This window comes from Marinomonas profundi (assembly GCF_020694005.1).
In the GTDB taxonomy this organism is placed as follows: domain Bacteria; phylum Pseudomonadota; class Gammaproteobacteria; order Pseudomonadales; family Marinomonadaceae; genus Marinomonas; species Marinomonas profundi.
Window position 1 is genome coordinate 1,614,801 of sequence record NZ_CP073013.1, and the last position, 57,671, is coordinate 1,672,471.

The 57,671-nt window shown below is 47.5% G+C and carries 55 protein-coding genes (2 of these 55 cut by a window edge); 32 read left to right on the forward strand and 23 right to left on the reverse strand.

Annotated elements, in window-relative coordinates:
- Positions 1 to 789 carry the final stretch of an ATP-dependent DNA helicase RecG gene (gene recG / locus J8N69_RS07580; RefSeq protein WP_168823853.1) on the forward strand. It extends 1,293 nt beyond the left edge of the window, so the window shows 789 of its 2,082 coding nt (coding positions 1,294-2,082); the start codon falls outside the window, past its left edge; the stop codon is at positions 787 to 789.
- A gap of 7 nt (positions 790 to 796) precedes the next feature.
- Here recG and lrp read toward each other — a convergent pair whose 3' ends face one another.
- Entirely contained in the window at positions 797 to 1,273 is a 477-nt protein-coding gene (gene lrp / locus J8N69_RS07585) for a leucine-responsive transcriptional regulator Lrp (RefSeq protein ID WP_111637955.1), read from the reverse strand.
- A 187-nt stretch (positions 1,274 to 1,460) separates the two neighbouring features.
- Here lrp and J8N69_RS07590 point away from each other — a divergent pair, with 187 nt between their 5' ends.
- The 10 genes from J8N69_RS07590 (at position 1,461) to phoR (ending at position 10,963) form a co-directional block, all read left to right on the forward strand.
- Entirely contained in the window at positions 1,461 to 1,736 is a 276-nt protein-coding gene (locus tag J8N69_RS07590) for a hypothetical protein (protein ID WP_168823851.1), read from the forward strand.
- Between the two features lie 119 nt (positions 1,737 to 1,855).
- A complete protein-coding gene (locus J8N69_RS07595) occupies positions 1,856 to 2,878 on the forward strand; it encodes an amino acid ABC transporter substrate-binding protein (protein ID WP_168823849.1) in 1,023 nt (340 codons plus the stop codon).
- A gap of 108 nt (positions 2,879 to 2,986) precedes the next feature.
- Positions 2,987 to 4,162 carry an amino acid ABC transporter permease gene (locus J8N69_RS07600; RefSeq protein ID WP_168823847.1) on the forward strand — a complete coding sequence of 392 codons (1,176 nt, stop codon included), beginning with the start codon at positions 2,987 to 2,989 and terminating at the stop codon, positions 4,160 to 4,162.
- 10 nt (positions 4,163 to 4,172) lie between these two features.
- Positions 4,173 to 5,273 (forward strand): amino acid ABC transporter permease, encoded by a 1,101-nt coding sequence (locus J8N69_RS07605; protein WP_168823845.1) that lies wholly within the window; start codon positions 4,173 to 4,175, stop codon positions 5,271 to 5,273.
- 22 nt (positions 5,274 to 5,295) lie between these two features.
- The gene (locus tag J8N69_RS07610; protein ID WP_168823843.1) at positions 5,296 to 6,075 is read left to right on the forward strand and encodes an amino acid ABC transporter ATP-binding protein; all 780 of its coding nucleotides are present in this window, start codon (positions 5,296 to 5,298) and stop codon (positions 6,073 to 6,075) included.
- 96 nt (positions 6,076 to 6,171) lie between these two features.
- Complete coding sequence (locus tag J8N69_RS07615) at positions 6,172 to 7,440, forward strand: HDOD domain-containing protein (protein WP_168823841.1); 1,269 nt, start codon at positions 6,172 to 6,174, stop codon at positions 7,438 to 7,440.
- 6 nt (positions 7,441 to 7,446) lie between these two features.
- On the forward strand, positions 7,447 to 8,007 hold the full coding sequence (locus J8N69_RS07620; protein WP_168823839.1) for a chorismate--pyruvate lyase family protein: 561 nt from the start codon (positions 7,447 to 7,449) through the stop codon (positions 8,005 to 8,007).
- Positions 8,004 to 8,858, forward strand: a complete 855-nt coding sequence (ubiA, locus tag J8N69_RS07625; protein WP_168823837.1) for a 4-hydroxybenzoate octaprenyltransferase — start codon at positions 8,004 to 8,006, stop codon at positions 8,856 to 8,858. The genes J8N69_RS07620 and ubiA overlap by 4 nt, the downstream gene beginning before the upstream one ends.
- 84 nt (positions 8,859 to 8,942) lie before the next feature.
- Entirely contained in the window at positions 8,943 to 9,638 is a 696-nt protein-coding gene (gene phoB / locus J8N69_RS07630; RefSeq protein WP_168823835.1) for a phosphate regulon transcriptional regulator PhoB, read from the forward strand.
- A complete protein-coding gene (gene phoR, locus J8N69_RS07635; protein ID WP_168823833.1) occupies positions 9,635 to 10,963 on the forward strand; it encodes a phosphate regulon sensor histidine kinase PhoR in 1,329 nt (442 codons plus the stop codon). Before phoB ends, phoR begins: the two co-directional genes overlap by 4 nt.
- A gap of 161 nt (positions 10,964 to 11,124) precedes the next feature.
- Here the strand turns inward: phoR and J8N69_RS07640 are convergent, their stop codons facing one another.
- Together J8N69_RS07640 and cysZ are read right to left on the reverse strand one after the other, a co-directional pair.
- On the reverse strand, positions 11,125 to 11,970 hold the full coding sequence (locus tag J8N69_RS07640) for a response regulator (RefSeq protein ID WP_168823832.1): 846 nt from the start codon (positions 11,968 to 11,970) through the stop codon (positions 11,125 to 11,127).
- Entirely contained in the window at positions 11,970 to 12,749 is a 780-nt protein-coding gene (gene cysZ, locus J8N69_RS07645; protein WP_168823830.1) for a sulfate transporter CysZ, read from the reverse strand. Before cysZ ends, J8N69_RS07640 begins: the two co-directional genes overlap by 1 nt.
- 368 nt (positions 12,750 to 13,117) lie before the next feature.
- Here cysZ and J8N69_RS07650 point away from each other — a divergent pair, with 368 nt between their 5' ends.
- The 7 genes from J8N69_RS07650 to J8N69_RS07680 all read left to right on the forward strand — a co-directional run bounded on the left by J8N69_RS07650 (position 13,118) and on the right by J8N69_RS07680 (position 21,178).
- Positions 13,118 to 14,728 (forward strand): peptide ABC transporter substrate-binding protein, encoded by a 1,611-nt coding sequence (locus J8N69_RS07650; protein WP_168823828.1) that lies wholly within the window; start codon positions 13,118 to 13,120, stop codon positions 14,726 to 14,728.
- 119 nt (positions 14,729 to 14,847) lie between these two features.
- Entirely contained in the window at positions 14,848 to 15,768 is a 921-nt protein-coding gene (gene oppB, locus J8N69_RS07655; protein WP_168823826.1) for an oligopeptide ABC transporter permease OppB, read from the forward strand.
- A gap of 12 nt (positions 15,769 to 15,780) precedes the next feature.
- Complete coding sequence (oppC, locus tag J8N69_RS07660; protein ID WP_168823824.1) at positions 15,781 to 16,707, forward strand: oligopeptide ABC transporter permease OppC; 927 nt, start codon at positions 15,781 to 15,783, stop codon at positions 16,705 to 16,707.
- A gap of 9 nt (positions 16,708 to 16,716) precedes the next feature.
- On the forward strand, positions 16,717 to 17,706 hold the full coding sequence (gene oppD / locus J8N69_RS07665; RefSeq protein ID WP_168823822.1) for an ABC transporter ATP-binding protein: 990 nt from the start codon (positions 16,717 to 16,719) through the stop codon (positions 17,704 to 17,706).
- Positions 17,706 to 18,707, forward strand: a complete 1,002-nt coding sequence (oppF, locus tag J8N69_RS07670; RefSeq protein ID WP_168823820.1) for a murein tripeptide/oligopeptide ABC transporter ATP binding protein OppF — start codon at positions 17,706 to 17,708, stop codon at positions 18,705 to 18,707. Before oppD ends, oppF begins: the two co-directional genes overlap by 1 nt.
- 134 nt (positions 18,708 to 18,841) lie before the next feature.
- Complete coding sequence (locus tag J8N69_RS07675; RefSeq protein WP_168823818.1) at positions 18,842 to 19,372, forward strand: molybdopterin-dependent oxidoreductase; 531 nt, start codon at positions 18,842 to 18,844, stop codon at positions 19,370 to 19,372.
- A 3-nt stretch (positions 19,373 to 19,375) separates the two neighbouring features.
- Positions 19,376 to 21,178: a sensor histidine kinase gene (locus J8N69_RS07680; RefSeq protein WP_227804009.1), complete on the forward strand. Its 1,803-nt coding sequence runs from the start codon at positions 19,376 to 19,378 to the stop codon at positions 21,176 to 21,178.
- Positions 21,179 to 21,189: 11 nt separating this feature from the next.
- Here J8N69_RS07680 and J8N69_RS07685 read toward each other — a convergent pair whose 3' ends face one another.
- From J8N69_RS07685 to J8N69_RS07710, 6 genes are all read right to left on the reverse strand, one after another.
- Positions 21,190 to 21,690, reverse strand: a complete 501-nt coding sequence (locus tag J8N69_RS07685) for a GAF domain-containing protein (protein WP_168823817.1) — start codon at positions 21,688 to 21,690, stop codon at positions 21,190 to 21,192.
- A 177-nt stretch (positions 21,691 to 21,867) separates the two neighbouring features.
- Complete coding sequence (phoU, locus tag J8N69_RS07690; protein WP_168823815.1) at positions 21,868 to 22,581, reverse strand: phosphate signaling complex protein PhoU; 714 nt, start codon at positions 22,579 to 22,581, stop codon at positions 21,868 to 21,870.
- Between the two features lie 14 nt (positions 22,582 to 22,595).
- Positions 22,596 to 23,426, reverse strand: coding sequence for a phosphate ABC transporter ATP-binding protein PstB (pstB, locus tag J8N69_RS07695; protein ID WP_168823813.1), 831 nt, complete (start codon positions 23,424 to 23,426; stop codon positions 22,596 to 22,598).
- Positions 23,427 to 23,462: 36 nt separating this feature from the next.
- Entirely contained in the window at positions 23,463 to 25,175 is a 1,713-nt protein-coding gene (gene pstA, locus J8N69_RS07700) for a phosphate ABC transporter permease PstA (RefSeq protein ID WP_211084923.1), read from the reverse strand.
- Positions 25,175 to 27,436, reverse strand: coding sequence for an ABC transporter permease subunit (locus tag J8N69_RS07705; protein WP_168823811.1), 2,262 nt, complete (start codon positions 27,434 to 27,436; stop codon positions 25,175 to 25,177). The genes pstA and J8N69_RS07705 overlap by 1 nt, the downstream gene beginning before the upstream one ends.
- Before the next feature lie 132 nt (positions 27,437 to 27,568).
- Complete coding sequence (locus J8N69_RS07710) at positions 27,569 to 28,537, reverse strand: PstS family phosphate ABC transporter substrate-binding protein (protein ID WP_168823809.1); 969 nt, start codon at positions 28,535 to 28,537, stop codon at positions 27,569 to 27,571.
- A gap of 367 nt (positions 28,538 to 28,904) precedes the next feature.
- Between J8N69_RS07710 and J8N69_RS07715 the strand changes: the two genes are divergently transcribed.
- From J8N69_RS07715 to J8N69_RS07740, 6 genes are all read left to right on the forward strand, one after another.
- The gene (locus tag J8N69_RS07715; RefSeq protein WP_168823807.1) at positions 28,905 to 29,426 is read left to right on the forward strand and encodes a TRAP transporter small permease subunit; all 522 of its coding nucleotides are present in this window, start codon (positions 28,905 to 28,907) and stop codon (positions 29,424 to 29,426) included.
- Positions 29,419 to 30,807: a TRAP transporter large permease gene (locus J8N69_RS07720; protein WP_168823805.1), complete on the forward strand. Its 1,389-nt coding sequence runs from the start codon at positions 29,419 to 29,421 to the stop codon at positions 30,805 to 30,807. Before J8N69_RS07715 ends, J8N69_RS07720 begins: the two co-directional genes overlap by 8 nt.
- Positions 30,808 to 30,825: 18 nt before the next feature.
- Entirely contained in the window at positions 30,826 to 31,806 is a 981-nt protein-coding gene (locus J8N69_RS07725; RefSeq protein ID WP_168823803.1) for an NADPH:quinone reductase, read from the forward strand.
- A gap of 85 nt (positions 31,807 to 31,891) precedes the next feature.
- Positions 31,892 to 32,668 carry a helix-turn-helix domain-containing protein gene (locus J8N69_RS07730; protein ID WP_168823801.1) on the forward strand — a complete coding sequence of 259 codons (777 nt, stop codon included), beginning with the start codon at positions 31,892 to 31,894 and terminating at the stop codon, positions 32,666 to 32,668.
- Between the two features lie 408 nt (positions 32,669 to 33,076).
- The gene (gene putA, locus J8N69_RS07735; RefSeq protein ID WP_168823799.1) at positions 33,077 to 36,214 is read left to right on the forward strand and encodes a bifunctional proline dehydrogenase/L-glutamate gamma-semialdehyde dehydrogenase PutA; all 3,138 of its coding nucleotides are present in this window, start codon (positions 33,077 to 33,079) and stop codon (positions 36,212 to 36,214) included.
- A 14-nt stretch (positions 36,215 to 36,228) separates the two neighbouring features.
- Positions 36,229 to 36,912, forward strand: coding sequence for a 1-pyrroline-5-carboxylate dehydrogenase (locus J8N69_RS07740; protein WP_168823797.1), 684 nt, complete (start codon positions 36,229 to 36,231; stop codon positions 36,910 to 36,912).
- Positions 36,913 to 37,007: 95 nt separating this feature from the next.
- Here J8N69_RS07740 and J8N69_RS07745 read toward each other — a convergent pair whose 3' ends face one another.
- The 3 genes from J8N69_RS07745 to J8N69_RS07755 form a co-directional block, all read right to left on the reverse strand.
- Positions 37,008 to 38,120: a TRAP transporter substrate-binding protein gene (locus J8N69_RS07745; protein WP_168823795.1), complete on the reverse strand. Its 1,113-nt coding sequence runs from the start codon at positions 38,118 to 38,120 to the stop codon at positions 37,008 to 37,010.
- 119 nt (positions 38,121 to 38,239) lie between these two features.
- Positions 38,240 to 39,352 (reverse strand): TRAP transporter substrate-binding protein, encoded by a 1,113-nt coding sequence (locus J8N69_RS07750; RefSeq protein ID WP_168823793.1) that lies wholly within the window; start codon positions 39,350 to 39,352, stop codon positions 38,240 to 38,242.
- A gap of 198 nt (positions 39,353 to 39,550) precedes the next feature.
- Positions 39,551 to 40,621, reverse strand: a complete 1,071-nt coding sequence (locus J8N69_RS07755; protein WP_168823791.1) for a Gfo/Idh/MocA family oxidoreductase — start codon at positions 40,619 to 40,621, stop codon at positions 39,551 to 39,553.
- A gap of 151 nt (positions 40,622 to 40,772) precedes the next feature.
- On the opposite strand from J8N69_RS07755, the gene J8N69_RS07760 reads away from it, so the two are divergent.
- Both J8N69_RS07760 and J8N69_RS07765 read left to right on the forward strand, forming a co-directional pair.
- Complete coding sequence (locus tag J8N69_RS07760; protein ID WP_168823789.1) at positions 40,773 to 41,042, forward strand: CopG family ribbon-helix-helix protein; 270 nt, start codon at positions 40,773 to 40,775, stop codon at positions 41,040 to 41,042.
- Complete coding sequence (locus J8N69_RS07765) at positions 41,042 to 41,323, forward strand: type II toxin-antitoxin system RelE/ParE family toxin (protein WP_168823787.1); 282 nt, start codon at positions 41,042 to 41,044, stop codon at positions 41,321 to 41,323. The genes J8N69_RS07760 and J8N69_RS07765 overlap by 1 nt, the downstream gene beginning before the upstream one ends.
- Before the next feature lie 189 nt (positions 41,324 to 41,512).
- Here the strand turns inward: J8N69_RS07765 and uvrD are convergent, their stop codons facing one another.
- Positions 41,513 to 43,726, reverse strand: a complete 2,214-nt coding sequence (gene uvrD, locus J8N69_RS07770; protein WP_168823785.1) for a DNA helicase II — start codon at positions 43,724 to 43,726, stop codon at positions 41,513 to 41,515.
- A 186-nt stretch (positions 43,727 to 43,912) separates the two neighbouring features.
- On the opposite strand from uvrD, the gene J8N69_RS07775 reads away from it, so the two are divergent.
- On the forward strand, positions 43,913 to 44,107 hold the full coding sequence (locus J8N69_RS07775; protein WP_168823783.1) for a PA3496 family putative envelope integrity protein: 195 nt from the start codon (positions 43,913 to 43,915) through the stop codon (positions 44,105 to 44,107).
- A gap of 49 nt (positions 44,108 to 44,156) precedes the next feature.
- Here J8N69_RS07775 and J8N69_RS07780 read toward each other — a convergent pair whose 3' ends face one another.
- The gene (locus tag J8N69_RS07780) at positions 44,157 to 44,306 is read right to left on the reverse strand and encodes a hypothetical protein (protein WP_168823781.1); all 150 of its coding nucleotides are present in this window, start codon (positions 44,304 to 44,306) and stop codon (positions 44,157 to 44,159) included.
- A 131-nt stretch (positions 44,307 to 44,437) separates the two neighbouring features.
- On the opposite strand from J8N69_RS07780, the gene J8N69_RS07785 reads away from it, so the two are divergent.
- Complete coding sequence (locus J8N69_RS07785; protein ID WP_168823779.1) at positions 44,438 to 45,634, forward strand: amino acid aminotransferase; 1,197 nt, start codon at positions 44,438 to 44,440, stop codon at positions 45,632 to 45,634.
- A 175-nt stretch (positions 45,635 to 45,809) separates the two neighbouring features.
- Positions 45,810 to 46,436, forward strand: a complete 627-nt coding sequence (locus J8N69_RS07790; protein WP_168823777.1) for a DsbA family protein — start codon at positions 45,810 to 45,812, stop codon at positions 46,434 to 46,436.
- 62 nt (positions 46,437 to 46,498) lie between these two features.
- Here the strand turns inward: J8N69_RS07790 and J8N69_RS07795 are convergent, their stop codons facing one another.
- A complete protein-coding gene (locus tag J8N69_RS07795; protein WP_168823775.1) occupies positions 46,499 to 48,085 on the reverse strand; it encodes an aminotransferase class I/II-fold pyridoxal phosphate-dependent enzyme in 1,587 nt (528 codons plus the stop codon).
- Positions 48,086 to 48,241: 156 nt separating this feature from the next.
- Between J8N69_RS07795 and J8N69_RS07800 the strand changes: the two genes are divergently transcribed.
- Positions 48,242 to 49,459, forward strand: a complete 1,218-nt coding sequence (locus J8N69_RS07800) for an aminotransferase class V-fold PLP-dependent enzyme (RefSeq protein WP_168823773.1) — start codon at positions 48,242 to 48,244, stop codon at positions 49,457 to 49,459.
- A gap of 6 nt (positions 49,460 to 49,465) precedes the next feature.
- Positions 49,466 to 49,879 (forward strand): SufE family protein, encoded by a 414-nt coding sequence (locus J8N69_RS07805; protein WP_168823772.1) that lies wholly within the window; start codon positions 49,466 to 49,468, stop codon positions 49,877 to 49,879.
- Here J8N69_RS07805 and J8N69_RS07810 read toward each other — a convergent pair.
- From J8N69_RS07810 to tcdA, 4 genes are read right to left on the reverse strand one after another with little or no spacing between them, the layout of a single operon-like run.
- The gene (locus J8N69_RS07810) at positions 49,869 to 50,453 is read right to left on the reverse strand and encodes a LysE family translocator (protein WP_168823770.1); all 585 of its coding nucleotides are present in this window, start codon (positions 50,451 to 50,453) and stop codon (positions 49,869 to 49,871) included. The two genes, J8N69_RS07805 and J8N69_RS07810, sit on opposite strands and share 11 nt — an antisense overlap.
- A 51-nt stretch (positions 50,454 to 50,504) precedes the next feature.
- Positions 50,505 to 51,335, reverse strand: a complete 831-nt coding sequence (locus tag J8N69_RS07815) for an AraC family transcriptional regulator (protein WP_168823768.1) — start codon at positions 51,333 to 51,335, stop codon at positions 50,505 to 50,507.
- Between the two features lie 48 nt (positions 51,336 to 51,383).
- Positions 51,384 to 51,713, reverse strand: coding sequence for a N(4)-acetylcytidine aminohydrolase (gene yqfB / locus J8N69_RS07820; protein WP_168823766.1), 330 nt, complete (start codon positions 51,711 to 51,713; stop codon positions 51,384 to 51,386).
- On the reverse strand, positions 51,710 to 52,492 hold the full coding sequence (tcdA, locus tag J8N69_RS07825) for a tRNA cyclic N6-threonylcarbamoyladenosine(37) synthase TcdA (RefSeq protein WP_168823764.1): 783 nt from the start codon (positions 52,490 to 52,492) through the stop codon (positions 51,710 to 51,712). Before tcdA ends, yqfB begins: the two co-directional genes overlap by 4 nt.
- Before the next feature lie 104 nt (positions 52,493 to 52,596).
- On the opposite strand from tcdA, the gene J8N69_RS07830 reads away from it, so the two are divergent.
- Positions 52,597 to 53,337 (forward strand): TrmB family transcriptional regulator, encoded by a 741-nt coding sequence (locus J8N69_RS07830; RefSeq protein WP_168823762.1) that lies wholly within the window; start codon positions 52,597 to 52,599, stop codon positions 53,335 to 53,337.
- Positions 53,338 to 53,464: 127 nt separating this feature from the next.
- Here J8N69_RS07830 and J8N69_RS07835 read toward each other — a convergent pair whose 3' ends face one another.
- From J8N69_RS07835 to atpA, 4 genes are all read right to left on the reverse strand, one after another.
- Positions 53,465 to 53,884: a F0F1 ATP synthase subunit epsilon gene (locus J8N69_RS07835; protein WP_111605822.1), complete on the reverse strand. Its 420-nt coding sequence runs from the start codon at positions 53,882 to 53,884 to the stop codon at positions 53,465 to 53,467.
- A gap of 63 nt (positions 53,885 to 53,947) precedes the next feature.
- A complete protein-coding gene (gene atpD, locus J8N69_RS07840) occupies positions 53,948 to 55,324 on the reverse strand; it encodes a F0F1 ATP synthase subunit beta (RefSeq protein ID WP_168823760.1) in 1,377 nt (458 codons plus the stop codon).
- Between the two features lie 29 nt (positions 55,325 to 55,353).
- Positions 55,354 to 56,214, reverse strand: coding sequence for a F0F1 ATP synthase subunit gamma (atpG, locus tag J8N69_RS07845; protein ID WP_168823758.1), 861 nt, complete (start codon positions 56,212 to 56,214; stop codon positions 55,354 to 55,356).
- A gap of 83 nt (positions 56,215 to 56,297) precedes the next feature.
- Positions 56,298 to 57,671 carry the 3' portion of a F0F1 ATP synthase subunit alpha gene (gene atpA, locus J8N69_RS07850; protein ID WP_168823756.1) on the reverse strand. 171 nt of this gene lie beyond the right edge of the window, so 1,374 of the gene's 1,545 nt are visible here — the last part of the coding sequence; its start codon lies beyond the right edge, outside the window; the stop codon is at positions 56,298 to 56,300.

Below are 57,671 nucleotides of genomic sequence, written 5' to 3' on the forward strand. Positions count from 1 at the left end.
ATTCCCCGAACCTTAGCTATGTCGGCGTATGCTGATTTGGATTGCTCCATCATTGACGAGCTACCGCCGGGGCGTACTCCGGTAAATACGATTGTGGTATCGGATCAGCGCCGACAAGAAGTCATAGATCGCGTGAAAAGCGCCTGCGAGGAAGGCAAGCAGGCTTATTGGGTTTGTACCTTGATTGAAGAGTCCGAGGCGTTGCAATGCCAAGCCGCAGAAGACACCGCCATCTTGTTGCAAGAACAGCTTGGCGGGCTTCGTATTGGCTTAGTTCATGGGCGTTTAAAAGCCCAAGAGAAAGCGGACATCATGGCGAAATTCAAAGCGGGTGAAATTCAGTTATTGGTCGCCACCACCGTCATTGAAGTCGGCGTGGATGTGCCAAACTCTAGCCTCATGGTGATCGAAAACCCGGAAAGACTTGGACTCGCCCAACTTCACCAATTGCGCGGTCGTGTGGGTCGAGGGCAAACCGCCAGCCATTGTGTGCTGCTGTATAAAGCGCCATTGGGACAACAAGGTAAAGAACGCCTTTCTACCATGCGAGAAACCAGCGACGGTTTTAAAATCGCCGAAAAAGATCTTGAACTGCGTGGCCCAGGTGAATTACTCGGCACCAGACAAACGGGGCTTTGGGAGTTTAAAGTCGCGGATTTACAGCGCGATAAAGGCTTACTGGATGACGTTCAGAAAGCCGCCACACTGCTTCACAGCCGATATCCAGAGTGCGTTTCGCCGCTATTAGTCCGATGGTTACCAAACCACGACCAATATTTAAACGTCTGATCGAGGTTTAAGGAATGCTCACCACAGTGGTGTTTTTGACTTCTTCCATGGCAACATAAGTACGTGATTCTCGTACATGTGGCAGGGTTAACAAGGTTTCACCCAGTAAAAGACGATACGAGTCCATGTTGGACACGCGGGCTTTTAGAAGGTATTCAAAATCACCGGCGATGAGGTGACATTCTAAAATTTCTGGAATTTCCGTCACGGCGGCTTTGAACTCATTGAAACCTTCTGGAGACGTTGTCTTAAGACGGATTTCGACAAACACCAACAGCCCTGCGTCCACTTTTTTAGGATTAACCAAAGCACAATAGCCCGTAATGTAACCATTACGTTCCAAACGGCGTACCCGCTCCAAACAAGGTGTCGCACTTAATCCCACTCGACTCGCCAACTCCACATTCGACAAACGGCCATTTATTTGCAGTTCTCGAAGAATTTTTTTGTCTAAGCGGTCAAGCGGTTTTGCTGAGTTATCCATCTGACGTGGATCTCCTTACATGACTTGAATTGATATTAACGAAAGGTGTGAAATACACGGCCTTCTCTAAGTCTACCACGCTGTTTATAAACTATGGAAAGCGCTTTATTCAATATATTTAATCTGCCAATTCGAATAACACACAACAAAGCACCAAAATGATGCAAAAAATTCATTTGGCATAAAAATGGATCAATATATTGCCTTTCTGCCCCTTTATGACGGCCAAAAAACGCGCCAGCAAACGCTGAGTGCATTGATTTTGCTGACTTCAGAAAAGATGCTACATTATTTTAAACACTTCAGGTATTCGTCTTTTTTTGCTGAAAAGGTGCAAAAAATAAGCATTCGACTCTTCGTTGTTACCATTTTATCCTTGACTACGCCTCAAAAGAGTAATTCTATAGGGGTATGTGATGATCTTTCAGAGGAATCGTCTACATATCCTAAACAACAAGAATAATTAAATGTTGGCACTAACTTTGCTTTATTAAAATTCAGGTAATTAACAAGTTTTAACCTGAATCGTACTGTTTAAGCTAGATAGCAACATAAATAAAAACGCCTGGGAGGCTCAATACAATGAAATCGAATGTGAGTAAACTACTGTCTACAGCAGCAATCGCCGCAACCTTCAGTGTAGGTGCTACGGCAGCAACGCTTGACGATGTTAAGGCAAAAGGCTTCGTTCAATGCGGTGTCAGTTCAGGTGTTCCAGGATTTTCTAATGCCGATGACAAAGGTAACTGGTCTGGTATCGATGTTGATGCTTGTCGCGCGGTTGCTTCTGCAATTTTTGGCGATGGCCAAAAAGCAAAATTCACTCCCCTTTCGGCTAAAGAACGATTGACCGCATTACAGTCTGGTGAAATCGACGTATTGACTCGTAACACCACTTGGACCTACACCCGTGATGCCTCTTTGGGTTTAGATTTCACCGCCGTTAACTTCTATGACGGCCAAGGCTTCATGGTACGTAAAGACCTAGGTGTAACCACGGCAATGGACCTAGATGGCGCTACCGTTTGTACTGAGCAAGGTACAACAACCGAATTAAACATGGCGGATTTCTTCCGTAAAAACAAACTGTCTTATGTACCCGTTGTTGTACAAAAAGCAGACGAAGCACTAGCCGCTTATGACTCTGGCCGTTGTGACGTATACACAACAGACAAGTCCGGTTTAGCGGCTCACCGTACAAAACTAGCCGATCCAAAAGCACACCTTATTCTTCCAGAAACCATTTCTAAAGAACCTCTCGCTCCCGTTGTTCGTCATGGCGACAACCAGTGGAAAGACATCGTAACTTGGGCTTTGCATGTTCAAGTAAACGCAGAAGAAATGGGTATCTCGTCTAAAAACGTCGCTAAGATCAAGAGCGAAACAAACGATCCTAGTATCAAGCGTATGCTAGGTGTTGAAGGCGATATGGGGGCTCAACTTGGCCTACCCGCTAGCTGGGCGTATGACATTATCGCGAACGTCGGTAACTATGGTGAAATATTTGAGCGTAACGTTGGTCCATCTACGCCTGTAGATATTCCTCGTGGCCTTAATGCGCTATGGACTGAAGGCGGTGTCATGTACGCGCCACCTGTTCGTTAATCTCCCCCAAAGCGACCTGCTTGGGTATTGACTCAGCGGCAACAACCGCCGCTGAGTTTCTTCCCCCTTTCTTACACATCTGACGAGCATTTCATTGCCTGAACCAAGATGAGCGATAATACAACTCCTAACAACAACAGCTTCTTGCACGATGCTGGCAACCGCGCCATGATCTTTCAAGTTTTGCTGCTCGCGGTGGTGGTTTTTGTAGGCTATTACTTATTTAGCAATCTACAAGCCAACCTCGACAATCGAGGAATTTCAACGGGTTTTTCATTTTTTAATGAGCCTGCTGGCTTTCCAATCCTTATCCACCTAATCGAATACACCGAAGCCAACACTTACGGACGAGCGTTTTTCGTTGCGTTGATCAACACCATCGTTATTTCGTTATTAGGCATCGTACTAGCCACCATTATTGGTGTGATAATGGGCCTTGCTCGTTTATCAAAAAACTGGTTAGTTGCCCGTTTAGCCACGATATACATTGAAGTAATGCGTAATATTCCGCTCTTACTGCAAATGTTTTTTTGGTATTTTGCGGTACTTGCAGCACTTCCTGCTCCCGCACAGAGCTACGAGTTTGCGGATTTCCTACTCAATAAACGTGGTATTTACTCGCCAAACCCAATGATTCAAGACGGTTTTGGCTTGGTGGTTTTTGGTTTTATCCTGTCAATTGTTGCCTCTATTGGCTTGGTTATTTGGGCCAAAAAACGTCAAACAAAAACCGGCTTGTGGTTTCCCGCATACTGGTCGTCTCTCGGCTTAATAATTGGTATTACCTTTCTCTTTTTAGCCGTTGCAGGCTTTCCTATTGAGTTTGATTTACCACAAAAAAGTCGCTTTAACGTGACCGGAGGTATGGTATTACCGCCTGAGTTCGTGGCGGTTTTAGTCGCATTATCTACTTATACGGGTGCGTTTATTGCGGAGATTGTTCGTGCCGGTATCTTGTCGGTTAACTGGGGACAAACCGAAGCAGCTCGTTCATTAGGCTTGCGTGATAACCTAACGCAACGCTTAATCGTCTTGCCGCAAGCGCTACGCGTTATTATTCCCCCCCTGACTAGCCAATACCTGAACCTGGCGAAAAACTCCTCCCTAGGCGCCGCCATTGCTTACCCAGAATTGGTCGCCGTCGTCATGGGAACAACGCTGAACCAAACCGGTCAGGCGATTGAAACCATTGGTCTTTGTATGTTGGTTTACGGCTCATTAAGTTTGTCTATTTCAATCTTTATGAACTGGTACAACAGCAAAATGTCATTAATTGAACGTTAGGAGGTAGATCATGGCTATCATATTTAAACCATTACCCGACCTCCCGCCACCTTCGACCTCTGTCGGTGCCGTCGCTTGGGTACGTCAAAATTTATTTTCGTCCCCACTTAATGTGTTTCTCACATTATTTAGCGCCTACCTGTTGTATTTGCTTGTTCCCCCGATCGTTTCGTGGGCATTTATTAATGCAACATGGGAAGGCACGTCTAAGGCGGCCTGTACCGGAGGCGGAGCTTGCTGGGCTTTCGTCAGTGTTTACTTTGACCAGTTTATGTATGGTCTGTACCCAGAAAAAGAAACATGGCGAATTAATTTGGCGGTTATTTTATTAATCGTAATGGTCGGTGCGTTTGCGATCAAAACGATTAACAAATTATACCTTTCTGTCGCTATTATTTTTGTCTATCCCATTGTGGCTTACTGTTTGTTTGCTGGGGGCGTGTTTGGTCTAGAAGCCGTCGAAACATCTCTATGGGGCGGCCTTTTCCTTACCGTACTGCTGGGGGTGGTCGGTATTGTGGCGTCTTTCCCGTTAGGGGTTTTGTTGGCCCTTGGTCGACGCTCTGATATGCCAATCGCCAAATCCGTTTGTGTGGTGTTCATCGAAACCATCCGGGCGGTACCACTGATTACCATCTTGTTTATGGCGTCGGTGATGATCCCACTGTTTTTACCAGACGGCATAAATTTTAATAAGCTGTTGCGCGTGTTGATCGGCATTATCTTATTCTCTTCAGCCTATATGGCAGAAGTGGTTCGTGGTGGTTTACAAGCTATTCCAAAAGGGCAATATGAAGCAGCCGATGCGATGGGGTTAACCTATTGGCAATCGATGATTCTAGTGGTGTTGCCACAAGCCTTAAAGCTGGTCATTCCAGGCATTGTTAATTCCTTTATCAGTTTGTTTAAAGACACTACCTTGGTCTATATCGTGGGTATGTTTGACTTTTTAGGGAGGATTCAAGCCGCTAACCATGACTCCAATTGGTTAGGAACGACCATTGAAGGCTACGCTTTCGCGGCCTTGATTTATTTTATTATCTGCTTTGGTATGTCACGCTACAGTATGGCTCTTGAGCGTAAATTAGAAACTGGGCACAAGCGAAATTAGTTAGGAATTTGAGGTCTTTATCATGACAAATACAAATATGGCTCGTGCCCAACTCGCGCAGGGCGAAGAAGCGATCATCGAGTTTAACGATGTTAATAAGTGGTACGGTGATTTTCACGTACTCAAAAATATCAACTTTAGCATTAAAAAAGGCGAACGCATTGTTGTCTGTGGGCCTTCAGGCTCGGGCAAATCAACCATGATACGTTGCATTAACCGCCTTGAAGAACATCAAAAAGGCGCTATTTTGGTTGATGGCGTGGAGATGAACAACAACTTAAAGAACATCGAAGCGATCCGTAAGGACGTGGGAATGGTGTTTCAGCACTTTAACTTGTTTCCACACTTGAGCATTTTAGAAAACCTGACCTTGGCACCAATCTGGGTACGCAAGACGCCAAAGAAACAAGCAGAAGAAATGGCCATGCATTACTTGGAGCGAGTAAAAATCGCCAACCAAGCATTGAAATTCCCAGGCCAGCTTTCTGGTGGTCAGCAGCAACGCGTGGCGATTGCTCGTGGTTTGTGTATGCAGCCGCGCATCATGTTATTTGATGAGCCAACGTCAGCGCTTGATCCTGAGATGATCAAAGAAGTACTGGACGTCATGGTTCAGTTGGCGGAAGAAGGCATGACCATGGTGTGTGTCACGCACGAAATGGGCTTTGCCAAAACCGTGGCTGACCGTGTGGTGTTTATGGATGCCGGTGAAATCGTCGAGGCCAATGAGCCTCATGAATTCTTCGACAATCCGCAACACGATCGTACGCAAATGTTTTTAAGTCAGATTCTAAATCACTAAGTAATTACTTCGTTTTAAAATCTGCTATATTGACAAAAGCCCCTAACGGGGCTTTTTCATGTCAGTCACTTTAGACTTATTTTAATCGAGATATTTATGCTACCGCCAACCGACCGTCCGCTCAGTCAAAAATTGCGTGTTGTACATTTAGCGGATCATACTGGTCGTCTACAGGTGATTTTTCCTGAAAGCAACATGCTCGATATTGCGGCGGTTTCACGCCTTACCAAACGTCGCTTTGAACCCGTCATGAGCTTCCATAGCATGGGCGACCCTCTCATTAAGCCAAATAGCGTCGCCACGATACTGGAAGTCAGCTTATTAAAAGCAACCTCCGTCGCCATACGGACTCATCATGATGGTCAATATAAAGATCTGTGTGCTGCAGAATTGCAGACCTTATTCTCTGGGCCATTAAATCGTTTCGAACCGATTTCTCTGCCCACTCAACTCATCAAACATCCGGTAGACAACCACGAGAATGATGAAGAGCAAATACTGCAAGCATTAGGGCGATTCCAATCTATTCGACTCAAGCAGCGCCTAGAAGAAACATTAGAAATTCCGCCGTTGCCGGTCTCATCCCATCGCATCATCCGTCTCTCAACCGATAAGACAGCCGGAACCGATGAGCTATGCGATATCATCGCACTCGATCCAAGCTTAGCGGCACAAGTCATCAGCTGGGCGTCATCCCCTTACTATGGCGCGCCGGGCAACATAGAATCGGTGGAAGATGCCGTGATTCGCGTTTTAGGCTTCGATATGGTGATGAACCTAGCACTGGGACTGTCCATGGGAAACGGCTTCCAAGCGCCAGAAGACGGCCCGCGCCACTATGAAGATTTTTGGTTAGGCTCGGTTTCCAACGCGGTACTCATGGAATCCTTGGCAAAAGCCATGCCGGCACAACAGCGCCCTAAACTTGGCCATGCTTATCTCGCGGGTTTACTGCACAATTTTGGCTACTTAGCGATAAGCACTATTTTGCCACCGCATTTTTCGATTCTATCGCGTTATCAAGAAGCCAATGCTCACTTGCCCTCAGAGCTGATTGAAATGCAAATACTGCACTTCACCAAAGAGCAGTTAGGGTCGTGGTTATTACGTTATTGGAGCCTACCTGACAATATCTGGACCGCCATTCGTTACAGTAAAAAGCCCCATTATTATGGCGAACACGCCCTGTTAGCCAAGTTACTTTACCTCTCCCATCAGCTGCGCAATGACGGGGAGATTGACCCTTCGGTGTTATTAGAAATTGGGCTGACGCTTGAAGAAGCGCAAGCCTGTCGGGAAAAGGTCTATCAATCGTCAGCAGAGCTACATAAAATGGTCGCTTTGATCAATAAAATGAACACTTAACGTTTTATGACAATCATGAATCCTCTAGCCGCCCAACAATTTGACTATCGCTGGGCGCCCATTCATCGTGTTAATAAAACCAAGGCTCCCAAAACGTTATGGCCATGGCTGATCACTCACGCTTCTTTAACGACCAAGCTGCAATCCTTGGGAGAACTCACGGTCGAGGTGATTGAAGACGCTTGGGGCACGCCAACCTCTCGAGAAAAAAAACGCCTCAACTTACGCCCTAGAGAAGCCGCCAGAATCCGCACTGTGCTGCTCAAGGTAGACGGTAAAGCTGTCATTTATGCGCGCTCTATTATTCCCGCTAGGTCTTTACAAGGCCATTGGCGACAGGTAAAACATTTAAAAAACAAACCCTTGGGTGGTTATTTGTTCCAGCACAGATCACTCATTCGCAGCCCTATTGAAGTCACTCAATTACCAAAACGCATGTTCCCCGATCAGCACACCGCCTTATGGGCAAGGCGTTCTGTGTTCCACCAATATGGCCCTGGAATACTGGTAAATGAGGCTTTTTTTGATGAAATAAACCAACTAAAAACACCGTTTGGATTGTTATGAACAAACTTAAAGATTACGCAGAATTAACCCGATTTAACCGCCCTATTGGCTCTCTGCTGCTATTGTGGCCGACATTATGGGCATTATGGTTAGCCGCCGAAGGCCTGCCTCAGTGGCATCTGGTGATAATTTTTGTCATAGGCGTTTTTAGCATGCGTTCAGCCGGTTGTGTCATTAACGACTACGCCGATAGAAAAATCGATGGCTTTGTTGATCGTACTAAAAACCGCCCGCTGCCCGCGGGGCGAGTATCGGAAAAAGAAGCCCTAATGCTGTTTGCCGCACTGTCTCTTTTGAGTTTTATCCTGGTACTGTTTACCGATCTGCGGACGATTTTACTGTCGTTCGTTGGTTTGGGTCTTGCTGCACTGTACCCCTTTATGAAACGATATACCCATCTGCCTCAGCTTTTTTTGGGGTTAGCGTTTTCTTGGGCGATCCCCATGGCATACAGTGCACAAGGCGGCCATTTAGCAGACCCTGAACTGTGGATGCTGTTTGTCGCCAATTGCTTTTGGACCATTGCCTACGACACTTACTACGCCATGACAGACCGCCCAGACGACTTAAAAATTGGCGTCAAATCCACGGCGATTTTATTTGGCCAATATGACTTATTTGTCATCGTTTGCTTACAAGGACTGACCTTGTCTTTGATGACATGGATTGGTGTGCTGGCGGAACTGCATTGGCTCTATTTTGTGTCGCTGATCGTCTGTATCGGATTGTTTTATCAGCAATTTAAACAAGCAAAAGAGCGTGAACGCCAAGCCTGCTTTCGCTCCTTTTTAGACAACAATCGCGTTGGTTACTGTATCTTTATCGGTTTAGCAGTAAGCTATTTTATGTAATATATGGCAAAGTTGTGACAATGTAATCGAATTGTCACATTTGACCGCTTTAATAAAACCGTTCCTGAGATGAGGGTATATCCTGTGACCGGTAAAAAAGTATTAATTATTGATGACGAATCTTCCATACGCGAAATGATTGCTATTGCACTTGAAATGGCAGGTTATGAATATTTGGAAGCCGAAAATATACAACAAGCCCACGAAATCATCGTGGACCATAGGCCCGACCTTATTTTGGTCGATTGGATGATGCCCGGTGGTAGCGGTATCGAATTGACTCGTCGCCTAAAGAAAGACAGCACCACGGCCGAAATTCCGGTCATCATGCTGACCGCAAAAAGCGAAGAAGACAATAAAATCCAAGGCTTAGAAGTCGGTGCGGATGACTACATCACCAAACCTTTCTCACCGCGTGAACTGGTCGCTCGACTCAAAGCCGTGCTACGCCGAGCGACCCCTCAAGGGGTTGACGAGCCGATAGAAATAGAAGGCTTGCTACTCGACCCCATTAGTCAGCGCGTCACCATAGGCAGCCGCCCGTTAGACATGGGGCCGACAGAATACCGTCTACTCAAATTCCTGATGACGCACCAAGAACGTGCTTATTCACGGGCGCAGCTACTGGATCAAGTCTGGGGTGGCAATGTCTACGTTGAAGAGCGCACGGTTGACGTTCATATACGTCGTTTACGCAAAGCCATCGGTGGCTCCCATGATTTCTTGATACAAACCGTACGAGGAACAGGCTACCGCTTCTCAGCAAAAAGGTCTTTATGAAAACCATGTGGCGAAACACCATTATTGCTTGGCTAAGCGGTTTAGCCGCTTGCATTGTCATTGGCCTGATTATCGGGCAATTACTGGGTGTTTTGCTGCTCTACGTCTTAGGCTCTTTGTACTGGCAGCTTTATCAGCTGTATCAATTTCAGAATTGGTTACGCTATGCTGGCCGAGCGGCACCGCCAGAAGCCAGTGGCATTTGGGGCGAAGTGTTTGATGCCGTCTATCGGCTACAAAAAAAACAACGCAAATCCAAGCGCCGCATGCGCCAAGCACTAACCCGCATCGAAAGCTCCACCACCGCCTTAAAAGAAGGCGTCATCATGGCCGACAATCAAGGCAATTTAGAATGGTGGAACAATTCCGCCGCGCACTTTCTAGGTTTACAGCGCCCGATTGACCGTGGCCAAGCCATTACCAATATTGTGCGTAACCCAGAATTTTTCCGTTACTTCAGCCAAAAACGCTTTGGCGAACCATTAATTATCAAATCACCCGCCAAAGATGGCGTGTATCTGGAAATTCAAACCACGCTGTACGACAAAAACGACCACCTGATTTTTGTCCGTGACGTGACCCGCTTACACTTGCTAGAGCAAATGCGCAAAGACTTTGTCGCCAACGCCTCCCATGAGCTAAAAACCCCCCTTACCGTCATAAAAGGCTATTTAGAAACCCTCAGCCTGTTTAAAGACAACCTGCCAAAAAGCATGCAGAAAGGCATCGATAATATGTCTGATCAATCAGACCGAATGGAGCAACTCATTGAAGATCTACTCTTACTGTCGCGCTTAGAAGGCAACGACAAACGTGAGGAAAGTCAATGGTTTAACCTGATCGATGTGGTGCACGCAATCAGCAATGTCACCGCGCCTATGCTGACAGACAAACACACACTGTCTGCAGACATTCCTGACGATGCGCGCATTTATGGCTCTTATAAAGACTTATACAGCGCCTTCTCGAACCTGATCGTCAACGCCATTAAGTATTCACCCGATGGCGGAACGATTCAAATAAAGTGGGAATCCGGCGAGTTTAACGGCGTGTTTTCAGTGAAAGATTCAGGATTGGGCATAGAACCAAGATACATCCCCAGACTCACAGAACGCTTCTTTCGGGTTGATAAAGGCCGAGGTTCAAAAACCGGTGGCACAGGGCTTGGCTTAGCCATCGTCAAACATGTGTTATTGCACCATGACGCCAAATTACACATTCGCAGCCAACCCGGCGTAGGCAGTACCTTTTCTTGTTACTTCCCCGCCAATCGTACCCGAATCGATACGATTCCAGCGCTGCCAACTCCTATAGACAATAATTAAGGTTCGCCAAGTAATTAAGTGTACCCCAGCCTCCCCCTTTGCAAGGGGGAGGAGCTAGATCGACGCTCCACTTTTATCTTCAAGGGAAGGTGTTAGATTAAGATCTATTCCCTCCCCCTTATCTTCAAGGGGAGGGTTAGGGAGGGGTTGATAATGGGGATTTATAAGCTATCAAACAACCGGCTAATAAACGTCTCTTTTTCGCTGTCTTGGTCAATCAGGCTCAAGATCACGGTCAAGAAGGTGGAATCGTGTTTTTTCTCTGACGTAGCCACTGATTGAACATAGTAGTTGAGCCGGTTGACCTTGCTGTCAAACTCCAAATCCAATACGGCTTGCCCCAGTACTTGCGGCACCACATCGTCACTTTTAATAAACATGGTCGCTTCCATTTTGCTGAATTGAATAATCATGCAGCGAAATTGTTTGCCTTCAAAGCGCACCATAGTGGGTATTTTGACGTCTTTTACCGTGGGGACTGGCGCATCAGGCGTGGTGATTTTTGCGCTTTGAGCCGGAGCCGCTGACTTTCCGGCCCCCATCAATACATCCAACGACGCCGAGCTGACACCGCCCGGCGTATTCGACTCACGTGGCCGCTGAGAAGACAGTTTGTTCTCTATGCTGTGTTTCTTGGCCGCCGAAAAGACCTTATTGATAAGCTGCTCACTGGAAAAAGGCTTGCCCAGATAATCCGTCACGCCAGCCTGTACTGCTTCCACCACATGGCTTTTATCGCCACGGCTGGTAATCATCACAAACGGCACATTTTCTTTTTTATATTTGGGCTGTTCTCGACACCATTTGAGCAATTCCACACCCGTCATTTCAGGCATTTCCCAATCACACAACACCATATCAAATTGATGTTTTGTCATCATTTGCTGTGCTTTTCGACCATTTACCGCATCTTCTATCACACAAGCAGGAAACTGCTTACGCAACGTTCTGCGAATCAAATCACGGGTAAAAGAGGCGTCATCCACGACCAATATTTTTAACGACATCACAAAGTTCCATCAGTGCGATCCAGCCAGGTAGAAACCTTCTCCTGCTCAGATCTAAATACCGAAATCCACAATAGTGTGGCCGCAACAACGGCGATCGGCATCACAAATAAATTGAAAAAAGGAATAGTCAAACTGACCATCACCATTCCACCAAATGTCCAACATAACAAAGGCTTGGAGCGTAATGCCATTCTCATATTATGGAATGTCACCTTGTTATTATCAAAGGCGTAATCCATATACTGCAACGCTAACATCCAAGCAGAAAAAGACAATAACAACACAGGAGCGATCACATTCACAAGTGGAATAAAAGACAACAGCAGCAGTAATATAAAACGTGGCAGAAAATAACCTATTTTTTGGCACTCTCGCAGCAAACTACGCCCCACCATCGCCATGATAACGCCCATGGTTAAACGTTCATCAAACACCCTACCGGTTTCTTTTTCCTCTACTTTTTCCGCCAAAAAGGCCATAAAAGGTGCCGCCAAAATATTCACGCCCACCGAAAAGCTATAAAACAAAAGCACCGTAATAATGGCACCAAAAATAAGATAAAACAGCCAATTTAAAAAAGACACCCACTCCGGCACATACCCCATGGCGTAACCTAATAAGTCTTGGAAATACCCAAACGCCAGCATGTAAATAAGCGCCATCAAGGCAAAGTTGGCCAATAACGGAATCAATATAAACACCCTTAAATCTTTTGACAGAACCAAAGGCAACGCTTTCAGAAAAGCCCCTGCGGCTTTAAATGGTTGAGTAATCACGGTCTGTAACACCTTTTAATGTGAGTCGTTTAATGTGAATCGTTTAATAGAATCGCCGTAAGCGCCACAGAATATCATGACGACTTTCGCGGCTCCACAAAGCCTTTCAAATAACAAAGCCTTTCAAATGACAAAGTAGCGACCCGCTCGGTCTATGCGAATGCAACGCCTGCGCGCAACAAGCCCTTGCCATTAGGTTTTGACAAAACTGACATTTACTAGACGCATGACCCGATACGCAATTTCGATTGTGACCCTTGGCAAATTGATGAACTATGAAACCACAAGGCGGATACAAGAGTGCAGATATCACGCCTAACAATAAAAAATGCACGCACCAAATTTCACTCATAAGGAACTGAATAACAATGAAAAAAACATTGCTCGCCAGCGCCATTCTGGCCACCTCTCTTTTTGCTCTACACGCCCACGCCGCTGACGTCCCGGCTGGGGTCGAATTGGCTGCGAAACAAGAACTCGTGCGTGGTGGTGGTGCCGAGCCCGCCACCCTTGACCCACAAAAAATGGAAGGCACGCCCGGTTCGATTCGATCAAAAGACCTGTTCGAAGGGTTATATAACCAAGATGCCGACGGCAACCAAATACCCGGCGTTGCGACAAGCTTTGATGTAAACGCCGACAACACCCAATACACCTTCCACCTACGCAAAGACGCCAAATGGTCTAATGGCGACCCAGTAACCGCGGAAGACTTTGTTTACGCGTTTACCCGTGCCGTTGATCCGGCGCTTGCTTCGCCATACGCTTGGTTCATGGAAATCCCGTCGATTGTGAACGCCACTAGCATCATTGCTGGCGAAGCGGAGCCGTCAACCTTGGGCGTAAAAGCCCTAGACGCTTACACTTTCCAAGTGACCCTTGAGCGCCCTGTGCCTTACTTTGTCAAAATGACCTCGCACCAAACCATGTTCCCCGTCCCCAAAAAAGTGGTCGAGAAATGGGGTGATGATTGGACGAAACCAGAACACATGGTGTCGAACGGCGCCTATAAAATGGACGAATGGATCGTCAACGAGAAGATGGTTTTCACGCGTAACAAACACTATTGGAATGACGCCAAAACCATCATCAACCAGGTTACCTATTTGCCCATTGAATCGCCTAACGCCGAGCTGAAACGCTTTCAAGCGGGTCAAATGGATTTGAGTTATGAAATCCCAAACGACCACTTCAAACAGTTGATGCGCGATATGCCTGATAACGTTGTGGTGACACCAAAATTGGGGACTTACTACTACCAATACAACCTCACCAAAGCGCCCTACAATGACGTTCGCGTACGCAAAGCCTTGTCTTATGCCATCGACCGCGACGTGATTACCCAGTTTGTGACCGGCACAGGCGAGCTGCCTGCGTATTCCTTTACGCCAGAAGTGGTTAATGATTTCTCACCCGCCACGCCAGAATACGCCACTTGGACACAAAAAGAGCGTAACGAAAAAGCCAAAGCGTTATTAGCCGAAGCCGGCTACAGCTCAAGTAACCCGCTGTCTTTTAGCTTGCTGTACAACACCAATGAAAATCACAAGAAAATCGCCATTGCGATTGCCTCAATGTGGAAAAAAACCCTAGGCGTTAACGTCACCTTAGAGAACCAAGAGTGGAAAACCTACCTAGAAAGCAAAAAGCATCAGCAATTTGATATTGCCCGTGCGGGCTGGATTGGCGACTACAATGAAGCCTCTACCATGTTAGACCTGCTCACCACCACGCACGGTAATAACGACGGCAAATACAGCAACAGCAAATACGACCAGCTATTGCACGATGCTCGTACCATGCAGCACCCCGCTGCGAACTACAACCAAGCAGAAGAGATTGCCATCGAGCAAGACATGGCGGTCGCTCCCATCTACCAATACACCGAAAAACGTTTGGTAAAAAGCTACCTAGGTGGCTACATGCCCAATCCAGAAGACAACGTTTACGTGCGTGATATGTACATCATCAAGCACTAATTCGGCGTTGTGGTTCTGTGTTGAAAACCACCCCAGCACTTCGGTGCTGGGGACCTCTTGAACGCCCTACAGGTTCCTAGTATTAGCTGCCATTGATAGCGCCTAATCCGGTAATTTTTATGCTGACATTTATTTCAAAACGCATTTTAGAAGCCATTCCAACCTTGTTGATTTTGATCACGGTTTCTTTCTTCTTGATGCACTCTGCCCCAGGCAGCCCATTTTCCAGCGAACGTACCTTGCCGCCCGAAGTGTTGGCGAACATCAACGCCAAATACCACCTAGATGAACCGGTTATTAATCAGTACTTTTATTATCTCGGAGGCTTGCTGCAAGGGGATTTAGGGCCGTCGTTTCGCTATAAAGATTTCACCATTAACGAACTGATCGCGCAGAGTTTTCCCGTCTCGGCAGAAATCGGCATTTGGTCTTTTCTGGTCGCGCTTATTATTGGCGTGGGCTGCGGTATTATTGCCGCCTTGCGACAAAACTCATGGTTAGATTACAGCGTCATGGGCGTTGCCAACCTCGGCATTGTGTTACCGAATTTCGTTTTGGCGCCGTTGTGCATCCTATTTTTCTCCATTTATAACCAATGGCTCCCCCCCGGTGGCTGGAATGGCGGCGCGTGGCCTTACTTGGTGATGCCGGTGATTGCCATGTCCACCAGCTATATTGCGCAAATCGCCCGTATTACGCGTGGCAGCATGATTGAAACCATGCACTCCAACTTTATCCGTACCGCGCGCGCCAAAGGCTTGCCAAAATACCGCATTATTTTTCAACACGCCTTGCGCCCCGCCATGCTGCCCGTTGTTTCTTATCTTGGACCGGCCTTTGTCGGCATTGTGACCGGCTCGGTGATTGTTGACGTGTATTTTGGTACCGGCGGGATTGGCCAACACTTTATCAATGGCGCCTTGAATCGAGACTACTCCATGGTCATGGGCGTGACCATTTTGGTCGGCACCTTAACGATTCTATTCAATGCCATTGTCGACATTTTATACGCGCTCATTGACCCGAAAATTCGCTACTAAGGCCTTATCATTATGATGACTACAAAAGACAACATTCAGGCCGTCGAACAGTTCGCCGAAAAAGTGGTGGAAGTCGAAGGTCGCAGTTTATGGCAAGACGCGCGCCGGCGCTTTTTTTCGAACCATGCGGCGGTGACTAGCCTAATTATTCTGCTGATTATTACCGCGATTGCTTTGCTGGGGCCGTTTTTCAGCCCATGGAATTACGACGATATTGACTGGGAAGCCTTGTCTGACATTTCGACCTTAGGTCGTCCCAACATTGAGAACAGCCACTATTTTGGCACCGACACATTGGGCCGCGATATTTTTGTACGCACCATGCAAGGCGGGCAAATCTCCTTGTTGGTTGGCATCATGGGCAGCGTGGTGGCGATTGTGATTGGCACGCTTTACGGCGCAACCTCCGGTTACATTGGTGGACGTGTCGACAGTGTGATGATGCGTTTTTTGGAAATTCTGAATTCCTTTCCCTTCATGTTCTTTGTGATCATTTTGATGACCTTGTTTGGCCGTCACATCTTCTTGATCTTCGTCGCCATTGGCGCGATTTCTTGGCTCGACATGGCGCGGATCGTGCGCGGTCAGACCTTGAGCCTGAAAAACAAAGAATACATTGAAGCCGCCTACGCCTGTGGTGTGTCGACACCGAAAATCATCTTGCGCCACATTGTGCCCAACGTGCTTGGCATAGTGGTCGTTTACGCCACCTTGTTGGTGCCGAATATGATTTTATTAGAGTCTTTTATCAGTTTCTTGGGACTGGGCGTACAAGAACCCATGACCAGCTGGGGCGCGTTGATTTCTGAAGGTGCTCAGAATATGGAGATTGCCATTTGGCAATTGGCTTGGCCGCTTGGCTTCCTAGTGGTGACGTTGTTTTGTTTTAACTTCCTCGGCGATGGCTTACGCGATGCGCTTGATCCAAAAGACCGCTAAGGAGATTTTATGAGCTTATCCAGTAAAAAGCATTTATTAGACGTTACCAATCTAAAAGTAAACTTCAAAACACCCGATGGCTTTGTGACCGCCGTAAATGATCTGAATTTCACCTTGGCACAAGGCGAAACCCTTGGCATCGTGGGCGAATCTGGCTCAGGCAAAAGCCAAACTGCGTTTGCCCTAATGGGGCTGTTAGCGGGCAACGGCGTCATTGAAGGGGAAGCGCGCTTTAATGAGCAAAATATTCTGACCCTAAATGAAAAAGCCATGAACCGCCTTCGCTCTAAAGAAATGGCGATGATTTTCCAAGACCCAATGACCTCATTGAATCCTTACATGAAAGTCGGTAAGCAGCTGATGGAAGTCTTGATGCTGCACAAAGGCATGAGCAAAGCCGAAGCCTTTGAAGCCTCGGTAAAAATGCTCGACGCGGTAAAAATGCCCGAAGCGCGTAAACGCATGAACATGTATCCACACGAATTTTCTGGCGGTATGAGACAGCGCGTGATGATCGCCATGGCGTTATTGTGCCAACCCAAGCTGTTGATCGCCGATGAGCCAACCACGGCGTTAGACGTCACCGTACAAGCACAGATTTTAACCTTGCTGAACGAACTAAAAGACGACTTCAATACCGCCATCATCATGATCACCCATGATTTGGGCGTGGTGGCGGGCTTATGTGACAAGGTGCTAGTAATGTACGCCGGACAAACCATGGAATACGGCAGCGCAGAAGACGTGTTTTATCGTCCTACACACCCTTATACCCAAGGTTTGCTCAACGCCATTCCACGTCTGGATGCCAACGACGCAATGCTCTCGACCATTGCCGGCAACCCGCCAAATTTATTGAATTTGCCCTCTGGCTGTCCGTTTCAAGCGCGTTGCGAATTTGTTCAAGATCGTTGCTTAGAAAGCATGCCAACGCTGCAAGAGTTTGCACCGGGCCAACTGCGCGCGTGCCATAAATCTGTTGATGGGTGGGTTGCCTAATGAAGACTGAAAATAACGTACTAATGGAAGTCAATGATTTAAAAGTCCACTTCAACATCAAATCAGACAAGGCTTGGCCGTGGCAAAAGGGCCAAACGCTAAAAGCCGTAGACGGGGTCAGTTTAACCCTCTATGAAGGGGAAACCCTGGGGGTCGTGGGGGAATCTGGTTGTGGAAAATCCACCCTTGCCCGCGCTTTATTGCGCCTTGTGCCCATTACCGAAGGCAACGTGGTGTGGCTGGGACAAGACCTGACCGATCTGGACAAAAAGCAAATGCGCAGCAAGCGTCAAGAGCTGCAAATGATCTTTCAAGATCCTTTGGCGTCGCTGGATCCTCGCATGACGGTCGGCGATATCATTGCCGAACCCCTTAGAACCTTTCGGCCAGAGTTATCGAAAGCGGCGGTCAAAGCCGAAGTGCGTGCCATCATGGATCGCGTCGGCTTATTGCCGAATGTGATTAACCGTTATCCGCATGAGTTTTCAGGCGGTCAATGTCAGCGTATTGGTATTGCTCGCGCGTTGATCCTCAAGCCCAAGTTAGTGGTCTGTGACGAACCGGTTTCGGCGTTAGACGTGTCGATTCAAGCGCAAGTGGTTAACTTATTGAAAGAGCTGCAAGCGGAAATGGGCTTGTCTTTGGTGTTTATCGCTCACGATTTGAGTGTGGTAAAACACATTTCAGATCGCGTTTTGGTGATGTATTTGGGCAATGCGGTGGAACTGGCCAGCAAGCGCGCCTTGTATGATAACCCTCAGCACCCTTACACCAAGGCGTTGCTCTCTGCCGTTCCCGTGCCGGACCCAAGAATCGAGCGCGGGAAAAAAATCCAGCTATTAACCGGGGATTTGCCGTCGCCGATCAGTCCACCTTCTGGCTGTGTTTTCCGTACTCGTTGTCCTCATGCTAATGAAGGCTGCACGCAACAAAAACCCCTCTTGCAAGTGTTGTCTAGGGAACACCAAGCGGCCTGCTCACGGCTTGCTGAAATCGCTTAATCTCGACACCTAAGTCAAAAAGCCTCGCCGCTAAAGGCAAAAGAGGGATAAATAAGCCGCTTTAAGGTGACTCAACGCGGCCTATTTGACTATCATAGGCGCTATTTCCCATTGTGGTGTCGAGGAGTTCACCTATGCGCTTATCTTTTGTGGTCGCGGCTGTCTTGTTGTGCGGTACTTTGTTGTGCGGTACTTTGCGCGCCGTGGCGTCTGAAGCGCTCCCGTCGCCAAGCGGCCGTGTTTTGCTCACTGTGTCTGGGGCCATCCAGCAGACCAACGCGGGGGAAGAAGCGCATTTTGATATGGCCATGCTGCAAGCCTTGCCGCAACATACTGTCACCACGCATAATCCTTGGGCAAAAGGGCTGCATACTTATCGTGGTTTTTCTGCGGTCGATTTATTAGCACGCTTAGAAAGCCAAGGGACGCGGCTGCAAGTCACCGCGCTCAATCAGTATATGACCGAAATCCCGTTGGAGGATTTTACGGAGCAAGGCGCTATTTTCGCGACACACCAAGACGGTAAGCCAATGAGTCTTAGGAATCTTGGCCCAATCATGGTTATTTACCCATTCGATCAGCACGAGGAGCTAAAATCTGAGGTGTTTTATGGCCGCTCAATTTGGCAAATTTATCGAATAAAATCAGTGATATTAAAGGAGTAAACGGTGCAATTTTTTAAGGAAAAAATCTGGTTATCCAAATTCAAGCAACGGATGCTATACGGTTTTATCGCCCTCATTATCACCATTACCGTGGCGGTTTTCGGCATTATTACCAGCACCAGCGACAGCTCCAAAGACAACAGTCGGCGTATATTTGAAAGTTCATTGTGGAACGCCCTGCAGTTGCAAGTCCAATCGTATCGCCTGCTTAACTACTTGATAGAGCTGGATGAAAGCGACTACCCACTTAATGGACGGGCTTTTTTTGAGTACGATTTATTGATGAGCCGTATCGACCTGCTCAGAGAAGGGCAAGTCGGTTCGCTTATCCAAGGTTTTGAAGAAGGGCGAACCACCCGTTTGCTTAATATTATTAATGGCGAACTTGAATTGCTCAGCCTCAATTTATCGAAAATAGAAATGGGCGATCACAGTTACCTGCCTGAGTTAATCGTGCGTATCAAGCAAATCGAAGTACAGACCAATGAGTTTATTGCCTTGGTCAACAAGGGCAGTAACGAATACATTACCGATCAACACCGGACGCTGCAAAGAAACCTAGACTATATTCAGTTGCTTTCCATTGCGCTGTTGATCGGTTTGCTGTGTTTGTGCTTTTTTATCGTCAAAGGGCTAGCCGAATTAAATAAGCTCTTTAGACGTAATTCGCGCCTTGAAGTGAGCATCAACTCGGTCTACAAAGACAGAGCCGAGATGTTGGCGTTTATTCATCAGGAGATCCGCTCTCCCATTAACGCCATTTTAGGCATCGCCAAAACCTTACATGGCCAAAAAGCGCTTGATGTTCCAACGTCTTTGTCTACGCACATTGAAGAATCCGGGCAACAATTACTGCAAACGATCGGCATGTTTTCTGATTTAGCGCTGATTGACGCCAAGCAGCTTACCTTGTCTCCCACCACTGAAAATCTGCCCGCCATGCTGGAAAGCTATCTTGCGGAGCTAGAACCCCAGCTCACTCGAAAAGGGCTCATTTGTATTCTGTATATAGATCCGCAAATTCCGTCTCGTGTCCATCTCGACTTTGCCCGAGTAAAAGAGATTCTCATCACCCTGTTACAAAACGCCATTACTTATACTCCGTCAGGCAGCATTAGCTTGCAAATTAGACCCGCGACCTCAAATGCCGCCGTATTACAGTCGGCCAATGGCGACACCAGAGTCATGCAAATTGCGATTCGCGACACTGGGCTTGGTATGCCAACGGAGCTGCAGCATAATTTACGCGTAAACCCTTCTTTACCGATGCAACAAGAAGGCCCCTTGCTAAGCAAGGTCGGGGTAAGCCTAACCTTATGCCATAAGCTGGTGTATTTAATGAAAGGCGAAATGCATTTTTCTTGTGCGCCGGGAAAAGGCAGCGAATTCTGGGTGGATATTCCGTTTGATGTGACCAACCATGCCGCGTCAGACAAGTTTACGCCTTTCCTCTGCCCGCCAAACACTCAAGTCTTGGTGGTCGAAACCGACATTCATTTGGCAAAAATTATTGGCTTGCAATTGGCCAGCTTCAATATGGATGTCACCCTTTCAAAAGAAGGAGACCTGCAAGCAGAGATAGACGTCGATCTGGTCATTCTTGGCAACACCCACCACTTTAAACGCGAAGGCCTTGACGCCCTTGAACAGTGGCAAGAGCGGTCATGCCCGGTGCTTAGCTACCATCCTCAAGCCAGCCTGTTGACAGAGTTCGCGGTGATTCCTTTGCAGTTTCCGTTGACACAAAGTCAGTTTGAGCCCTTCATTCGCCGTATTTTTGCCCCACAGAATCATCCGGCGCCATAAGGGCATAAAAGCTACAAGGACCAACGGATATCCGTCGCCTCCACAAAGGTCTCAATAAACCCTTGCAGACCTTGCTGATCAAGCGCAGAAAAACGCCCCACCTTAGGGCTGTCGATATCAAACACCGCCACCAACTTACCGTCTACAACCAGCGGAATCACCAACTCAGACGCCGACGCCGCATCACAGGCAATGTGCCCATCAAAGGCATGAACATCATCGATGCATTGCGTTTGTTGCGTTGCCGCAGCATGGCCGCACACACCGCGGCCAAACGGGATTCGTGTACAAGCCACCTTGCCCACATAAGGCCCCAACACCAGCTCATCGCCTCGCACGAAATAAAATCCCGACCAATTTAGATCCGGAATCGTTTGCATCACAAAAGCGGAAAGCTGAGCCGCGTTACAAATAAGATCACGCTCCCCGCTCAGCAACGCCGCTAGCTGGGCATTGAGATCTGGGTAAAACGCGTCAATAGAATTCGTCGAATCGGCTGCTATGGTAAACATCGGATTGTTACCCCATTAAAATGAAAAACCGATGATAACAAACTCGGCCAGAGAGCCTAGTCATAATCCGGTATTTTTCTCGACAGACTAGAGTGGCAACGATAGAAATGAGGAGAGAGAGGAAAAACACCCTTCTCTTGGTTCGCATTACCGCCAACCAAGAGAAGGTCATAGCGCTTATTTGGCTTTGTAGTCCACTGTCAAATCGTTCACGTTCACATGACGAACGTCCACCCCTCTGACCATGAAAATCAAATGCTGGCAAGTATGACGCGCGTGATCGCCAATACGTTCGAGTGAACGAAGCACCCAAATCACGTTAATGACGCGGGAAATACTGCGCGGATCTTCCATCATGTAGGTCACTAAAGAACGCATCGCAGTGTTGTATTCTTGGTCCACCTCACGATCTTGCTTGGCGACTTTCACCGCCGCCTCAATATCTAAACGGGCGAAGGCGTCCAAGGCGTCATGAATCATGCGAGATACCATTTGGCCGATGCGATTGATCTCAACATAACCCCGCGGTGATTCGCCTTCACTGACTAGGTTTAACGTCAAATTGGCGATTTTCTTCGCCTCATCGCCGATACGCTCTAGTTCACTAACCGCTTTACTGATGGACAAAACCATACGTAAGTCCGAGGCGGCTGGTTGGCGTTTGGCTAAAATTCGTCGACATTCTTCATCAATCAAACCATCCAACTGATTCACGGTGACGTCTTGCTTCTTAACGTCTTCCGCCAAATCTCCGTTGCTATCGAGCAAGGCTTGCACCGCGTCTTGTACTTGATTTTCTACCACACCACCCATGGTCAAAAAATGTTGGCGTAATGCTTCAAGCTCATTATTAAACTGCTGAGAAATATGATCCGTGATTAATTCTTTCATAATGCGTCCTCCGCCTAGCCGTAGCGGCCCGTGATGTAATCTTCTGTTTGTTGTTTTTCAGGGTTGGTAAACAAGGTATTGGTATCGCCAAATTCCACCAAATCGCCTAAATACATAAACGCCGTGTAATCCGACACCCGCGCCGCTTGTTGCATATTGTGCGTCACGATGGCGATGGTAAATTCGTTCTTGAGCTCATGGATCAGCTCTTCGATTTTTAACGTTGAAATAGGGTCCAATGCGGAAGCCGGTTCATCCAACAGAAGCACTTCTGGCTTGACCGCGACCGTACGCGCAATCACCAAACGCTGTTGCTGACCACCCGACATGCCCAAGGCGCTTTCGTGCAAACGGTCTTTTACTTCATCCCACAACGCCGCAGAGCGCAACGCCCATTCCACGGTTTCGTCTAGCAAACGCTTATTATTAATGCCTTGGATACGCAGACCGTACGCGACATTTTCATAAATGCTTTTGGGGAAGGGATTAGGTTTTTGAAACACCATACCAATACGACGACGCAACTCAGCCACATCCGTGCCTTTGGCATAAATATTGTCGTTATGAAGATTAATCGCACCGGTAATTCGGCAAGTATCCACCAAATCATTCATACGGTTGAAACAACGCAATAGCGTCGACTTACCACAACCAGAAGGCCCGATAAAAGCCGTTACCTTTTTCTCAGGGATAACCATATTAATCCCTTTTAGGGCTTCTTTATCATCATAATAAAGATGCAAGTCATTCACCGACAAGCAAACCGTTTCGTCTTCAATACGCAACGCCTGTTGGCTGCGTTGCATGGCCGAAATATCAATAGAATGTGTTTTTACGTCGCTCATACTGTTCTCTTCTTAAAGTAAGATCTTCTTAGCCGCTTACATTTCCAGCGATTTGTATTTTTCACGTAGGTGGTTTCGAATGGTTACCGCTGATAAATTCAGCAAGGCAATCACAATCACAAGCAATAGAGCCGTCGCGTACACCAGTGGGCGCGCCGCTTCCACATTCGGACTTTGGAAACCGACATCGTAGATATGGAAGCCTAAATGCATGAATTTTTGATCTAAATGGATAAATGGGTAGTTACCATCTAACGGTAACGACGGCGCCAATTTCACCACGCCCACCAGCATCAATGGTGCCACTTCACCGGCCGCACGAGCCACCGCCAAAATCACCCCAGTCATAATCGCTGGACTCGCCATCGGCAATACAACACGCCATAAGGTTTCGGCTTTGGTTGCGCCCAAGGCCAAGCTGCCCTCACGCACATTACGAGGAATACGCGCCAAGCCTTCTTCGGTTGCCACAATCACCACCGGCAAGGTTAGCAACGCCAGCGTCACCGACGCCCACATCAAACCACCGGTACCAAAAGTCGGTGATGGCAAGGCTTCGGGGAAAAACGCTTGGTCAATACCAGACCCTAAGAAGTACACAAAGAAGCCCAAACCAAACACACCGTAAACAATCGATGGCACACCCGCTAGATTGTTTACGGCAATACGGATAATGCGCGTCAACCAACCTTGAGAAGCGTATTCACGCAAATACACGGCGGCCACTACACCAAACGGCGTCACTAAGACGGTCATCAATAGCACCATCATGACCGTACCAAAAATCGCCGGAAACACCCCACCTTCGGTATTGGCTTCGCGGGGTTCGTCCGTTAGGAATTCCCATAATTTAACAAAGTAAAAACCAATCTTCTCAGGCACACCCATGGCATTGGCGCGATACGCATGAACAATTTTCGCCACCGCGATTTCATGCACAGAACCATCCATCACCTGAACCGTAAAGGTGTCACGGTTAATTTGCTCATAAAGGTCAATCAAACTTTGCTGAAGCCCTTGGTATTCTTCATCGTACTGACTGCGTTCAACCGCAAGATCCGCTTCCGCTGCTGGCGTTAGCTCGCCTTTTAACTCAAGACTACGTTGCTTTAAACGAATACGCTCAAGGCCATAATTGATCTTTCCGATATCATTTTTTTCTATTACTTTGATTTCTTCATGAATCCTAGCGGCGCGCTCAATACTTTGCTCAAACACTTGCCAAGTGGCTAATGCTGACGCCGTTGGATCAAGGTCGGCCGTCGCAGAAACCACTTGTCCGTTTTCTTTCACCGCTTGCAGATAACCGTATAAGTTACCCCATTCATAACGCTCCGCGGTAAACAACATCTCTGGGCGTTTAGTCTCGGTTAGATATTCGTCAACCACCCAACGAAAATCCGCACCGTACACGTCACGGTTACCGGTTTTCATCAGTGTTCGTAACATCAACTGATGTTCATCTGGGATAGCGATGCCCGCTTCACGCAATTGCGTCGCTGGCACCTCAACGCTTTCCACTCGTTCAGCCACTATGTTGTAGGCTGGTTGGCCTGGCAAAGCATAATGTGCTTCCACCACGTCGGCAGGCCAGAAATGTCCTAAGCCGCGCACCGCGATCAATAACAACAAGCCAACCACCATGATGACGGAAATCGCCACCGCGCCCGCATTCAGCCACACCCATGGGTCACCCGCTTTGACCCATTCGGATACGGACTTTTTCTTCATTTTTATTTCAATACTCATTATAGCGACCCGTATTTTTTGCGTAGGTGCTGACGCACGGTTTCAGCGATTGTGTTCACCACAAAAGTAAAGATAAAGAGCACAAACGCCGCTAAGAACAAGACACGATAGTGCGAGCTGCCCACGGCCGATTCTGGTACTTCCACCGCCAAGTTAGCCGCCAAAGTACGCATGCCTTCAAAGATATTGAAGTCCATAATCGGCGTGTTACCCGTTGCCATCAGTACTATCATGGTTTCCCCAACAGCACGCCCCATACCGATCATCACCGCGGAGAAAATCCCTGGGCTGGCAGTCGGTAAGACCACGCGGGTCATGGTTTGCCAATAAGTTGCCCCCAACGCCAGCGAGCCTTGAGTCAGCGACTTAGGCACACTAAAGATGGCGTCTTCGGTAATCGAGAAGATGGTTGGAATCACCGCAAAGCCCATGGCAAAACCGACCACCAAAGCATTACGCTGGTCAAAGGTAATGCCCAGATCATTGGTAATCCAGCCACGAATATTGCCATCAAAAAAGCTCAATTCGATCGCCGGACTCACCGCCAAACAAAGCCAAACAAGCAACACAATCACCGGAATCAATAACAAGGGTTGCCAGCCATCCGGCACCAACCAACTGATGCTCGTCGGTAAACGAGACCATAAATAAGCAAACAACAGGATCCCCACCGGCAAAACGACCAACACACTAAATGTCGCTGCTAGGTTTTCTTCCATGAAGGGCGCAAAAAACAACCCCGCTAAGAACCCCAAAATCACCGTGGGCAAGGCTTCCATTAATTCAATCACTGGCTTGATTTTGCGGCGCAACGCGGGCGCCATAAAGTAAGCCGTGTAAATCGCCCCACAAATCGCCAAGGGCACCGCCATTAACATGGCATAAAACGCCGCTTTAAGCGTACCAAAAGCCAACGGCGTTAAGCTGTACTTTGGTTCGAAGTCATTGTTGGCTGCCGAAGACTGCCAAGTGAACGTCGGCTCTTGATAACCTTCGTACCAGACCTTGCCCCAAATAGACGACCAAGACACTTCTGGGTGCTCATTGTCGACGTAGAAAAAATGCAACCCTTTGCCGTCTTCCAGTAACAACCCATTGGCGCGAGGTGAAAAACTCATCAGACGAGCGGTGCCATCGGTTAATTTCTCGTCGACAACTTGACGAGTAGAAGTGGCATTATAAATCGCCACGATGCCACGCTCATCCAAGGTCGCAAAGCCTTTACGACGTTGCTCCATGGCGACATTGACTAACCCAACGGGCTGCTTTACATCACGAATAAAGGTTAAATGCTCTTCATTGGTTGCGTTATCTCGCACATTAAACCACTGACTAACACGACCAGAAGAATCCGCCACCATGATAGAAGACTGACCCAACAAATACGTCATGGACACCAGCTTAGCGTCGTCTTTTAACAGGGAAATATTGTCTTTGAGCTCAATGTCATCAAAGTCGCGCAAGTCAAACTCGCTCAACTGACCAGAACGAGTGGCCACGTACAAATAACGCTGATTACCACTGATTAAGACACTTTCGACCTCGTTTACAAATGGCAACGACTGACGCTGCTCGCTTAACTCCACTTCTTCAGTGATAAAGTTAACGTCTTTCGATACTTTAGTAATGGCGCTTTTACCGTCGCCAATCGCCACCATGGTTAAACTGTCAGAGCCGTCGCGCAAACTCATCTTATTGATGGCAAAGTCCGCCACATCAATAGGCTCTTCGCCGTAAGGGTACTCGACAACAGGGGTGATTTTGCGTTTGTCATCTGGATAAGAAATACGGTAATCGTGTTTTACAATAAGCGCTTTGCCGTCTTCATAACCAAACGCCATCAAACGACTGGTGTCAGACTCCACCGCAAAAGCGGTCACTTTAACGTCAGCGCGGAGGTTATCGACCGTACTGATAACATGACCATCGGCAATGGAAAAAAACACGATGTTGCCAAGATTGGTCACCCGCATGCCGACTTCAGATTGCTCTTCCGCCGATAAATACAGGCTGTCGCCTTTCTCTTCTGCTGGCACGGCATAACTGGCCTGCTGTTCAATGGTGGCGCCAGAGAACAACGGCATCACCTCGTACAGTAAATAAAAGCAGATCAGCAACACAGCCAAAATAACACTGTTGCCGCCAACTGCGATGCCCATGCTAGCCATACGGTCTTTCAGGGCGCGAATTTTACGATGACGCTTAAGAGCTGGCGTATTAAAGTCCAGTTCCGGCATCTGATGGTCAGTTGATTTAGTCATCCGCATTCATCTTTGTTGTGTGACGTTTCTTATGTGACAGTAGTGTGACAACCTACGAAGCAGAGAAAGTAGGAGAGCGTTTCGGCCCTCCTACTTTAATCAACTTATAACGTAAGCCCGCTACAACCTTGCTTAGTTAATACCTAGATCTTTCAGGTATTTATTAGCCACTTTTGCTGGTAGAGGAACATAACCGTCTTTGACGACAACCTCTTGACCCGTTTTAGACAAGACCATTTTAACGAACTCACGTTGCATTGGTTCTAATGGCTTGTTTGGCGCTTTGTTGATGTAAACGTAAAGGAAACGAGACAATGGGTATTTACCCGTTGACGCATTTTCTGGTGTCGCGGCAACATAAGCATCACCTTCTTTCTTCGACAAAGGCAAAGCACGGACAGAAGACGTGGTGTAACCAATACCGGAATAACCAATACTGTTTAGAGACGTCGATACTGACTGCACCACAGACGCTGAACCTGGCTGCTCGTTCACGCCGTTCTTAAAGTCACCTTTATAAAGCGCGTTCTCTTTAAAATAACCGTAAGTACCAGACACTGAGTTACGACCAAAAATCTGAATGTCGCGGCTTGCCCACGCACCCGTTAGACCCGCTTTGCCCCAGTTGTTGATGTCTTCGCTGTGGCCGCCTTTACGAGTAGAAGAGAAAATCGCATCCACTTCTGGAAGAGACAAACCTTTTACTGGGTTATCTTTGTGTACGAAAACCGCTAGCGCATCAATCGCCACGGGAATCGCCGTTGGCTTGTAGCCGTATTTCTTCTCAAAATCCGCGATTTCTTTGTCTTTAAACGCACGCGATGAAGGACCAAAATTAGACGTGCCTTCAGTCAAGGCTGGTGGCGCAGTAGAAGAACCCGCCGCTTGAATTTGAATGTTAACATTTGGGTATAAACGCTTAAATTCTTCTGCCCACAATGTCATCAAGTTCGCTAGAGTGTCCGAACCGATACTGGAAATATTGCCCGAAACGCCACTTGCTTTACTGTAAGAAATCAAATTTGGATCAACATCCGCAACCGCGTTAGCAGAAACACCTACTGCTGCTGCCATTGCCATACTCGCAACTAGTTTTTTCATCACATAAACCTCAGTGGTTGTAGTCAAATTTTTATGAGCAAGTGCCCATAGCTCGTTCGATGTTTTGTACTATAGAAAAGTTATGTGACAAAAATGTTAAAGCGTGAAATATTTCAAAAAAAATCTGAGCGGTTGCAGAATCAATAGAAAATCAGCGCTGGCTTTAATAAGTATCAACTACCCTCGCCCCAGTGTTTTTTATCAATTTTGCCATCAAAAAAAGCTAATTTCCGTCAAATGTTCTCTAACTTGCCGTTTCGAACCATTCGCAATATTCCCAAGCGTGGTGTTATCCAATAAACTAACCGTCCGGATTTTCTGGCTATACGGAGCCAGATAATAACGATTAAACACTGTGGGTATTTTCATGTTCAACAAATTGGTCTGCTTGGCTGAGGCGGTTTCCCATTACACGGGGCGATGCGTGGCTTGGTTTACATTAGCGATGATGCTATTTACCTGCCTCATCGTGGTTCTGCGCTATGGTTTTGGCATTGGTTCTACCGCATTGCAGGAGTCGGTTCTTTATTTGCACGCCATGGTCTTTATGTTAGGGGCGGCTTATACCTTTAAAGATGACGAGCATGTGCGTGTCGATGTTTTTTACCGTGGCTTCTCTGCCACCAAAAAAGCGTGGGTAAATATCATTGGGGGGCTTTTCTTTCTATTGCCTTTCACGCTTTATACCACGTATTTAAGTTGGGACTATGTCAGTGCCTCTTGGCGGGTATTAGAAACCTCTCCAGCCCCCGGCGGTTTACCGTTTGTCTACCTGCTAAAAACCCTTATTCCCATCATGATGGTCAGTCTAATTCTTCAGGGAACAGCGGATATTATTAAAAATATAGCTATCGTTAATGCGGTACGAAAGGACAAAACTAATGGCTGAATTTATCCCTTTATGGCTCTTCGCTGGCGTTTGTGTCTGCTTGCTATTTGGTTACCCTGTGGCGTTTTCTTTGGGCGGCACAGCGTTGATTTTTGCCGCTGTTGGCGCGATGTTCGGCACTTTTGACAGTGTTTTCTTAGAAGCTTTGCCCAACCGTTTATTCGGTATTGTGGGCAACGAAACCCTCATTGCCGTGCCGCTTTTTGTATTAATGGGTGTGTTGCTCGAAAAATCCAAGCTGGCTGAAAAGCTGCTCGATTCGATGGCCATGCTGTTTGGTACCTTGCGCGGAGGTCTGGGCATTTCGGTTATTTTGGTCGGCATGTTATTAGCCGCCAGTACCGGCATTGTTGGCGCGACGGTCGTCACCATGGGGATGATTTCCTTACCGACTATGATGCGCCGTGGCTACGATCCTGCATTGGCGGCCGGCACTATTTGCGCGACGGGCACCTTAGGGCAGATCATTCCACCCTCTATTGCCTTGGTGTTATTGGGCGATGTGATGTCCAATGCTTACCAAAAAGCGCAGTTGGACATGGGGATTTTCTCGCCTAAAACCGTTTCTGTAGGCGACTTGTTTGTCGGCGCGTTAATTCCGGGCTTGATACTGGTTGGTCTGTACATTTTTTACGTCGCCATGGTGGCGTGGTTACAACCTCATAAAGCCCCTGCTGTGCCTCGTGAAGAGTTACGCAATGGTTCGACGGAGCCATTGGCGATTTTACTATTAAAAGGCTTGGTGCCACCTTTGGTGCTGATCTTCGCCGTATTGGGTTCGATTCTGGGTGGTATTGCGACCCCCACCGAAGCCGCTGGCGTGGGGGCTCTAGGTGCCGCTCTGCTGGCGTTAGGAAGCGGTAAGCTCAGCTTAGCCACGCTAAAAGATGCCGTCTATTCGACCACCAAAGTCACCAGTATGGTGTTCATGATCCTGATCGGCGCTTCGTTATTTTCGCTGGTGTTCCGTGGCTTTGGTGGCGAAGAGTTGATTCAAGACTTTTTCTCACAGCTTCCTGGCGGCGTGGTGGGCGCGATGATCGTCGTTATGTTGCTGATGTTCTTCCTTGGCTTCATTCTAGACTTCATTGAAATCACCTTTGTGGTTGTGCCGATCGTTGCGCCAGTCTTGTTGGCCATGGGCCTAGACCCTGTGTGGTTGGGCATCATGATGGCGATTAACCTACAAACGTCTTTCCTTACCCCGCCCTTTGGCTTTGCGCTGTTCTATTTGCGTGGTGTGGCACCACCTGAACTGAAAACCCAGTCTATTTATAAAGGGGTGCTGCCGTTTATTCTTATCCAAGTTTCTGTGTTAATAATGTTGTCGATCTGGCCAGATCTAGCGACTTGGCTACCTGAACAAGTCTATGCAGACTAATCTATCGAGGATCTCAATATGAAAGCAATGCAAATGAAAAACTACGGCCCAGCCAGTGATTTAGCACTGGTTGAGGCGCAAAAACCAAGCATCAATGCAGAGCAAATACTGGTTCAAGTCGGGGCCGCGGGGGTTAATCCGGTGGACACTTACCTGCGTTCTGGCACCAATAATTATTCGACTACGTTTCCGCACACACCGGGCTCTGACGGGGCGGGAACGATTGTTGAATTAGGCGCTAACGTAACGGGCTTCGAGATTGGTCAACGGGTTTATTTTAGCCGTAACCTAAGCGGTTCTTCGGCTGAGTTCGCCGCGTGTGCCGCGACTCACACCTATCCGCTGGCGGACGCCTTGTCTTTCGAAGAAGGTGCTTGTGTGGGCATTCCCTACACCACGGCTCATCGTGCTTTGTTTGGCCGAGCTAACGGCAAGGCGGGTGACAAGGTCTTGGTGCATGGCGCAACAGGCGCGGTGGGTATTGCCACGGTGCAATTAGCCTTAGCCGCCGGGATGGACGTGGTGGCCAGTGCTGGCACCGCCGCGGGCGCGGATTTATTACGTCAACAAGGCGTAACAGATGTCATTATGCACAATGAAGCGGATCACCTTGCGCCCTATCAATCTCTAGCTTCTCAATCCGTAGACAGAGGCTTTGATATTATTATCGAGATGCTGGCGAACCATAATTTAGATCAAGACTTAAAAGCCTTGGCCTTTGGTGGTTGTGTGGCGGTCGTCGGGAATCGCGGCACGGTGGAAATTAACCCTCGTGATTTAATGGCTCGTGACGCCTCTGTGGTTGGCGTGGCGCTGGCCAATACCAAGCCAAATGAGCTGGCGTTGATCGCAAAATCCTTGCGTCCGATGTTTGAGAAAGGCGTGCTGAAGCCTGTGATTCGCCATCGTTACGCACTAACAGAGTTGGCTCAAGCCCACGAAGACGTGCTGAAATCTGGTGCATTGGGCAATCTCGTTATTCGCATTAATCAGCCGTAAAGTCGGTTATCTTCGCAAAATACGCTACTAAAGCGGCCTTAAGGCCGCTATACTTTCTCACTTATGTTTATTCACAGAGCGCATTTTGACTCAGTCTGATTCCGATGTTTTTAGCCTGCCAGCTGAAGCAGATACCCACGATCATGATTATCATCAGTTGGTAGTCGTGTTAGATGGCAATACTGATTTCGACGTCCAAGGCAAAGGCAAACAACTCCATACTGGCGAAGGTTGTATTCTTCCGTCAGAAAATAGCCACGCGTTTGCGGGTCTGGGAGAAAATCGCATCATGGTGGTCAACCTCCCTATTCCACCGCAAAAAGGCATTACTGACGAAGAATACGAAATCGTCTCGCGTTTGTTTGATCAAGCCGCGTATTTTCAGCTCAATCCGCGTTTGCAAATACTCGCCTCGGCGCTATCCGGTGAATTACAGCAATACCCCAATGATATGATTTTGGCGCGCGCTTGCGGTAATACGCTGCTCAGCGCCATTCGCCATCAGATCAATAATAAAGACGTCCGCACCCGTGGCAACCATCTTGATATCGACAAACTCGACCAATTCATCGAGCTCAATTTATCCCGTCGTGTGCACATAGATCAGCTGGCTAACTTCTGTTTTTTAAGTGTCAGTCAGTTTCACGAGCGCTTTAAAGACCGTACCGGCATGACGCCACATCAGTACTTAATGCGCAAACGCCTAGAACGCGCTCAAAGCTTGCTAACAGAAGGCGTTACGCCCATTCAAGTGGCTGAAATGTGTGGTTTCTCCAGTCAAAGCGCCATGACCAATGTCTTTTCTCAAACCCTTGGCATTACGCCGTTAAAATACCAGAAGCAATTTGGCCGCGGCCGCTAAACCCACAGATTCATCTAGGCCGGTTCATTCATAAAAGCTGGTTCATCCCTGCTATTTGTCCGCATTTTCCTCGTTTTTCTCTGATTTTTGCATAAGCATACATTACGACTAAACTTACCCTTAACCCTCGGGGATTTTCTGTACCTGTCGGGCTTTTCTGAACCAGTCGGGCTTTTCTGAACCAGTCGGGCTTTTCTGAACCAGTCGGACTTTCTTATAAAAAAAAACGACTTTTTCGAAAGACAATTTATCCCTTCTGTCACTAAAGTGTCAGCATTATCCAGACATGCCTTTTTTTGATGATGCAGAGCAAAAAAGCACCAAAAAAGCGCTTAATGCTCTATAACAATATGCGGCCTTAACTAAGAAATCCGTCGATTTTTTATCTTAACGCGGGAGAATCTAACCATGTTTAAAGCGATTGAGGTGTTACAACCTACTTTCATTCAGCGTCCACTCAATGAATTGTGGCAGCTCATTTCCCCTCTTTATAATATGGACGAAGAGAAGTGGTTAAATGAGTTATTACCTTTGGCGAAACCCACCGAAGGCGAGCTAGAAAACCAAACCGATGCCGCTGCCAACTTGATTGCCGACGTTCGTAAAGACGACGACAGCATGTCGATGATTGACGCCTTGCTATTGGAATACAGCTTAGACACCAAAGAAGGCATTTTGCTAATGTGTTTGGCCGAAGCCTTGATGCGCGTGCCAGACAAAGAAACCGCCGATGCTTTCATCAAAGACCGTTTAAGCGTGGCCGATTGGGCTTCTCACGCAAAAAATTCAGACTCTTTCTTCGTCAACGCCTCCACTTGGGGCTTATTGTTGACGGGTAAAATCGTCACGATGGACGAAAACAAAGACGGCACGCCAGCCAACTTGGTTAACCGCATGGTCAACCGTGTGTCTGAGCCGGTGATTCGCAAAGCGATGAACCAAGCGATGAAAATCATGGGGCATCAGTTCGTACTAGGCCGCAACATCACCGAAGCCTTGTCGCGTGGCAAAAGCTACCGTGACAAAGGTTACACCTACTCTTTCGACATGCTAGGGGAAGCCGCTCTAACCGCCGCCGATGCTGAAAAGTACCTAACCTCTTACCTGCAAGCGGTTGAGTCTGTCGGTAAAGATACTTACCATGAAAGCAAGAGCGGAAAAGTCCATCGCCCGACGATTTCTATCAAGCTGTCTGCCCTTCACCCGCGTTACGAAGTGGGTTGTGAAGAGCGCGTAATGACAGAATTGTTCGACAGCGTAAAAGGCTTAATTACAAAAGCCCGTTCGTTGAACGTCGGTATCACCATCGACGCCGAAGAAGCGGATCGTTTAGAGCTGTCTTTGCATTTGTTTGAAAAACTTTACCGCGACGAATGCAGCAAAGGCTGGGGCTTATTTGGGCTTGTGGTTCAAGCTTATTCAAAACGCGCCCTGCCGGTTTTAGCTTGGTTGGCGGCGCTAGCAAAAGAGCAAGGCGATCGCATCCCTGTACGTCTTGTAAAAGGTGCTTACTGGGACTCGGAAATCAAGCTGTGCCAACAACGCGGCATCAATGGTTACCCAGTGTACACTCGCAAAGAATCCACCGACGTTTCCTACTTGGCTTGCGCTCATTTCTTATTGAGCGAACACACTCGTGCGAATATCTTCCCGCAGTTTGCCAGCCATAACGCGCATACTATCGCCACCATCAGCTGTCTCGCCACACAATTGGGCGCGACCACAGAAGAATTCGAATTCCAACGTCTGCACGGTATGGGCGATGCGCTGTACAACCGTTTGATCAAAGACAGCGACATCTGCGTACGCATTTACGCGCCAGTGGGCAGCCATAAAGACTTGCTTCCTTACTTGGTACGTCGTCTGCTAGAAAACGGCGCCAACAGCTCATTCGTACACCGTTTGATTGATGCCAGCTATCCGATTTCTGAGTTGATTGGTCACCCAGTGACGACGCTGGAAAACCGTAAAACATTGGCGAATCCGCACATCAATCTACCTTCTGGGTTGTTTGACGACCGTAAGAACTCCTTTGGTCCGAACATCGAGATCCATTCTGAATGGACGCCTTTCAAAGCGAAAATCGATGTCTTCATGGGACAAGACACCCAGTGGCGAGCCTTCCCTATCGTCGGCGGCGAAAAAGTCGCAACAGGCCAAACACATGCGATTGAAAGCCCATACGATCACAGCCAAACCGCTGGCCAAATTGACTGGGCAAACGCCGCGACCGTTACCAAGGCGATTGACCTTGCCGAAGCCGCTTTCCCCGCATGGTCAGCGCGTCCAGCAACGGAACGGGCAGATTGCCTAGATAAAATGGCCGACTTGATGGAAGAAAACTACGCAGAATTGATGGCGATTTGCCACCGTGAAGCGGGTAAAACCATCCAAGACAGCATAGACGAAGTGCGTGAAGCAGTGGATTTCTGTCGTTACTACGCGCAACAAGCCCGTAGCCATTTTGCCAATCCAACCCGCTACACCGATTTCCTAGGCGAAGAAAAACAAGCCAAGCTAAACGGCCGTGGCGTGTTCACCTGCATCAGTCCATGGAACTTCCCCTTGGCGATCTTTACCGGTCAAGTGGTTGCCGCACTTGTCGTGGGCAACACCGTGGTGGCGAAACCGGCTGAGCAAACCAGCTTAATCGCTTTTCGCGCAGTAGAAATGCTACACCAAGCCGGTGTTCCAACCGATGTACTTCACTTGTTACCAGGTGATGGCGCAACAGTCGGCGCGCCGCTGACGAGCGACAAACGCATTGCCGGTCTTGCCTTCACCGGCTCCACTGGTACCGCACAATTGATCAACCGCACGCTTGCAGCGCGCGGCGTTGCCCCCGTGCCAGTGATTGCCGAAACCGGTGGTCAAAACGCCATGTTAGTGGATTCAACCTCGTTGCCAGAGCAAGTAGTACGTGATGCGGTACGTTCCGCCTTTGCCTCAGCGGGACAGCGTTGTTCTGCCTTACGCGTGCTATTTGTGCAAGCCGACATTGCCGATCGTGTTATTCCGATGATCAAAGGCGCCATGCAAGAACAATCGGTCGGTTTGCCTTATCTGCACAGCACTGATGTGGGTCCAGTGATCGATAAAAAAGCACAGAAAATGCTGCTCGATCACATCGAATACATGAAAGCGAATGGCAAACTGATCGCCCAAACGGCTTTACCTGACTTTGCTGAAAAAGGCACCTTCGTGGCACCTACCGCGTTTGAAATTGCCAGCATCGATCAGCTAACCGATGAGAAATTTGGCCCTATCCTGCACGTTGTACGTTACAAAGCACGCGACTTGGATAAGATCATCGACACCATCAATCACTCAGGTTTTGGTTTGACCATGGGCGTTCACAGCCGTAACGAAACCACCTGCGCCCGTATTGCGAGTCGTGCCCGCGTGGGTAACCTTTACATCAACCGCGACCAAGTCGGTGCTGTGGTTGGCGTTCAGCCTTTCGGTGGACAAGGTTTATCTGGCACAGGACCAAAAGCTGGCGGCCCACATTACCTTCAACGCTTCGCCATTGAGCAAGACCTTTAAGGGGAGACATTATTATGACAATCGTACAACCTATCCAAATTCAGGTCGCTCAAAAAATCTTCGAAGCATGGGACAAGCTAGGAGTGAATGGTCGTGCAGAAAAACTGCAAAAAGCCCTTAACGCTTTCCCTAACGAACAAGGAAAAATGGCCGCTTGGCAGATCGATAACGCGAAAAAATCCATTGCCGAAACCCGCGTCATGCCTGGGCCAACCGGTGAACGCAACGAGCTATCGAACCAAGGTCGTGGCGTGTTTCTTTGCCTGTCTTTTGTTGAAGGCGATAAAGCCAACATCGGCTTAGTCGGCCAAGTATTTGCTGCGCTTATTGCGGGTAACCCAGTGATTACTGTTGGTCCAATAGGCCAAGAAATCATGGACATGATTTCGCCCTTCGTCGCCGAAGGCGTTATTCAAAATATTGCTGAATCCGCACAAGATTCGTTGATCGAAGCTGACCACCTTGCGGGCATCGCAACACTTTGCGACGCCATGCAAGCTCAATTGCTCAGCCAACGTCTTGCAGCGAAAAGCGGTCTAATTTGTCAATTGATTGAAGAAACGGATGCAGAAACGTTAAGTGTGATTGCCAAACCGCACTACGTTCTTCGTTTTGTCACTGAACGCACCGTGTCTAACAACACCACCGCCATCGGCGGCAACGCAACCCTACTTGAATTGGGCAGCATGAACGACTAATTCAACACACATAATCAATCCGTAAAAATAAAAAACCTCTTTGTGAACAATGCACAAAGAGGTTTTTTCATTTCCGTACAATAACGTTTTAAACGTTACTCGAGCGCTCGGGCATTGATAAACGCACGTTCTGAGACGTCATGCCATTCGCTGACTGAGCCTAAGAAGCTTTTTAAAGAGTCGTACACTTTCCGACTTTGTGGGTCGTTGGCGGCGATTTCTTCTAGCACTTCATAAGAGGCTTGTTTCAAGGCGATTAGCAGATCCTGAGGGAAAGGTTTCAGCATCACGTTATGCTCGTTTACTAGGGTTTGCAGGGCTGCGTTATTACGCGCGGTAAATTCGTTCAGCATCGCCAAGTTTGCTTGTTGAACCGCAGAACGCACAATGGCTTTTAGATCCTTTGGTAAGGCGTCAAAAGCGTCTTTATTGAAAATCGCTTCGACCGCTGAACCTGGCTCATGCCAACCTGGGTAATAGTAGTATTTCGCGGCTTTGTATAAACCAAACGCCAAGTCGTTGTACGGCCCAACCCATTCTGTGGCATCGATGGTGCCCGTTTGTAATGCGGTGAACACTTCGCTAACGGGCAAGTTTATTGATGACGCACCCACTTTTTCTAAGACTTCGCCGCCTAATCCTGGCATACGAATTTTCAAGCCTTGGAAATCGGCCAGCGAGTTAATCTCTTTATTAAACCAGCCGCCCATTTGCACACCCGCATTGCCGGCCACCATAGGGATTAAGTTAAACGGCGCGTAAATTTCTTCCCACAGGGCTAAACCACCGCCCTCTGCAATCCAAGCATTAAACTCTTGCGCGTTTAAACCAAAAGGCACGGTAGAGAAAAACTGTGCCGCCGATACTTTGCCTTTCCAGTAATAAGCGGTGCCATGGCCCATTTGTGCCGTACCACGAGACACCGCGTCAAACACTTCCAAGGCAGGGACTAATTCGCCTGCCGCATAGACTTTAATGTCCAAGCGACCGTTCGACATTTCTTTAATATTGTCAGCCAAGACTTGTGCACCCGTGCCCATTCCAGGCGCATTTTTCGGCCAAGTAGTGACCATTTTCCACTCAATGGTTTCGACCTTCTGCTCAACTTTAGCTGTGCTTTCTGGCTCTTCCGAACCACCACAGGCAACCAATAGAGCCGTCGCCATGCTGACAAGCGCCCACTTGCCCGATGCTTTTATTTTATTCATTGGTTTTATCCCTTAATAAACAAGTCATTTATGATTCCCTAAAGACGATAAAATAAGCCCCACTATCCACACATAATAGGGCTTACAGGTCGCTGTTTAATTATCTTAAAAGACGCAGATTAATCATTGGCTCGAGCGTTAATAAACGCTCGTTCCGAAATATCATGCCATTGGCTCACTGACGCTAAAAAGCGTTTAAAGGAGTCATAGACTTTCTGGCTCATAGGATCATTAGCCGCCACTTCGTCTAGCGTTTCATAAGAAGCCACTTTCAACGCTTCTAAAAGGTCTTTCGGAAACTCTTTCAAAATAACATTATGATCGTTGACTAACGTCGTCAAAGCCGCATCATTACGGGCGGTAAATTCGCTTAACATCGCCAAATTTGCCTGTTGTGTCGCCGAACGTACAATCTCTTGCAAATCAACCGGAAGCGCATTGAAGGCGGCTTTGTTGTACAGTGCTTCAACCCCAGAACCCGGCTCTTGCCAACCTGGGTAATAATAGTATTTCGCCGCTTTATACAGGCCAAACGCTAAATCGTTATAAGGGCCGACCCATTCCGTGGCATCAATCGTGCCGGTTTGCAAAGCCGTGAAAATCTCGCTACCCGGTAGATTGACCGTCACCGCACCGACTTTTTTCAATACTTCGCCACCCAAGCCAGGCATGCGCATTTTAAGGCCTTGGAAATCGGCCAGAGAGTTAATCTCTTTATTAAACCAGCCACCCATTTGCGCGCCAGTGTTACCGGCTGCCATCGGGATAATATTAAAAGGCGCGTAGACTTCTTCCCACAGTTGTAAGCCACCACCGTATTCAAGCCACGCATTGAATTCTTGCGCCGTCATACCAAAAGGAATAGAAGAAAAAAACTGCACCGCTGGAGCCTTACCTTTCCAGTAATACGCCGTGCTGTGACCCATTTCTGCCGTACCACGAGACACCGCATCAAACACTTCTAAAGCCGGCACCAATTCACCTGCGGCGTAGACTTTGACTTCCAATCGGCCATCAGACATTTTGGTGATATTTTTCGCTAACTGCTCCGCGCTGGTCCCTAAACCAGGGTAGTTTTTTGGCCAAGTGGTGACCATCTTCCACTGAATTGTCTCCGCTTTTTTGGCAACGACTGCGGTTTCTTCTGCTTTCTCTGAACCGCCACAAGCCGCCAAAGACAACGCCAACAAACCAGCGAACGCCAATTTGCCCAATACCATTAAATTACGCATTATTTTCCCTCAGAGAGCCCATTACTTAAGTTTGGTAAAAGCAGCATGGAGGCCACTTATCATTGTGCTTTTATTATAATCAGATAAAAAATTGCCCTTTTTTATGCGTAATACATCAAAAAGGGCAAATGATAATAAGAATTGCCGTAATTTTGCTCAACCCTTTTTTGCAATTTATTTTTTGTTATCTCGCGTCATCTACTTGCTTAGCGACAGTGGCGGCGAGTAACTCCAAGACATACGTTGACCACTTTCGGCCGATTGCTCAGCCAAGCATAGTAAATAAATTAACTGACAAGCTTGCTCCATCGGTACTGGTGCCTCGCTTTTACCCAAAATCGCATCGCGTAATTGGCCATAAAACGCCGCGTATTCACCTTGCGTCGACGCTTCTTGAATGGCTTCAATATTGTCTTGAGTATGGGCGACAAAGCGCGTATTACGCTGCTGAACCGCTTGAGAAGGAAAGCCCTCTTGCCACGGCATTTGTCCTGCACGCAACGCCTCCTCTTGCGGATCCAACCCCACACATTGCCAACTGCCTTGGGTGAATCGAGCATTAAAACGACGCATATCGCCCGCTTCAAACGGCGTCGACGCTAAGCGAATACGCTTATCGTCATAACCCAACTCCATCTCAAACCAATCATGGGTTTGACTGCCGTCACGCAACTTATCAATACTGGCATGCAGCCACTTTGGCGGGCCAAATAAACACAACGCCTGATCCAAAATATGCGGCCCTAAATCCCAGAAAATCCCCGTGCCGACTCCCGGCTCTTCACGCCAACGCGCTTGCGCTGTCGGACGAAAGCGATCAAAACGAGAATCTAAATGCTTCAACTCGCCCAACTCACCACTTTCAACCAAGGCTTTAAGACGCAAAAAATCGCCATCAAAACGACGATTCTGATACACACAAAACACCAAACCTTTTTGCTTCGCAAGAGTACACAAGGCTTCTATCTGAGTCAGACTGGTAACAGACGGTTTTTCCAACAACACATGCTTACCGTTTTCCAACGCCTGCTTCGCCTGATCAAAATGCAACGCATTCGGCGTAGTAATCACCACCAAATCCACATCCGACGCCGCAAACACAGATTCAGCAGACGACACCACCGACACATCGGGTAAAACCGCCCTCACCTCATCCACTTTTGAGCTGCAAACATACGCCATCGTCATACCTGGATCATTCACCACAAACGGCGCGTGAAACACCCGGCCAGACAAACCAAAACCGATCAAACCCACACGAATCGACATACTCTTACTCCTTTCAAGCCAAATACTTACAACTCTAAATAGTTTACAAGCAATTGAAAAAAAATGCTGCAATTAAAAAAATACGATCTAAACTAGACTGTATTACAATGTATTTTCTGTAGTGTGAATTTTGAATGAGAGTATAAATTATATGAGTGTCACGACAGTAAGACTACAAAATGATACTGAGCAGCGCTTAGAGATAATTGCCAACAAACTACAACGCAGCAAAGGCTGGATAATCAATCAGGCTCTAGTTGAATACCTTGAAAAACAGCAATTAGAACAAGAACGCTGGCAACAAACTCTAGAAGCAATGGAATCCGCTGCACAAGGAAGAGTAGTCGCGGGCGAAGAGGTCCATGAATGGCTAAACAGCTGGGGAAGCAAAAACGAGCTGGAAGCTCCTAAGGTAAAATAATGAAACTGATCTACACGGAAGGTGCCATCAAGGATTTAAAGCGGCTACGAGAATTTATCGACAAACACAACCCAAATGCAGCGTTACGAATAGCAAAAGAGCTCATTAATAAAATAAACCTACTCGTGGATTTTCCTCATGTTGGGACTACCGTTAAATTAGCACCGTCGCCAGAAACCGTCAGGGATATGGTATTTGGCAACTATATTGTACGTTATTCCATTCACAACGAAACAATCATGGTACTTCGTATTTGGCATGGACTTGAGGGTGAACGTTAGCAATCACAACTCCAAAACGATAAGCAGAGCATTAAATAAGTCAGCTTCGCCTTATCCCTGCCGACGCGCTTTGCTTGAAGGGCAAATGCAAAAGTTATAAAGGTAAGCTGATTCTTAATTCCTGCTGACGCGCTGAGCCTGCGAAGCAGGCGCAAAGGAATAAGAATCAGCGTCCTTTTTACCGAAGAGTTAAAGCACTTCCAATTTAGCAAACGACAACACCAGCCACTTGGTGCCTTCATCATCGAAGTTAACCTGTACGCGTGCCTGTGGGCCTTGGCCTTCGTAGTTGATCACCAAGCCTTCCCCAAACACCGGATGATTGACTCGATCGCCCATATTCACCGTAATTTCTGGGGCTTTGTAACTGTTCAACAGGCTGCTGTTTTGCAGTTTGTTCTTTTCAAAGTTGTAATCCGGGCGCTGCATCGACACAGGACGGCTCACTTGCGAGCGAAGACGCACTTCTTCCAAACATTGTGGCGGCAGTTCTTTGATAAAACGTGAGGGGCTGTTAAACGACTCGCTACCAAACAAACGACGGGATTCCGCGTAGGTGATGTACAGCTTTTCCATCGCACGAGTAATGCCCACGTAACAAAGACGACGCTCTTCTTCGAGTCGACCCGGTTCTTCAAAGGACATCTTGCTGGGGAAAATGTTTTCTTCCACGCCGGTTAAGAACACCAAGGGGAACTCAAGACCTTTCGCGGAATGCAACGTCATCAGTTGCACCGCATCCTGATACTCATCGGCTTGCGCATCGCCTGCGTCCAATACGGCTTTATCCAAGAACGCCATTAGCGGTGAGCTAAACTCTTCGTCTTCATCGCTCCAACTGAAGCCGCCCGCTGCGCCGACCAACTCTTTCAAGTTTTCGATCCGTGCTTCGCCCTTCTCGCCTTTTTCTTTTTCATGAAACGGGATCAAACCCGCCTCTTCAATGATTTGCTCAAAAATATCGTTTAGGTTCAAATCGGGTTGCTGCACCGTGGTGCTCAAGCCTTCAATCAGATGCAAAAACGCTTTAATCGCATTCGTCGCACGCGCCGTCATCAAAGACTGGCGTACCACTTCTTGCGCAGCCTGCCACATGGAACAACCGTGATCGCGGGCAAATTCTCGCAAGGTGCCAATGCTGCGCTCACCAATGCCGCGCGGCGGCACGTTGATAACACGCTCCATTGCGCCATCGTCATTCGGATCCAACGCCAAACGCGCATAGGCCAAGGCGTTTTTGATCTCAAGACGATCGTAGAATCTGTGCCCACCATAAATTCGATAAGCAATCTGCTCCCTAACAAGGCATTCCTCGATAACGCGTGACTGAGCGTTCGAACGATACAGAATCGCCATGTCCGTCAGCGAGGTACCTTTGTCGCGCCATTGTTTGACGATTCCCATGATAAAACGCGCTTCGTCTTGCTCGTTAAAGCCCGCATAAAGCGAGATGGGATCGCCTTCTCCGCTGTCGGTCCAAAGCTCTTTGCCTAAACGGTCGTCATTGTGTTTGATCAAGCCATTGGCGGCATTGAGGATATGGCCCGTTGAGCGATAGTTTTGCTCCAAACGAACGGTGCCAACGTCTTTAAAATCTTTGGTGAAATTTTGGATGTTTTCAATTTTTGCACCACGCCAACCGTAAATCGACTGATCATCGTCGCCCACGGCGGTGATGGTGCCGTGATCGCCCACCATAATACGCAACCAAGCGTATTGGATGGTGTTGGTGTCTTGAAACTCGTCCACCAGCACATGACGAAAACGCTCTTGATAATGGCGCAACAAGGCTGGCGTGCTTAACATCAATTCATGAGCGCGTAGCAGCAACTCGCCAAAGTCCAATAATCCGCCACGTTCACAGGCTTCTTCATAATGGTAATACAGCTCGCGCATGCCTTTAGAGAAAGGGTCATGGCTGTCGGGCACATGCGCGGCGCGACGGCCTTCGTCTTTTTGCCCATTAATAAACCAAGACACTTGCTTTGGCGGCCAGCGCGTATCGTCAATATTCAACTCACGCATGATACGTTTGATGAGCCGCAACTGGTCATCGCTGTCCATAATCTGGAAGTTTTCTTTTAATCCCGCATCACGCCAATGAGCACGCAACAGTCGATGCGCCAAGCCGTGGAATGTCCCTACCCACATGCCTTGTGGAGGAACGCCAACCAATTGCTCAATACGTCCCTGCATTTCACGGGCGGCTTTATTGGTGAACGTTACCGCCATTAGACTATAAGGCGATAGCTCGTAAGCGTGCATCAACCAAGCGATACGATGCACTAAAACACGGGTTTTACCCGACCCTGCTCCAGCCAACACCAGGCTATTCTGCAAGGGCGCGGCGACCGCTTCCCGTTGCTTGTCATTCAGTGAGTCGAGGATAAAAGAAACGTCCATTGCATTCCGCCATGATTGATTAATATATTTGTCATAAAAAACGCGTAAAAATAGATTGATTTTCGAACGATTTGCGTTTTTTATTAACGTGAAAATGAGTTGTCTGTCTATTTTGACTTTTTTCAACTGTCGATGACAGGGGTCTACACACTTCAATGTCATCGAACGTCCAAAAAGGGTATAGCGATGAGCAATTTTGCAGAAACACTGACTGAAGTAAAAACCGACATCATGCATGCTTCCATTAGTTTGGATAATGAAGCAAAAGAACGAAATCAAAAGGAAGATGCGGCCCGTATGTTAAAAGCCCGACGAGCAATTGAACAGCATTTAGAACAAAAACGTTTAAACCATGACATCTCAAACGGTTGGGACGACTGACCGCTTGACGGAATAATGCCATGCAACAACCTTTGGCCTAATATTCTGATTAGGCCAAAATGATTTTTGCGTGACTATTTTTTGGCCATTCTTCAATCTGGTCATCGTTCTTTTGTGGCTCTTTTATAGTCTGGTTATTTAATCCCGTCATCGCTTTATCTTGCTTAAATAACCGCTCAATCGTGCCAAAGAGCGACATTTATCACGCCTTATCCACTTCGTTTTCCTTCAACTTATAGCGGTTACTCACGTCTTGGAGTACCATAGCGGCTGATTTTTATATCTTCTAATCCATAATAAAAAAGACAATCACTCTCTTGGGGAGTTACCATGTTTGAACATATCCAAGCTGCACCAGCAGACCCAATTCTTGGCCTGAATGACGCTTACAGAAATGATCCTAATCCGAATAAAATCAACCTAGGCGTTGGTGTTTATAAAGACGAACAGGGCAATACACCTATTTTAAAAGCCGTTAAACAAGCAGAAGAGCGTTTGTTGGCCCAAGAAACAACCAAAAACTACCTGAGCATCGAAGGCGCGCCCGCTTATCGATCCGCCGTGCAATCCCTTCTATTTGGTAAAGACCACACCATTATTACCAAGCAGCTGGCCCAAACAGCCCACACTCCTGGCGGCACCGGCGCATTACGCGTAGCAGCAGAATTCATTAGAAAGCATTTACCAGAAGCCACGATTTGGGTCAGTAACCCAACTTGGGCAAATCACCAATCTGTTTTTCAATCCGTAGGTTTGGAAGTCGGCAGTTACGCTTACTACAATGCCGACAATAAATCGTTGGATTTTGAAGCCATGCTGGCCAGTTTGTCGCAAGTGCCAGAAGGCGATGTGGTGTTATTTCACGGCTGTTGCCACAATCCAACCGGCATCGACCCAACACCCGAGCAGTGGTATCAATTAGCCAAGCTATGCAGCAAACAAGGCTTTTTGCCATTGTTTGACTTTGCCTATCAAGGCTTTGGTCAGAGCTTGCAAGATGACGCAAAAGGCTTACGGAAATTCTTAGAATACGTTCCAGAAATGCTGATCGCCAGTTCATTTTCCAAGAACTTTGGCCTTTATAACGAACGTGTTGGCGCCTTGACTATTGTCTGTGAAACCACCGAACAAGCGGAAACCGTGTTCACACAAATCAAACGCTGTATCCGTACCAATTATTCAAACCCACCTTCCCATGGCTCTGCCGTGGTGGCTGAAATTCTCAATGACCCAGAGCTCTATGCCCTGTGGGAAAGCGAATTAAAAGCCATGCGTACGCGTATTCATGAAATGCGCAGCCTATTTGTGAACACACTACGCGCCAAAGGCGTCAGCCAAGACTTTTCGTTTATCTCTAATCAGCAAGGCATGTTCTCTTTTTCAGGTCTAACACCAGATCAAGTGGCACAGTTGCGCAAAGAGTACGGCATCTACATTGTTGGCTCAGGACGCATCAGCGTCGCGGGCATGACCCATGACAACATGGGCCCACTTTGTGATGCTATCGCCGCTATTTTAAAGGGCTAAGCTCACATTTAGTTGCCACAACGTAATGCAATAAAAACGGCTTTAACGAAGGTTAACGCCGTTTTTTTAACGCTTATTTATTCTTTTCCCCCACTATTGTTTTATGTTTGTTGTTTTATCGCTCAAGAGACTGTTACCTTATGGGCTCGCTTTTTTATCTCAATAGGAGCCGTCAATGGCCGCCACACTGATTTATTGCTACGACCCAATGTGCAGCTGGTGTTGGGGATTTCGTCCTACTTGGATCAAGCTACAAAAAGCCTTACAAGACTTGATCGATGCGGACCAATTAACCATTCAGCCCATGCTGGGCGGTCTTGCTATCGATTCCGATGTAGCCATGCCAGATGACATGAAGCACAAACTGGAAGGCACTTGGCAGAATATTCAAAGCTCGCTAGGCACAGAGTTTAATTTCGACTTCTGGAAAACGGCCGCACCACGGCGCTCAACCTATCCTGCGTGCAGAGCCTGTTATGTTGCCAGAGACACAGGACTGGAAGAAGAGATGTATCACGCGATCCAAGAGGCGTATTACCTACACGCCAAAAATCCGTCGGATCTCGATACGCTCATGGAGTGCGCCGAACACATCGGCATGAACCCAGAAGGTTTTCAAAAAACCATGCAGCACGTTAAAAACGAGCAGCTATTGGAAGAAGAAATAGAGCAGGCTCGACACCTAGGATTGAACTCCTTTCCCTCTTTAGCCTTGTTAATAGGCAATACACTCACGCCCATTCCGCTCGACTACCAAGACCATTCCAGCATGTTAAATGCCATAAAAAAGGCGCTGTCTTAGCGCCTTCTCATTGATTGTCTATTCCCTGCCACTCATTCCTGCCACTATCCAAATTCCTACCATTAGCCAAAATCGTGATTGATGAGATCCAACATTGGGTTGTAAAGCGGCTCCGTTGTGGCGTTACGAGACTTTTTCGTTTCTTTATCAGGCGCTCCAACGTTGTTGACTTCTAAAACATCAAACATCTGTAAATCGCTTTCTATGGCGTCGACAATTTCTTCTGCTTGCTCGTTCTCTTTTGCTGGATCAAGAGCCTCTATTGCCTCTTCAATTTTTGCTTCGACAGGCTCGATAACCGGTTCAATTTGATCCACCACTAAATGCTCAGCTAAAGCGTTTGCCAGTGGTTCCACATCGTCCAAGGTCACATTCACCGCTAACCAATGATTGGCGTCGGCCTCATGACTCACCAAGGCGCCGGGCACAATCGCATGGCGGAAACTGGCTAGCAATGCAGTCATGCTCGCTACTTCTAATGGTTTCGATAAACGCATCCAAAGTGACATGCCACCCTTGCTGGCGGCAAAGCTGACTTGATCACCAAGTCGTGCTTCCAAATGCGCTTTAATACGTTCCGAATTCGCCCAGATCTCTCGGGCACGTTTCATTAATGAGCGCTTACTGGTTGGCTGTAAGGCATCGCTCAGCGCCATTTGTTGCGCATCGCTTAACGCCATGTCAGCACCTAAAAACGCCCCTTCTAATAAGGCTTGATGCTTACCCGGCAAACACCAGCTTGCGGAACGGTCTACGCCTTTTGATTCCACGCCACCGATGTACACAATATGATCCGACGAATCCAGCGACTTGTAGGTCATCATAGCGCCAGCACGATACGCTAAATGTGAGCACAGATCCCATTCGATCACTGGCAGCTTGGCTTCTTCTATAATCGCCAACCAGCGACGCAAGCTTAAATTACTCACCAACTGGCCTGCGGGAAAAGAAAATTGCCCCGGTAAAACAATCAGACGAATGGGTTTGTCACGCAAACAACGAATCGCTAAATCTAAATCAACACCGCGTTCGCCCGCGGTTAACGCGATAACTTGCCGCCCTAAGCTTTGCAATGTGGTGGTGATCCTAGGATCGCAAGGCGTGAGCACTAATACGCTATCGCCCCGTTGAGTCAGGGTTTGCACGGTCTGGGTGAACATGGCTAACGGCGAATACCCAAGCCAAAGCTGTGAAGCATGCGCCTTGATACCCAGCCCTTTCAAATAGTCACTCACGGCTTCGCGCACCGCCAAATGACCTTTGCCCAATACCGGCAGGTGAATGTCTTCCTGTCGTACTGCCGCACTTAAAAAGGTGTCACTTTGATCGACCAAGGCCGCGCGGTGAGCAAGGCATGACCAAGCCGGTTTCGTGCCGTCATTGGCTAATTCACGCAACTCATCACCTGCCAATAACAAGGCGGCTTTGGTCTCACTGCGGTGACAAACAAAGTAGCCCGATTTAGGGCGAGACTCGATCCAACCGTCTTCACTCAGCAATTCATACCCGTGAATAACGGTGTTTAAACTCAGACCCAATTGTTTTGATAAGACTCGTAAAGACGGCATTTTATCACCGGGCACGATGGCCTCTTGTGACATTTGATCCAAGAACCAATCCACCACACCCTTGTATAAAAAATCCGCCACGGCTTTGTACCTTTTTTAGTTTATTATCTAGTATCTGTTATCAGATCATTATAGTTGTCTTAAGAAAACGCAAGTAAAACACCAATAATTGCCGATTTTAATGGCAGTTAAGGTACAATTTCTTCTATCTTGCGCTGATTTCAACATAGAGTATTCATGGCTTTTGACCCTTTATTACTTCGTCCCCTTTTTCCTATTTTGGCGCAATCTGCCTACGGCCATCCATTAACCTATTTGGATAATGCCGCGACGACACAAAAGCCTCTGCCAGTATTGGATGCCATTCAAGATTATTACCGCAATATCAATGCTAATGTCCATCGCGGCGCGCATTTTCTGAGTGATCGCGCCACCAACCGTTTTGAGCAAGCCCGAGACACGGTCGCAAGCTTTATCAATGCGCCCGAACAAAGCCATGTTATTTGGACAAAAGGCACCACAGAATCCATCAACACCCTTGCTTACGGCCTAGAACACCTGCTGGAAAAAGGCGATGAAATCCTTATCACCAGTTTAGAGCATCACGCTAATTTGGTGCCTTGGCAACAGCTGGCGTTTCGCACTGGCGCGCGCCTACGCATTTTGCCGTTAACCTCCAATGGTGAATGGGAACCAGAATTCCGCCACTACTTCACCGATCGCACACGTATTTTTGCCGCTACTCACATTTCCAATGCCATCGGCGTCAGTACACCACTGCAAATCATGCTCGACCACGCCAAGCAACAAGGCGCGTTTACCTTGGTCGATGGCGCGCAAGCCGTGGCGCACTATCCTGTTGATGTACAAGCGTTAGACTGTGACTTCTATGTGTTTTCCGGCCATAAAATGTATGGGCCAACAGGTGTTGGCGTTTTGTATGGCAAAAGTCATGCATTGGAGGTTTTACTACCTTACCAAACCGGCGGTGAAATGGTGCGCCATGTGTCCTATCAAGCCACCGAATTCAATATCCTACCTTATCGTTTGGAAGCGGGAACGCCACATATCGAAGGCGTTATTGGCCTAGCGGCGGCTTGTGACTTTCTCTGCTCTCAGGATCGTCTGGCCTTATTAGCGTGGGAACAATCCCTCGCTTCACATGTTTACAGCAGACTGCATAAAGCCGGCGGTATCGACATCTATTCGCCCGAAAAAAACACCACTTTGGTTTCCCTAAGTGTGCCCCATATGCACCTCTTGGATTTAAACGCTTACCTAGATAGCCAAGGTGTGGCGGTTCGAGCCGGTAGCCACTGTGCCCATCCGCTAATGGCCCAGCTTGGCGTCGCGGGAACCTTGCGCGCGTCTTTCGCCTGTTACAACACCATGGCAGAAGCCAACCGCTTCTGTGATGTGCTACTCGACGCCATAGACTTACTAAACGATGAGTAACCAGTGATGACAGATTCTTTAGGACAACAAAAGCCAGCAAACATAAAAGCCCAGCTACAAGCTTGCCGCAGCAAAGAAGAAACCTTCAAGACATTGGTAACATTAAGCAAAACCTTGCCAAGACTGTCTGCAGAAGAAAAAACCGAAGACAATAAAATAAAAGGCTGCGAAAGCGCCGTTTGGCTGATAGACCAAGAAATAGATGGGCTTCGTCACTTCAAAGCCGACAGCGATGCCAAACTCATGCGTGGCGTGTTGGTCGCTATATTGAGCTTGGTAGAAGGGAAAACGTTGGCGGAGATCCAACAAATGGATTTGAAAAAGGAACTGGCCGAACTCAACTTATCAAGTTACCTCACCAGCTCTAGAACCAATGGCGTGTTGGCAATTTTGGCAAAGATACAAGTTCCTAAACAATAAAACCGGCGATGCCCAAACTGATAAACAACAATCCTGTAATGCGATTAATCAGCACGAGATGGTGTTTTAATAAGTGCGACACCTTATCTATAGCGGAAGAGATAAGCACATGGATGATCAAGGTGATCACCACTAACTCCGCCGTGAGCAAAATAGCGTAGGTCGCAAAATGCTCGTTAGACGGCACAAACAGCGGAAATAAAGCGCCAAAAAACACCAGCGTTTTTGGGTTCAATAACGAGATCAACACACCGTTTTTAAAACTGTACCCTTGCGCGGCGATGGTCATCTCACTGTTGGCGTAATACAAGGCTTTGCAGCCCAAATAAGCGATATAGCCACTGCATAACCACGTCATGATTTGAAACGCTTGTTCACTAGAATGAATCACGGCCAACAACCAAGTATTCGCCAATACAGAAGCTAAGGTTAACCCTGTGGCGATACCAAAAATCACCGGCAAGGTGCCGCGCAAATTCTGATTAATACTATTACTGACGACAGCCAATCCACCAGGCCCTGGCGACAATGCCGACGCCAGACAAATGGCCAAAAACGCTAGTTGATTTTCCATCACGCTACTCACTCGCTATTGAGGTCACCACTCTAATCGGCCAATTCGCTTTTATCTTGTAAAAAATTGCTGTCGATATGCCGAGGGAGAAATCCCCATGGCATTCACAAAAGTCTTGCTGAAATGGCTTTGGTCATGAAAGCCGCAACAATTCGCCACATCTATCGCACTCGCCCCCGCTTTAAGTTGAGCCCTAGCATAATTCAGGCGTTGTTGGATTTGATATTGATGAGGCGTCAGCTGATAACACCGCTTAAATTCTTTAATCAGATGAAATTTACTAATGCCCGCTTGCTGTGCTACTTCATCGAGAGACACTTTTTGCTGGAAATGATCCGCGAGATAATCCCGCGCCAACGCAATATTCGCTTGGGCTTTACTAAGAATAAGCTCTGAGTGACCTCGCTGATGAGCATACTTTTGCAATAATTTTACCAATAAAAGCTCCCAATGAACCTCCAGATCAAGAGACTCAGCCCCAGACCCAAGCTTAGCCAACAGCATCTGCATTTGTCGTGTTAAACGCTCATCCTTGATAACGCTTTGCTTAAAAGTCGGCAGTCCTTCCTTGGCAAAAACCTCCTGATAAATCCGTCTAATTTGACTTGCAGAAGGGTAAATCGCTCGGTATCGCCACCCCTCACCATTACCTTTAGAGCCAGTATGCAGTTCATCTGGGCTGATGATAGAAACATCGCCTGCAAGTGCATTATGCGTCACGCCTTTGTGATGAAACTGTTTAACGCCTTGATCGACAACAGAAATAACATATTCCGCATGAGCATGCCGACCAAAGGTAGTATCAGTAAATTGGGCATCGATGACTTCAAGGCCCTCTAAGACATCATTTGTCGATATATAACAAAACTCATCTTTAAACATTGATAAACATCCCTGCTGCCACTCTTGTAAAAAATTGCTGACTTATTTTTAATTAACCTTTAATAACCCTTTTAGCTGATAAGAAATCAGATACAGCTGCTGAATCCCTGGGTAAATGGCTTGAATCACTTCCTTCAATTCATCCAGCGTCATATTTTCTTGCTCGGCGTGATAATCCGTTAATGCGTCAAACAAGATAGGCTCGACAGAAAGTATTTCCAAGCGACAAAACTCACGACCCTCTTCGAAGGTGGACACGGTGACAACCGAGCCGGGAACATAGTACTTTTCCGCTTCATCGCGCAAGGTAATGGTTTTTTTACCCGCTAGAATATCGGCCTCAAAGCGTTCAAAGAAGGTCATAGTAGTTGGTGTCATGGATTCGCCTTTTGAGCCAGTTTTTCCAATACTCTCGATACCGCGACAAAGGCGAAGGAAGCGGTCACTGCGGTGCTGGCTCCAAAGCCGGTGTCGCAGTTCATTTTGGTTTCCGTATCGCCTTTTAAGCGCTGATGAGACACGGTACCGTCCCCTTGCGGATAGCGTAATTGCTCGGTGGAATACACGCATTCGATGTCAAAGCGGCGTTTAGGATTGCGGGTAAAGTTGTAATAACGTCGCAGAAAATTACGTAATTTGGCGGCTAACGGATCTTTTTCGGTTTTGGAAAGATCGCCGATGAGAATTTTCGTCGGATCAATTTGCCCACCTGCGCCGCCAACGGTGATGACTTTGCGTTTGTTGCTCTTACTCCACGCCATAAGAGCGGCTTTGGGTTTGATGCTGTCTATGCAGTCAATGATGTAGTCAAACGGTGTAGAGAGCAGCTCAGGGAGGTTATCAGGGGTGATAAAGTCTTCTAGGCAAGTGACTTGGCAATCAGGATTAATTAGCTTAATCCGTTCTGCCATCACTTCGACTTTGGATTGACCGACGGTATCCGTTAAGGCGTGAATTTGACGATTAATATTGGTGATGCACACATCGTCCATATCGATCAGTGTGATGTGACCAATTGCCGAACGAGCCAAGGCCTCGGCCGCCCAAGAACCCACGCCACCAATGCCAATCACACAAACGTGAGCTTGAGTAAACACCTCATACACAGCATCGCCATATAAACGACGAATGCCCCCAAATCGTTGATCGTTTGTCACTTTTCTCTCCTCGCAGGCAAATCGCCCTGCGCTTTTTGTATCAATAAGTGTATGCTTTTAAGCCATTAAAAACGCGATAAATTATGATCAGGTATTAGCACCCTATGATTCAGCAAGCTTTTGAAATGCTTGGTTTAACACCAAAAGAAACGCAGCTTTACCAAACCTTGTTAAAACTTGGCCCGTCTTCCATACGAGACATTGCCGAACACAGTGGCATCAATCGCGGTACGGCCTATGAGTCTCTAAAGCAGTTACAAACAAAAGGCATAGTCAGTTATTTCCCTAAGGGGAAGCGACGTTTTTTTACCGCTGAGAATCCAGATATTTTATTGAACCTAGCCGAAGAAAAGCGCAGTCGGCTCAATAAAACCATAGAAAACCTAAAAAACACCATCATTCCTAATCTGCACCAGCAGCAACCAGACTATCATCAAACCCATGTGCGTTATTATGAAGGCGACGATGGCATAGAGTGGGTATTGCGCGATATTTTAAACGTGGTGTCGCAACAAGACCACAAAGAATATTGTGTGTTTTCTTCCAAGCCAATTCGGCCTTTTTTGTATCGCCCTTTTCCCAACTACACCAAACAACGAGTGAAGCTGGGCATTAACGTGAAAGTCATCGCGCTTGGGGATGGGGGTGAAGAAGCCGAATTGTCGGAACGAAAGTGGATCAAAACGGAAGGTTCGGTCGACGCCAGCTATATCGCTATTTACCCACCCAAGTGTGCGATTATTTCCTTGGCGAGCAACAACTTCCCTTCTGCCGTGGTATTGGAATCGAAAGACATCGCCAAAGCCCAGCAGATTATTTTTGATACGCTGTGGAAGATGCTTTAAAAGGCGGTTTTCCATTAAAAAAACTTTCCACTGAACAATAAGCACTAAAGAATAACCACTAAACAATAGCCAATAAAAAAGCAGCTCGAAGGCTGCTTTTTTTGACTTTCATCTTCAACACGACCGCTTAGCTTTGATGGCGGAACTGTTGAATAGTACGTAAACGGGCGACGGCTTCTGCCAATTCCGCTGTTGCACGAGAGTAGTCGACATCGGCTTGTTGATTGGCTAAAAGCTCTTTTGCGTGTTCTTGCGCTTTTATGGCCGCCTCTTCGTCTAGATCTCTTGCACGAGTGGCTGTGTTAGCCAAGACGGTGACACGGTGTGGTTGAACTTCTAGGAAGCCACCCGACACGAAGATAAACTCTTCATCACCATTTTCTTTAACCACACGGACAGGACCAGCTTCCAGCGTTGTTAATAAGGCAGCATGACCTGGCATGATACCTAGATCACCATAACAACCTGAAGCCACAAGAAATTGAACCGAACCGGAAAAAATTTCTTGTTCAGCGCTTACGATATCGCAGTGTACTGTGATAGCCATAAGTTGCCTCTCTTAGTCATACTTAGTAAAAGCGCCAGATGACGCTTTTACGGCGTGTGATGGTTAAAGTTTCTTAGCTTTTTCGACGGCTTCGTCGATGCTGCCAATCATGTAAAACGCTTGCTCTGGAAGGTCATCAAACTCACCATCCAAGATGCCTTTAAAGCCACGGATAGTATCTTTCAAAGAAACATACTTACCAGGTGAACCTGTAAAGACTTCTGCTACGAAGAAAGGCTGAGACAAGAAACGCTGGATTTTACGAGAACGGTTAACCGTTTGCTTATCTTCTTCAGATAACTCGTCCATACCCAAGATCGCGATGATGTCTTTCAATTCTTTGTAACGCTGCAATACCATTTGAACGCCACGTGCTACGTCGTAATGCTCTTGACCGATAACCAATGGGTCAAGCTGACGTGAAGTAGAGTCAAGAGGATCGATCGCTGGGTAAATACCCAAAGATGCGATGTCACGAGACAATACAACGGTTGCGTCCAAGTGAGAGAAAGTCGTTGCTGGAGACGGGTCAGTCAAGTCATCCGCTGGTACGTATACCGCTTGAACAGACGTGATAGAACCAGTCTTAGTCGAGGTGATACGTTCTTGCAGAACACCCATCTCTTCAGCAAGTGTCGGCTGGTAACCTACCGCAGATGGCATACGACCTAGCAATGCAGATACTTCCGTACCCGCAAGCGTGTAACGGTAGATGTTATCTACGAAGAAAAGTACGTCACGACCTTCGTCACGGAACTTCTCCGCCATGGTCAAACCCGTCAAAGCAACACGTAGACGGTTACCTGGTGGCTCGTTCATTTGGCCGTATACTAGAGATACTTTGTCGATTACGTTCGAGTCAGTCATCTCGTGGTAGAAGTCGTTACCTTCACGAGTACGCTCACCCACACCAGCGAATACAGAGTAACCGCTGTGCTCGATGGCGATGTTACGGATAAGTTCCATCATGTTGACGGTTTTACCAACACCGGCACCACCAAACAGACCGACTTTACCGCCTTTCGCGAACGGACAAACAAGGTCGATAACCTTGATGCCTGTTTCTAGCAATTCGTTGCTAGAAGACTGCTCTGCATAAGAAGGAGCGGAACGGTGAATAGACCAACGCTCTTCTTCGCCGATTGGGCCTTTTTCGTCAATCGGATTACCTAGAACGTCCATAATACGTCCTAGTGTTTTAATACCAACGGGGACAGAAACCGGCTTGTTTGTATTTTCAACAACCAAACCACGCTTAATACCGTCAGTGGAACCCATGGCGATGGTACGAACAATACCGTCGCCTAGTTGTTGTTGAACTTCCAACACCAACTCTTTACCCTCAATGGTCAGGGCATCATATACTTTTGGTACGCTATCACGTGGGAATTCCACGTCCATAACCGCGCCAATAACCTGTACGATGTGTCCGCTACTCATGTTCGGATCCTCTTAAATACCTAAATACCTTAAACCGCTGCCGCGCCGCTGACTATCTCAGAAATCTCCTGAGTAATCGCTGCTTGACGAGCCTTGTTGTACACCAACTGCAATTCATCAATGATATCGCCTGCGTTGTCGGTTGCGTTTTTCATTGCCAGCATACGCGCTGCTTGTTCACACGCAATGTTTTCAACCACAGACTGATATACTTGAGATTCAATATAGCGAACCAATAATTCGTCTAAAATTTCAACGGCATCCGGTTCGTAGATATAATCCCAGTGGTGCTGTAACTCTGTATTCTCTTCCGCTTGCAACGGCAAAAGCTGCTCAACCGCCGGCTTCTGAGTCATCGTATTGATAAACTCGTTAGAAACCACATAAAGACGATCAATACGACCTTCATCGAACGCATCCAGCATGACTTTCACACTGCCGACTAAATCGTCGACTTTAGGTGCATCACCCAAACCTGTGATCGCTGCTGTCACGTTTCCGCCGTAGTTACGAAAGAAAGAAACCGCTTTGCTACCGACAGCACAGATGTCAACTTCCACATCTGTCTCAGCAAACTGTTTCATGCTTTTAATAGCGGCTTTAAACAAGTTAACGTTCAAACCACCACATAAACCACGGTCAGAAGAGACTACGATATAACCAACACGCTTCGCCTCACGATCGGTAAGGTAACGGTGTTTGTACTCAGGATTCGCGTTGGCCAAATGACCAACTACTTGGCGAATTCGTTCCGCATACGGACGAGAAGCGGCCATACGATCCTGAGCTTTACGCGTTTTACTTGCGGCAACTTTTTCCATTGCACGAGTAATTTTACGCGTATTATTAATGCTCGAAATCTGAGTACGTATCTCTTTTCCGACTGCCATAATGAACTACCCTTGTGAGAATGTTATTTCACAAACTGTTCGAAACTGGTGACAAGCTAAACATCCGCTTGTCACCAAAGTCATTACCAAGTTTGCGTCGCTTTAAACTTCTCGATTGCCGCTTTCAAAGTCGCTTCAATCTCGCCGTTAAAGTTGCCAGTTTTGTTAATGTCGGCCATTAGATCAACGTATTCGCTGTTCATGTAGCTCAACAAAGCATTTTCAAAACTGCCAATTTTGCTTGTTTCAACATCTTCAAGGTAGCCATCGTTAGCAGCGTAAAGAACCACGCCCATATCAGCCACAGGCATAGGAGAGAACTGCTTTTGTTTCATCAGTTCAGTAACCTGTTTACCATGTTCAAGCTGTTTACGAGTCGCTTCGTCTAGGTCAGATGCGAACTGAGCGAATGCCGCCAATTCACGATACTGAGCCAATGCAAGACGAATACCACCGCCAAGTTTTTTGACAATCTTAGTTTGCGCGGCACCACCAACACGAGACACCGAAATACCGGCGTTCATCGCTGGACGAATACCCGCGTTAAACGAGCTCGTTTCCAAGAATATCTGACCATCAGTGATGGAGATAACGTTGGTTGGTACGAAAGCCGATACGTCACCACCTTGTGTCTCGATGATTGGCAATGCGGTCAAAGAACCGGTTTTGCCTTTCACTTCACCATTGGTGAATTTCTCTACGTAGTCAACGTTTACACGAGACGCACGCTCAAGAAGACGAGAGTGAAGGTAGAAAACATCGCCAGGGTACGCTTCACGACCTGGTGGACGACGAAGTAGCAAAGAGATCTGACGGTAAGCCCAAGCTTGCTTGGTCAAATCGTCGTATACGATCAACGCGTCTTCACCGCGGTCACGGAAATATTCACCCATAGTACAGCCAGTGTATGGCGCTATGTAAAGCATTGCTGCTGGATCAGATGCGCCAGCGGCTACTACTGTGGTGTATGCCATCGCGCCCGCTTCTTCAAGCTTACGCACGACGTTGGCAATAGTAGATTGTTTTTGACCAATCGCTACGTACACACATTTAATGCCAGAATCTTTCTGAGCAATAATGGTGTCGATCGCTAGAGCAGTCTTACCAATCTGACGGTCACCGATGATCAACTCACGTTGACCACGGCCAATTGGCACCATAGCATCAATGGCTTTATAACCTGTTTGAATCGGTTGATCAACGGACTGACGTTCGATAACGCCCGGCGCCACTTTTTCAACTTTATCGGTTAGTTTTGCATTGATAGCGCCTTTGCCGTCGATTGGGTTACCCAATGCGTCAACAACACGACCAAGTAGTTCAGGACCAATTGGAACTTCCAATATACGACCTGTACATTTCACTTTTTGGCCTTCTACAAGGCTTTGGTATTGACCCAATACGACCGCGCCCACAGAGTCACGCTCTAGGTTCAAGGCAATACCGTAAATACCACC

Bases quoted from the DNA above. Each gene is read 5' to 3' on its own strand.
- phoU (WP_168823815.1), bottom strand. From the start codon at position 22,581: ATGAAAGAATTAATCACGGATCATATTTCTCAGCAGTTTAATAATGAG.
- oppF (WP_168823820.1), top strand. From the start codon at position 17,706: ATGAAGACTGAAAATAACGTACTAATGGAAGTCAATGATTTAAAAGTC.
- J8N69_RS07650 (WP_168823828.1), top strand. From the start codon at position 13,118: ATGAAAAAAACATTGCTCGCCAGCGCCATTCTGGCCACCTCTCTTTTT.
- yqfB (WP_168823766.1), bottom strand. From the start codon at position 51,713: ATGACACCAACTACTATGACCTTCTTTGAACGCTTTGAGGCCGATATT.
- J8N69_RS07750 (WP_168823793.1), bottom strand. From the start codon at position 39,352: ATGCGTAATTTAATGGTATTGGGCAAATTGGCGTTCGCTGGTTTGTTG.
- J8N69_RS07775 (WP_168823783.1), top strand. From the start codon at position 43,913: ATGAGCAATTTTGCAGAAACACTGACTGAAGTAAAAACCGACATCATG.
- oppC (WP_168823824.1), top strand. From the start codon at position 15,781: ATGATGACTACAAAAGACAACATTCAGGCCGTCGAACAGTTCGCCGAA.
- J8N69_RS07810 (WP_168823770.1), bottom strand. From the start codon at position 50,453: ATGGAAAATCAACTAGCGTTTTTGGCCATTTGTCTGGCGTCGGCATTG.
- J8N69_RS07685 (WP_168823817.1), bottom strand. From the start codon at position 21,690: ATGTTTACCATAGCAGCCGATTCGACGAATTCTATTGACGCGTTTTAC.
- J8N69_RS07790 (WP_168823777.1), top strand. From the start codon at position 45,810: ATGGCCGCCACACTGATTTATTGCTACGACCCAATGTGCAGCTGGTGT.
- lrp (WP_111637955.1), bottom strand. From the start codon at position 1,273: ATGGATAACTCAGCAAAACCGCTTGACCGCTTAGACAAAAAAATTCTT.
- J8N69_RS07740 (WP_168823797.1), top strand. From the start codon at position 36,229: ATGACAATCGTACAACCTATCCAAATTCAGGTCGCTCAAAAAATCTTC.
- J8N69_RS07780 (WP_168823781.1), bottom strand. From the start codon at position 44,306: ATGTCGCTCTTTGGCACGATTGAGCGGTTATTTAAGCAAGATAAAGCG.
- J8N69_RS07620 (WP_168823839.1), top strand. From the start codon at position 7,447: ATGACAATCATGAATCCTCTAGCCGCCCAACAATTTGACTATCGCTGG.
- J8N69_RS07720 (WP_168823805.1), top strand. From the start codon at position 29,419: ATGGCTGAATTTATCCCTTTATGGCTCTTCGCTGGCGTTTGTGTCTGC.
- J8N69_RS07815 (WP_168823768.1), bottom strand. From the start codon at position 51,335: ATGTTTAAAGATGAGTTTTGTTATATATCGACAAATGATGTCTTAGAG.
- J8N69_RS07710 (WP_168823809.1), bottom strand. From the start codon at position 28,537: ATGAAAAAACTAGTTGCGAGTATGGCAATGGCAGCAGCAGTAGGTGTT.
- oppB (WP_168823826.1), top strand. From the start codon at position 14,848: ATGCTGACATTTATTTCAAAACGCATTTTAGAAGCCATTCCAACCTTG.
- J8N69_RS07605 (WP_168823845.1), top strand. From the start codon at position 4,173: ATGGCTATCATATTTAAACCATTACCCGACCTCCCGCCACCTTCGACC.
- putA (WP_168823799.1), top strand. From the start codon at position 33,077: ATGTTTAAAGCGATTGAGGTGTTACAACCTACTTTCATTCAGCGTCCA.
- pstA (WP_211084923.1), bottom strand. From the start codon at position 25,175: ATGAGTATTGAAATAAAAATGAAGAAAAAGTCCGTATCCGAATGGGTC.
- J8N69_RS07610 (WP_168823843.1), top strand. From the start codon at position 5,296: ATGACAAATACAAATATGGCTCGTGCCCAACTCGCGCAGGGCGAAGAA.
- J8N69_RS07595 (WP_168823849.1), top strand. From the start codon at position 1,856: ATGAAATCGAATGTGAGTAAACTACTGTCTACAGCAGCAATCGCCGCA.
- J8N69_RS07590 (WP_168823851.1), top strand. From the start codon at position 1,461: ATGGATCAATATATTGCCTTTCTGCCCCTTTATGACGGCCAAAAAACG.
- J8N69_RS07705 (WP_168823811.1), bottom strand. From the start codon at position 27,436: ATGACTAAATCAACTGACCATCAGATGCCGGAACTGGACTTTAATACG.
- J8N69_RS07805 (WP_168823772.1), top strand. From the start codon at position 49,466: ATGACAGATTCTTTAGGACAACAAAAGCCAGCAAACATAAAAGCCCAG.
- J8N69_RS07640 (WP_168823832.1), bottom strand. From the start codon at position 11,970: ATGTCGTTAAAAATATTGGTCGTGGATGACGCCTCTTTTACCCGTGAT.
- atpD (WP_168823760.1), bottom strand. From the start codon at position 55,324: ATGAGTAGCGGACACATCGTACAGGTTATTGGCGCGGTTATGGACGTG.
- J8N69_RS07800 (WP_168823773.1), top strand. From the start codon at position 48,242: ATGGCTTTTGACCCTTTATTACTTCGTCCCCTTTTTCCTATTTTGGCG.
- J8N69_RS07755 (WP_168823791.1), bottom strand. From the start codon at position 40,621: ATGTCGATTCGTGTGGGTTTGATCGGTTTTGGTTTGTCTGGCCGGGTG.
- J8N69_RS07835 (WP_111605822.1), bottom strand. From the start codon at position 53,884: ATGGCTATCACAGTACACTGCGATATCGTAAGCGCTGAACAAGAAATT.
- J8N69_RS07765 (WP_168823787.1), top strand. From the start codon at position 41,042: ATGAAACTGATCTACACGGAAGGTGCCATCAAGGATTTAAAGCGGCTA.
- phoR (WP_168823833.1), top strand. From the start codon at position 9,635: ATGAAAACCATGTGGCGAAACACCATTATTGCTTGGCTAAGCGGTTTA.
- uvrD (WP_168823785.1), bottom strand. From the start codon at position 43,726: ATGGACGTTTCTTTTATCCTCGACTCACTGAATGACAAGCAACGGGAA.
- J8N69_RS07600 (WP_168823847.1), top strand. From the start codon at position 2,987: ATGAGCGATAATACAACTCCTAACAACAACAGCTTCTTGCACGATGCT.
- J8N69_RS07725 (WP_168823803.1), top strand. From the start codon at position 30,826: ATGAAAGCAATGCAAATGAAAAACTACGGCCCAGCCAGTGATTTAGCA.
- J8N69_RS07785 (WP_168823779.1), top strand. From the start codon at position 44,438: ATGTTTGAACATATCCAAGCTGCACCAGCAGACCCAATTCTTGGCCTG.
- pstB (WP_168823813.1), bottom strand. From the start codon at position 23,426: ATGAGCGACGTAAAAACACATTCTATTGATATTTCGGCCATGCAACGC.
- J8N69_RS07830 (WP_168823762.1), top strand. From the start codon at position 52,597: ATGATTCAGCAAGCTTTTGAAATGCTTGGTTTAACACCAAAAGAAACG.
- atpG (WP_168823758.1), bottom strand. From the start codon at position 56,214: ATGGCAGTCGGAAAAGAGATACGTACTCAGATTTCGAGCATTAATAAT.
- J8N69_RS07715 (WP_168823807.1), top strand. From the start codon at position 28,905: ATGTTCAACAAATTGGTCTGCTTGGCTGAGGCGGTTTCCCATTACACG.
- oppD (WP_168823822.1), top strand. From the start codon at position 16,717: ATGAGCTTATCCAGTAAAAAGCATTTATTAGACGTTACCAATCTAAAA.
- J8N69_RS07615 (WP_168823841.1), top strand. From the start codon at position 6,172: ATGCTACCGCCAACCGACCGTCCGCTCAGTCAAAAATTGCGTGTTGTA.
- J8N69_RS07745 (WP_168823795.1), bottom strand. From the start codon at position 38,120: ATGAATAAAATAAAAGCATCGGGCAAGTGGGCGCTTGTCAGCATGGCG.
- J8N69_RS07760 (WP_168823789.1), top strand. From the start codon at position 40,773: ATGAGTGTCACGACAGTAAGACTACAAAATGATACTGAGCAGCGCTTA.
- ubiA (WP_168823837.1), top strand. From the start codon at position 8,004: ATGAACAAACTTAAAGATTACGCAGAATTAACCCGATTTAACCGCCCT.
- J8N69_RS07675 (WP_168823818.1), top strand. From the start codon at position 18,842: ATGCGCTTATCTTTTGTGGTCGCGGCTGTCTTGTTGTGCGGTACTTTG.